This window comes from Actinomadura rubrobrunea NBRC 15275 (assembly GCF_001552235.1).
Classification (GTDB): domain Bacteria; phylum Actinomycetota; class Actinomycetes; order Streptosporangiales; family Streptosporangiaceae; genus Spirillospora; species Spirillospora viridilutea.
On record NZ_BCQU01000010.1, the window covers coordinates 1 to 57,671 of the forward strand.

The 57,671-nt window shown below is 71.3% G+C and carries 48 protein-coding genes, 2 tRNA genes and 1 pseudogene (1 of these 51 running past the window's edge); 35 read left to right on the forward strand and 16 right to left on the reverse strand.

The genetic code is table 11. The features are described 5' to 3' along the window. A partial coding sequence (locus AR3_RS04735; RefSeq protein WP_217998448.1) for a type I polyketide synthase occupies positions 1–5,551 on the reverse strand: 5,551 nt, incomplete at its 3' end. Positions 5,552–6,251: 700 nt separating this feature from the next. Next, entirely contained in the window at positions 6,252–6,701 is a 450-nt protein-coding gene (mce, locus tag AR3_RS04740) for a methylmalonyl-CoA epimerase (protein WP_067908988.1), read from the reverse strand. A 224-nt stretch (positions 6,702–6,925) separates the two neighbouring features. Here mce and AR3_RS04745 point away from each other — a divergent pair, with 224 nt between their 5' ends. Beyond that, positions 6,926–7,909, forward strand: a complete 984-nt coding sequence (locus tag AR3_RS04745) for an ABC transporter ATP-binding protein (RefSeq protein WP_067908991.1) — start codon at positions 6,926–6,928, stop codon at positions 7,907–7,909. Continuing rightward, positions 7,906–9,492 carry an ABC transporter permease gene (locus tag AR3_RS04750; protein WP_067908994.1) on the forward strand — a complete coding sequence of 529 codons (1,587 nt, stop codon included), beginning with the start codon at positions 7,906–7,908 and terminating at the stop codon, positions 9,490–9,492. Before AR3_RS04745 ends, AR3_RS04750 begins: the two co-directional genes overlap by 4 nt. A 327-nt stretch (positions 9,493–9,819) precedes the next feature. Here the strand turns inward: AR3_RS04750 and AR3_RS04755 are convergent, their stop codons facing one another. Beyond that, complete coding sequence (locus tag AR3_RS04755) at positions 9,820–10,638, reverse strand: M23 family metallopeptidase (protein ID WP_067908998.1); 819 nt, start codon at positions 10,636–10,638, stop codon at positions 9,820–9,822. Between the two features lie 1,087 nt (positions 10,639–11,725). On the opposite strand from AR3_RS04755, the gene AR3_RS04760 reads away from it, so the two are divergent. From AR3_RS04760 to AR3_RS04790, 7 genes are all read left to right on the forward strand, one after another. Then, positions 11,726–12,223 carry an FBP domain-containing protein gene (locus AR3_RS04760; protein WP_067908999.1) on the forward strand — a complete coding sequence of 166 codons (498 nt, stop codon included), beginning with the start codon at positions 11,726–11,728 and terminating at the stop codon, positions 12,221–12,223. 441 nt (positions 12,224–12,664) lie between these two features. Beyond that, positions 12,665–13,603 carry a 1-phosphofructokinase gene (pfkB, locus tag AR3_RS04765; protein ID WP_227023093.1) on the forward strand — a complete coding sequence of 313 codons (939 nt, stop codon included), beginning with the start codon at positions 12,665–12,667 and terminating at the stop codon, positions 13,601–13,603. Further along, entirely contained in the window at positions 13,600–14,052 is a 453-nt protein-coding gene (locus AR3_RS04770) for a PTS sugar transporter subunit IIA (protein ID WP_067909005.1), read from the forward strand. Before pfkB ends, AR3_RS04770 begins: the two co-directional genes overlap by 4 nt. Further along, complete coding sequence (locus AR3_RS04775) at positions 14,049–15,581, forward strand: PTS fructose transporter subunit IIC (protein WP_106258532.1); 1,533 nt, start codon at positions 14,049–14,051, stop codon at positions 15,579–15,581. The genes AR3_RS04770 and AR3_RS04775 overlap by 4 nt, the downstream gene beginning before the upstream one ends. Positions 15,582–15,642: 61 nt before the next feature. Further along, positions 15,643–15,912, forward strand: coding sequence for an HPr family phosphocarrier protein (locus AR3_RS04780; RefSeq protein ID WP_067909008.1), 270 nt, complete (start codon positions 15,643–15,645; stop codon positions 15,910–15,912). A gap of 223 nt (positions 15,913–16,135) precedes the next feature. Beyond that, complete coding sequence (locus tag AR3_RS04785; protein WP_067909011.1) at positions 16,136–16,942, forward strand: family 16 glycosylhydrolase; 807 nt, start codon at positions 16,136–16,138, stop codon at positions 16,940–16,942. A gap of 923 nt (positions 16,943–17,865) precedes the next feature. After that, entirely contained in the window at positions 17,866–19,017 is a 1,152-nt protein-coding gene (locus AR3_RS04790) for a pentapeptide repeat-containing protein (protein ID WP_146150238.1), read from the forward strand. An 845-nt stretch (positions 19,018–19,862) separates the two neighbouring features. Here the strand turns inward: AR3_RS04790 and AR3_RS30265 are convergent. Then, positions 19,863–20,003: a hypothetical protein gene (locus AR3_RS30265; protein WP_157406612.1), complete on the reverse strand. Its 141-nt coding sequence runs from the start codon at positions 20,001–20,003 to the stop codon at positions 19,863–19,865. Positions 20,004–20,818: 815 nt separating this feature from the next. On the opposite strand from AR3_RS30265, the gene AR3_RS04800 reads away from it, so the two are divergent. From AR3_RS04800 to AR3_RS04845, 12 genes are all read left to right on the forward strand, one after another. Next, positions 20,819–21,628 carry a Scr1 family TA system antitoxin-like transcriptional regulator gene (locus AR3_RS04800; protein WP_067909020.1) on the forward strand — a complete coding sequence of 270 codons (810 nt, stop codon included), beginning with the start codon at positions 20,819–20,821 and terminating at the stop codon, positions 21,626–21,628. A gap of 87 nt (positions 21,629–21,715) precedes the next feature. Next, a complete protein-coding gene (locus AR3_RS04805; RefSeq protein ID WP_083950937.1) occupies positions 21,716–22,117 on the forward strand; it encodes an ATP-binding protein in 402 nt (133 codons plus the stop codon). Positions 22,118–22,239: 122 nt separating this feature from the next. Then, a complete protein-coding gene (locus AR3_RS04810; protein ID WP_067909026.1) occupies positions 22,240–23,082 on the forward strand; it encodes a sigma-70 RNA polymerase sigma factor region 4 domain-containing protein in 843 nt (280 codons plus the stop codon). Between the two features lie 11 nt (positions 23,083–23,093). Then, a complete protein-coding gene (locus tag AR3_RS04815) occupies positions 23,094–23,921 on the forward strand; it encodes a protein phosphatase 2C domain-containing protein (protein WP_067909029.1) in 828 nt (275 codons plus the stop codon). 134 nt (positions 23,922–24,055) lie between these two features. Beyond that, on the forward strand, positions 24,056–24,424 hold the full coding sequence (locus tag AR3_RS04820) for an SCO3933 family regulatory protein (protein ID WP_067909032.1): 369 nt from the start codon (positions 24,056–24,058) through the stop codon (positions 24,422–24,424). An 11-nt stretch (positions 24,425–24,435) separates the two neighbouring features. After that, positions 24,436–25,797: an FtsK/SpoIIIE domain-containing protein gene (locus AR3_RS04825; protein ID WP_067909034.1), complete on the forward strand. Its 1,362-nt coding sequence runs from the start codon at positions 24,436–24,438 to the stop codon at positions 25,795–25,797. Positions 25,798–25,887: 90 nt separating this feature from the next. After that, positions 25,888–26,169 (forward strand): hypothetical protein, encoded by a 282-nt coding sequence (locus AR3_RS30270; RefSeq protein WP_146150239.1) that lies wholly within the window; start codon positions 25,888–25,890, stop codon positions 26,167–26,169. Next, positions 26,166–27,056, forward strand: a complete 891-nt coding sequence (locus AR3_RS04830; protein ID WP_067909037.1) for a DUF2637 domain-containing protein — start codon at positions 26,166–26,168, stop codon at positions 27,054–27,056. The genes AR3_RS30270 and AR3_RS04830 overlap by 4 nt, the downstream gene beginning before the upstream one ends. Before the next feature lie 26 nt (positions 27,057–27,082). Further along, positions 27,083–27,238: a hypothetical protein gene (locus AR3_RS30995; protein ID WP_169803785.1), complete on the forward strand. Its 156-nt coding sequence runs from the start codon at positions 27,083–27,085 to the stop codon at positions 27,236–27,238. A 106-nt stretch (positions 27,239–27,344) separates the two neighbouring features. After that, on the forward strand, positions 27,345–28,772 hold the full coding sequence (locus tag AR3_RS04835; RefSeq protein WP_313819583.1) for a replication initiator: 1,428 nt from the start codon (positions 27,345–27,347) through the stop codon (positions 28,770–28,772). After that, positions 28,754–28,933 (forward strand): helix-turn-helix domain-containing protein, encoded by a 180-nt coding sequence (locus AR3_RS04840; RefSeq protein ID WP_067909040.1) that lies wholly within the window; start codon positions 28,754–28,756, stop codon positions 28,931–28,933. The genes AR3_RS04835 and AR3_RS04840 overlap by 19 nt, the downstream gene beginning before the upstream one ends. Continuing rightward, positions 28,933–30,216 (forward strand): tyrosine-type recombinase/integrase, encoded by a 1,284-nt coding sequence (locus AR3_RS04845; protein WP_083950938.1) that lies wholly within the window; start codon positions 28,933–28,935, stop codon positions 30,214–30,216. Before AR3_RS04840 ends, AR3_RS04845 begins: the two co-directional genes overlap by 1 nt. An 84-nt stretch (positions 30,217–30,300) precedes the next feature. On the opposite strand, the gene AR3_RS04850 is transcribed toward AR3_RS04845, so the two are convergent. From AR3_RS04850 to galU, 8 genes are all read right to left on the reverse strand, one after another. Beyond that, positions 30,301–30,374, reverse strand: a tRNA-Ala gene (locus tag AR3_RS04850). 58 nt (positions 30,375–30,432) lie between these two features. Next, complete coding sequence (gene sepX / locus AR3_RS04855) at positions 30,433–30,951, reverse strand: divisome protein SepX/GlpR (RefSeq protein WP_067909044.1); 519 nt, start codon at positions 30,949–30,951, stop codon at positions 30,433–30,435. 250 nt (positions 30,952–31,201) lie between these two features. Beyond that, positions 31,202–31,831: a GNAT family N-acetyltransferase gene (locus AR3_RS04860; protein ID WP_067909047.1), complete on the reverse strand. Its 630-nt coding sequence runs from the start codon at positions 31,829–31,831 to the stop codon at positions 31,202–31,204. 239 nt (positions 31,832–32,070) lie between these two features. Further along, on the reverse strand, positions 32,071–32,214 hold the full coding sequence (locus tag AR3_RS04865) for a hypothetical protein (protein WP_157406614.1): 144 nt from the start codon (positions 32,212–32,214) through the stop codon (positions 32,071–32,073). A 317-nt stretch (positions 32,215–32,531) separates the two neighbouring features. Continuing rightward, the gene (locus tag AR3_RS04870; RefSeq protein WP_067909053.1) at positions 32,532–33,053 is read right to left on the reverse strand and encodes a MogA/MoaB family molybdenum cofactor biosynthesis protein; all 522 of its coding nucleotides are present in this window, start codon (positions 33,051–33,053) and stop codon (positions 32,532–32,534) included. 99 nt (positions 33,054–33,152) lie between these two features. Continuing rightward, positions 33,153–33,629 (reverse strand): cyclic pyranopterin monophosphate synthase MoaC, encoded by a 477-nt coding sequence (gene moaC, locus AR3_RS04875; RefSeq protein ID WP_067909056.1) that lies wholly within the window; start codon positions 33,627–33,629, stop codon positions 33,153–33,155. Further along, positions 33,626–34,837 carry a molybdotransferase-like divisome protein Glp gene (glp, locus tag AR3_RS04880; protein ID WP_067909059.1) on the reverse strand — a complete coding sequence of 404 codons (1,212 nt, stop codon included), beginning with the start codon at positions 34,835–34,837 and terminating at the stop codon, positions 33,626–33,628. The genes moaC and glp overlap by 4 nt, the downstream gene beginning before the upstream one ends. Before the next feature lie 37 nt (positions 34,838–34,874). Then, positions 34,875–35,801, reverse strand: a complete 927-nt coding sequence (gene galU, locus AR3_RS04885) for a UTP--glucose-1-phosphate uridylyltransferase GalU (protein ID WP_067909062.1) — start codon at positions 35,799–35,801, stop codon at positions 34,875–34,877. A 33-nt stretch (positions 35,802–35,834) separates the two neighbouring features. On the opposite strand from galU, the gene AR3_RS04890 reads away from it, so the two are divergent. From AR3_RS04890 to AR3_RS29310, 4 genes are all read left to right on the forward strand, one after another. Continuing rightward, on the forward strand, positions 35,835–36,419 hold the full coding sequence (locus AR3_RS04890; RefSeq protein ID WP_083950939.1) for a 5-formyltetrahydrofolate cyclo-ligase: 585 nt from the start codon (positions 35,835–35,837) through the stop codon (positions 36,417–36,419). Between the two features lie 157 nt (positions 36,420–36,576). Further along, a complete protein-coding gene (locus AR3_RS04895; protein WP_067909066.1) occupies positions 36,577–37,569 on the forward strand; it encodes an NAD(P)-dependent oxidoreductase in 993 nt (330 codons plus the stop codon). A gap of 231 nt (positions 37,570–37,800) precedes the next feature. Beyond that, positions 37,801–39,285: a potassium/proton antiporter gene (locus AR3_RS04900; protein WP_067909069.1), complete on the forward strand. Its 1,485-nt coding sequence runs from the start codon at positions 37,801–37,803 to the stop codon at positions 39,283–39,285. 297 nt (positions 39,286–39,582) lie between these two features. Further along, the gene (locus AR3_RS29310) at positions 39,583–39,894 is read left to right on the forward strand and encodes an FmdB family zinc ribbon protein (protein ID WP_083950940.1); all 312 of its coding nucleotides are present in this window, start codon (positions 39,583–39,585) and stop codon (positions 39,892–39,894) included. A gap of 195 nt (positions 39,895–40,089) precedes the next feature. Here AR3_RS29310 and AR3_RS30275 read toward each other — a convergent pair. Next, a pseudogene (locus AR3_RS30275) lies at positions 40,090–40,204 on the reverse strand (alpha-ketoglutarate-dependent dioxygenase AlkB); the annotation flags it as partial. A gap of 665 nt (positions 40,205–40,869) precedes the next feature. Between AR3_RS30275 and AR3_RS04905 the strand changes: the two are divergent. The 3 genes from AR3_RS04905 to AR3_RS04915 all read left to right on the forward strand — a co-directional run bounded on the left by AR3_RS04905 (position 40,870) and on the right by AR3_RS04915 (position 44,604). Next, positions 40,870–43,041, forward strand: a complete 2,172-nt coding sequence (locus tag AR3_RS04905) for an MMPL family transporter (protein ID WP_083950941.1) — start codon at positions 40,870–40,872, stop codon at positions 43,039–43,041. A gap of 145 nt (positions 43,042–43,186) precedes the next feature. Further along, positions 43,187–44,023 carry an S-methyl-5'-thioadenosine phosphorylase gene (locus AR3_RS04910; protein WP_217998450.1) on the forward strand — a complete coding sequence of 279 codons (837 nt, stop codon included), beginning with the start codon at positions 43,187–43,189 and terminating at the stop codon, positions 44,021–44,023. Beyond that, positions 44,020–44,604, forward strand: a complete 585-nt coding sequence (locus AR3_RS04915; RefSeq protein ID WP_067909074.1) for an SAF domain-containing protein — start codon at positions 44,020–44,022, stop codon at positions 44,602–44,604. The genes AR3_RS04910 and AR3_RS04915 overlap by 4 nt, the downstream gene beginning before the upstream one ends. Before the next feature lie 412 nt (positions 44,605–45,016). On the opposite strand, the gene AR3_RS04920 is transcribed toward AR3_RS04915, so the two are convergent. Then, positions 45,017–46,054: a D-alanyl-D-alanine carboxypeptidase family protein gene (locus AR3_RS04920; protein ID WP_067909077.1), complete on the reverse strand. Its 1,038-nt coding sequence runs from the start codon at positions 46,052–46,054 to the stop codon at positions 45,017–45,019. 626 nt (positions 46,055–46,680) lie between these two features. On the opposite strand from AR3_RS04920, the gene AR3_RS04925 reads away from it, so the two are divergent. Next, positions 46,681–46,756, forward strand: a tRNA-Arg gene (locus AR3_RS04925). Between the two features lie 1,258 nt (positions 46,757–48,014). Here the strand turns inward: AR3_RS04925 and AR3_RS04935 are convergent. Continuing rightward, complete coding sequence (locus tag AR3_RS04935; protein WP_227023094.1) at positions 48,015–48,878, reverse strand: MBL fold metallo-hydrolase; 864 nt, start codon at positions 48,876–48,878, stop codon at positions 48,015–48,017. Then, positions 48,775–50,247: an MFS transporter gene (locus tag AR3_RS04940; RefSeq protein WP_227023095.1), complete on the reverse strand. Its 1,473-nt coding sequence runs from the start codon at positions 50,245–50,247 to the stop codon at positions 48,775–48,777. The genes AR3_RS04935 and AR3_RS04940 overlap by 104 nt, the downstream gene beginning before the upstream one ends. 340 nt (positions 50,248–50,587) lie before the next feature. Here AR3_RS04940 and AR3_RS04945 point away from each other — a divergent pair, with 340 nt between their 5' ends. The 6 genes from AR3_RS04945 to AR3_RS04975 form a co-directional block, all read left to right on the forward strand. Next, on the forward strand, positions 50,588–51,982 hold the full coding sequence (locus tag AR3_RS04945; RefSeq protein WP_067909088.1) for an Asp-tRNA(Asn)/Glu-tRNA(Gln) amidotransferase GatCAB subunit A: 1,395 nt from the start codon (positions 50,588–50,590) through the stop codon (positions 51,980–51,982). Positions 51,983–52,125: 143 nt separating this feature from the next. Then, positions 52,126–52,767, forward strand: a complete 642-nt coding sequence (locus tag AR3_RS04950; RefSeq protein WP_083950952.1) for a TetR/AcrR family transcriptional regulator — start codon at positions 52,126–52,128, stop codon at positions 52,765–52,767. A gap of 342 nt (positions 52,768–53,109) precedes the next feature. Next, on the forward strand, positions 53,110–54,696 hold the full coding sequence (locus tag AR3_RS04955) for an SMI1/KNR4 family protein (protein ID WP_067909091.1): 1,587 nt from the start codon (positions 53,110–53,112) through the stop codon (positions 54,694–54,696). A 1,039-nt stretch (positions 54,697–55,735) separates the two neighbouring features. Then, positions 55,736–56,359, forward strand: a complete 624-nt coding sequence (locus AR3_RS04965; protein WP_169803786.1) for a CGNR zinc finger domain-containing protein — start codon at positions 55,736–55,738, stop codon at positions 56,357–56,359. Positions 56,360–56,386: 27 nt separating this feature from the next. After that, positions 56,387–57,184, forward strand: coding sequence for an alpha/beta fold hydrolase (locus AR3_RS04970; RefSeq protein ID WP_067909100.1), 798 nt, complete (start codon positions 56,387–56,389; stop codon positions 57,182–57,184). 444 nt (positions 57,185–57,628) lie between these two features. Beyond that, a protein-coding gene (locus AR3_RS04975) for an IclR family transcriptional regulator (protein WP_067909103.1) crosses the window boundary here: on the forward strand, positions 57,629–57,671 show its 5' end (the start). It continues 737 nt past the right edge of the window; only the first 43 of its 780 coding nucleotides appear in the window; its start codon is at positions 57,629–57,631; its stop codon lies beyond the right edge, outside the window.

The window sequence follows — 57,671 nt, forward strand, 5'->3', positions numbered from 1 at the left end:
CCCCGTCGAGGCGCCGCAGCGTGATCCCGCCGACCTCGCCGACCCGCTCGCCGTCCTCGTCGAACAGCACGACGCGGCCTTCGATCTCGTCGCCGGAACCGGCCCCGTCGACGACCGCGTGGGCCCATCGGGGGACGGCAGAGTCGGCCGAGAAGGCGAAGCGGCGGACCGCGACCGGAAGGTAGGGCCCGGCGCGCTCGGCGTCCACGCCGACCGCGGCGGCCAGGACCTGCAGGCAGCCGTCGAGCAGGGCCGGGTGCACCAGGTACGGATCGGCGTCGGCGGTCGCCGGGGCGCCCAGCCGCGCGACGGCCTCGTGTTCGCCGGCCCACATCTCGTGGACGGTCTGGAACGCCGGACCGTATTCCAGGCCCATCCGTCCGAGCGCGGCGTAATGTTCGGCGGGGTCGACCGGCGTCCGGCAGCGAGCGCGCACGGCGTTCAGACCGGCCGCCGCCCCGTCGTCGGCGGCGGGCGCCTCGGCTCGCAGTCGTCCGTGCGCCACCTCCGTCCAGCCGTCCGCGCCGGAAGCCCCGCGGTCGAAGACCCTGAACGAGCCTGTGTCGCCGGCCTCCGGCACGACGACCAGTTGCAGCGTTGCCTCCTCGCAGGTCTCCGGCACGACCGCCATCCTGGTGAGCCGGACGTCCTCGACGACCGCGCCGCCGTCCCCGAGCGCCTGCCGCGCGGCGGCCAGGGAGGCGTCCAGGACGAAGCTCGCCGGGAGCACCACGGTGCCGGCGACCCGGTGGTCCTTCAGGTAGGGGAACCCGTCGAGGTCGATCTCGGCGGTCCAGTGGTGGCCCTTCGGCTCGGTCGCCGCGCGCACGAAGGTCTGCAGGGCCGGATGCCCGGTGTGCGCGGCACGGCGCCGCCGGTGGCCGTACTCGTCCTCGATCCAGTACCGCTGCCGCTGCCACGGGTAGGACGGCAGCCCGGCCACGGCCGGCGGCGTCGCCCCATGGACCGCGCCCCAGTCGACCGGGAACCCCGCGCAGTACAGCAGGCCGAGCTCGGCGAGGATCGAGCGGCGCCCGGGCTCGTCCCTCCGCAGCGACGCCGCCACCACGCCGTCCGCCTGCTCGGCGAAGAGCCGGTCGCGGACGGCGGCGCCGAGCATCGGCTGCGGGGAGATCTCGACGAACACGTCGTGGCCCGACGCGACCAGGCCGGTCACCGCGGTGTCGAACAGCACCGGACGGCACAGGTTCGCGACCCAGTACTCCGCGCCGAGGTCCGTCCCCTCGACCGCCCGGCCGGTGACCGTCGAGATCATCGGGATCGTCGCCGGGCTCGCGGTGAGACCGAACAGCAGCTGGCGGAACTCGCCCGCGAGCGGTTCCATCAGAGGGCTGTGCGAGGCGTAGTCGACGGATTCCAGCACGCGGCAGAAGATCCCGTCGGCCTGCAGGGCCGCGGCGGTCCGCTCCAGAGCCGCCGTCTCCCCCGACAGCACCGTGGAGTCGGGGCCGTTGGCGGCGGCCACCCAGACGGACTCGCAGCCCAGGTCGGCGAGGATGCGCTCCGCCCGTTCGCGCGGGATGCCCGCCAGCGCCATCCTGCCCTTGCCGATGGCACTGCGGATCACCCGGCCGCGGTGCAGCGCCACCCGGAGCGCGTCCGCGAGGCTCAGGGCGCCCGCGACGTGGGCGGCGGCGATCTCGCCGACGCTGTGGCCGACGACCGCGGCCGGCTCGACGCCGTAGGACCGCCACAGCGCGGCGAGGGCGATCTGGACGGCGCACAGGGCCGGCTGGCCGACGGCCGGGTCCTGCAGGCGGCAGTCGCCGGAACCGCCGGTCAACTGGTCGAGCAGCGACCAGTCGACGAACGGCCGGAGGATCTCCTCGCAGCGCTCCAGCGCCTCCCGGAACACCGGCTCGGCGTCCAGCAGGTCGGCGGCGATCGGCCACCACTGCGGCCCCTGCCCGGAGAACAGGAACGCCGCCTTGGGGTGCCGGCCGACGCGCCTGCCGCCCCACGTCAGCCCCGGCCGCTCCGCGCCGTCGCGGAAGGCCGCAAGGGCGTCGCGGAACTCGGCCAGGGAATCGCCGACGCAGGCGAGCCGATGCTCGTGGTGCGTGCGCCGCACCGCCGCGGCCGCGCAGAGCGCGGCCGGTGTGATCTCCTCCCCGGCCTCGGCGAGGAACGCCTCGTACCTGGCGGCGAGTTCGCGCAGGGCCTGCTCGTCCCGGGCCGAGAGCGTCAGCAGGTGCGCCCGGCCGTCGGCGGGCTCGGCGGGCTCGGCCGACGGCGTCGGCCGGGGAGCCTCCTGCACCACCACATGCGCGTTGGTGCCGCCGAACCCGAACGAGCTCACTCCGACCAGGGCCGGGGCGTCGTCCGTCGGCCACGGCGTCAGCGAGACGGGGACGCGCAGCGCCAGCTCGTCGAAGGGGATGTGGGGGTTCGGCCGTTCGAAGTGCAGGCTCGGCGGGACCATCCGGTGCCGCACCATCAGCGCGGCCTTGATCAGGCCGGCGATGCCGGCCGCCGCCTCCAGATGCCCGAGGTTGGACTTGACCGAGCCGATCAGGCAGGGGGCGGCGGGGTCGCGGCCCGCCCCGACCACCGCCGCCAGCGCCTTGGCCTCGATCGGGTCGCCGAGCAGGGTGCCGGTGCCGTGCGCCTCGACGTAGTGGACCTGTTCCGGCCGCACGCGCGCGTCGGCGTAGGCCGCGCGCAGCACCGCCTCCTGCGCCTGCGGGTTGGGGGCCATGATCCCGTTGCTGCGGCCGTCCTGGTTGACCGCGCCGCCGCGGATGACGGCGTAGATCGGGTCCCGGTCCGCCAGGGCCCTGCCGAGGGGCTTGAGGACGACGACGCCGGCGCCCTCGGAACGGACGTAGCCGTTGGCGCGCGCGTCGAAGGGCTTGCAGCGTCCATCGGGGGCCATGGCGCCGGCCTTGCTGAAGTTGATGGCGATCGCCGGTGAGAGGATGACATTGACACCGCCGGCGATCGCCAGGGAGCAGTCACCGCGTGCCAGGCTCGCGCACGCCTGATGCACCGCCACCAGGGAGGACGAGCAGGCGGTGTCGACGGCCATGCTCGGTCCCCGGAAATCGAACAGGTAGGACAGGCGGTTGGCGGCGATGCTCGACGAGTTGCCGGTTCCTGCGTAGGCGTCGATCCGGGTGAACTCTTCGAATTGGAACCGGCCGTAGTCATTGGTCGAGATGCCGATGAAGACGCCGGTCGACGATCCGGCCAGGCGCTCGGGCACGAGCCCGGCGTCCTCCAAGGCCTCCCAGGTCACCTCCGCCAGCAGGCGCTGCTGCGGGTCCATGCGCGCCGCCTCGGTCGCGGAGATGCCGAAGAACTGCGGGTCGAACCGGTCGACGTCCTTCAGGAAGCCGCCCCAGCGGGTGGTGGTCTTTCCCGGAGCGGCCGGGTCGGCGTCCCAGAACTCCTCCGCGTTCCACCGGTCGGACGGCACCTCGGTCACCGCGTCGCGTCCCTCGCAGAGCAGTTCCCAGAAGGACCGAGGGCCGTCGGCGCCGCCGGGGAAGCGGCATCCGATCCCCACGATGGCGATCGGCTCCGCTTCGCGCTCCGTCGGCGGGACGTCGCCGCCCCGGTCCGCCGTGGCGACGACGGGCACCGCGGACGGCTCCGACGTGCTCGCGGGCTCCTCGGGCGCGGAGCTCAGGAAGTCCGCCAGGGCCTCGATCGTCGGGTGCTCCCAGGTGAGCGTCGCCGGGAGCGGCCGCCCCAGCAGGCGTTCGAGCTCGCCGACGATCCCCACCATGTCCACCGACCGCAGCCCGTAGTTCGCCAGCGGCAGCGTCGGATCGACCGACTCGGGCGTCGTCCCCAGCCGGGCGGCCACCTCCGCGCGCAGCCGCTCCTCGATCTGCGCCTTGCGCTCGGACCGGGACGGCTCCGCGCCTTCGGCGGGCTCCGTCGCCCCCCTGCCTTCCGACGAGAGGCTCCAGGTGGTCAGGCACTGCAGATCGCCGTCCAGGAACGCCTTCAGGCAGGCGCCGCGCTGCAGCTTTCCGCTGGACGTCTTCGGAACGTTCCCGCGCCTGACCAGGGCGATGTCGTGGACCTGCAGGCCGTGCTCCTCGGCCACCGTGGCGCGGACGGCGGCGATGATGCGATCCGCCTCGTCCGGGTCCGGGCGCCCGTTGACCTCGTGGACGACGACCAGCCGCTCGACGCCGTCCACCTCGCGCGAGCAGGCCACCCCGCAGCCGGGACGCAGCATGGGGTGGGCCTGTTCGATGGACCGCTCGATGTCCTGGGGGTAGTGGTTCCTGCCCTCGATGATGATGACGTCCTTGCGGCGACCGGCGACGAACAGCTCGGTGCCGTCGAAGAAGCCCAGGTCCCCGGTGCGCAGGAACGGGCCTTCGCCGGTGTCGGCGAGGCGGGCCGCGAACGTCTCCTCGCTCTCCCGCGGGCGCTGCCAGTAGCCCTGCGCGATGCTCGGGCCGGACACCCAGATCTCACCGATCCGGCCCTCCGGGAGCCGGGTGCGCCGCTCCGGATCCACGACGACGACCCGGTGGCCGGGGATGCCCGAACCGCATCCGACGTTCGTCCGGGCCCGTTCCCCTGGGCCCGCCGCGACCGCCCGGCCGGCTTCGAGCGCGGAGACCTCCAGTCGGCGCGTGATCGGCTCGGCCGCCCGCTCTCCGCCGGACACCATCAACGTCGCCTCGGCCAGCCCGTAGCACGGGTAGAAGGCCTTCTTGCGGAAACCGCACGGCGCGAAGACCTCGCTGAACCGGTCGATGGTCTCCGCGCGCACCGGCTCGGCGCCGTTGAAGGCCGTGGTGAGCGTGCTCAGATCGAGCGTCGCGCGCTCCTCCTCGGAGATCTTCTGGACGCACAGGTCGTAGGCGAAGTTCGGGGCGCCCGTGAGGTTGGCTCCGACGTCGGAGATCGCCTTGAGCCACCGGAACGGCCGCTTCAAGAAGGCGACGGGGGCCATGAAGGTGACCGGGAACCCGGCGAACGCCGGGGTCAGCAGCCCGCCGATCAGCCCCATGTCGTGGTAGGGCGGCAGCCAGATGACCAGGTGGTTGTCCGGGGAGTGCCCGTACACCCGGTCGTGGATGATCCGCACGTTGCTGATCAGGTTGGCGTGGCTGACCATGACGCCCTTGGGCCGGGCGGTGGAGCCGGACGTGTACTGCAGGAACGCGACGTCGTCCGCGGTGACGTCCGGGCGCCGCCAGCCGTGCCCGGCGGCCGGGTCGACCTCGTCCACGGCCTGCCAGTCGAGCCGCCCGAGCTCCGGGGCGTGCGCGGCGAGCTCGCCGGCGATCGAGACGACGGCCTTGGTGGCGAGCACCACGGCCGGCCGCGCGTCCTCGATCACTCCGAGCAACCGCGGCAGCGTCCGCTTGAACAGGACCGAGTCCGGCGGATACGCCGGGACCGCGATCACCTTCGCGTAGAGGCAGGCGAGGAACGAAATCACATAGTCCAGGCCCGGCGGGCACAGGATCAATGCCCGCTCGCCTGCCGGGACGCGTTCCCGCAAAGTGGCCGCCACGGCCCGGACGCGCAGGTCGAACTCGGCGTTCGTCAGGCTCACCGGCGCGCCTTCGCCGTCGACGAGGAACCGGAATATCGCGCCTTCCGGCCGCTCCGCGAAGACCGCTCGGAAACGGTCGACGAGCGTGTCGCCCCCGCGTCCCGACGTCCGCGCCGCGGGCGATGTCTTCGGCGATTCCGGTGCCGGGTCGATATTCCGGTCGTCATGCATCTTCTCGCTCCAGGATCAACGTGTCCATCCCCCGGCTCCAGAAAGTGCGCGAGCAGGTTCCATCATCGGCCCGCCGCCCCGAAAGACGGCATCAATGAAACACGGCGATGAAACAAGGACGAACAGATGCGGTCGCCACCGCCGCGGCCGGCACGGACCATACGCCGACTACGCGCTTTCTAACGGAACTCAAACAATGCGTGCCGATAAACGGATCGCACCGCGACGATGCGTTGCGTCACGGACCGAGTACAGCGGTGTCCGCGCCGCACCCACGTCTCTCCTCACGGAAACCTCTTCTCACGACCCCGACGGGCGCATATCAAACGCCCACATGTTGATCGTCGGCCGGGCCGGGCGTCAATAGCAATGATTGACGTTGCCATGCTTGTTCACGGAACGCCGCGATCCGAGCACCGGGAGTCTTGGCGGAGTTCGGCGGGCATGCCCGAAGGGGCCGGTTCGACGCGGTGCAGCGATCCATCGCTACAGGCTATGACCTGCGATGATGCTCGTTTCGGCGCGGCGCTCAGGCGGACGCGGCCGGCTCGACCAGCTCGATGAGGATTCCCCCGGCGTCCTTGGGGAAGATAAAGTTGATGCGCGCTCCTCCGGTGCCGCGCTGGGGTTCCTTGTACAGCAGGCGAACGCCTCGTGAACGCAGTTCGGCGGTCGCCGCGTCGAGATCGTCGACCGTGTACGCGACTTGCTGCAACCCCGGTCCGTGACGGTCGAGAAACCGCGCGATCACCGAGTCCGGCGTCAGCGGAGCGAGAAGCTGCAGGCACCCGCCCGCCGGATCGGGTCCCACCGACATCATCGCCTCGCGCACGCCCTGTTCGACATTGTCTTCCACCTGGAGACAACGCATGCCGAACACGCGCTGGTAGAACTCGACCGCCTCGTCGAGGTCGGCGACCGCGATGCCGACGTGGTCGATCCGGCGCACACCGATACCGTTCGCGATGGATTCCGTCATGCCTGGGGCCGCCTTTCTCTGTCAGCAGCTCTCTCGCACAGGATCGATGCCCTATGTTTGGCACCTTCGGGACACTTGATTAAGTCCGGACAGAGTGTAACCTCGAGCCGGCTTACCCGGCGTGACCCAGATCGGCCAGCCGCGCTCGGCGCCAGGGACTTTCGTCCCTTGCCTAAAGCCGCGCCCCACCGGACCCTGTGGTCTATCAACCCCGGAGGCAATGCATGTCCCCACTTTCACCGCGAACCACGACGGCGACCGACCGGGATCCGGCGATATCCATCTCCGGATTGGTGAAGACATTCGGGCAGGTCCGGGCCCTCGACGGGCTCGACCTGACGGTGTCCAAAGGGGAGGTGCACGGGTTCCTCGGTCCCAATGGCGCCGGCAAGACGACTACTATCCGTATCCTTCTCGGCTTGCTGCGCGCCGACGCGGGCGAGGTGCGGCTGCTGGGCGGCGACCCCTGGCGCGACGCCGTCGCGTTGCACCGGCGGCTGGCGTACGTGCCCGGCGACGTCAGCCTCTGGCCCAAGCTCACCGGAGGCGAGATCATCGACGTGTTCGCCCGGCTGCGCGGCGACATCGACCCGGTCCGGCGGGACGAACTGCTCGAACGTTTCGAGCTGGACCCGACCAAGAAGGCGCGCACCTACTCCAAGGGCAACCGCCAGAAGGTGGGCCTGGTGGCGGCGCTCGCCTCCAACGCCGAGCTGCTGATCCTGGACGAGCCGACCTCGGGGCTGGACCCGCTCATGGAGAGCGTCTTTCAGGACTGCGTCCGCGAGGTGAAGGAACAGGGCCGCACCGTGCTGCTGTCCAGCCACATCCTGGCCGAGGTGGAGGCCCTGTGCGACCGGGTGCACATCATCCGCAACGGTCGGACCGTGGAGAGCGGGACGCTGAGCGAGCTGCGGCACCTGACCCGCACCTCGATCGACGTGCAGACCGAACGGCCGCTCGACGGTCTCGACGGGCTGAAAGGGGTGCACGACCTGCACGTGGACGGCACCCGGGCCCGCTTCGACGTCGACACGGCCCACCTGGACGAGGCCATACGCCATCTCTCCGGGTTCGGCATCCGCTCGCTCAACAGCCGCCCGCCGACGCTGGAGGAGCTGTTCCTGCGGCACTACGGCGACGAGCTCGCCCGGGAGCGGCGAGCGAACGGCCGCCCCGCCCCCACGCCCGAAGGGGCGGCCCGATGATGACCGAACTGACCGGGACCGCCACGCTCGTCCGCTTCACCGTGCGCCGCGACCGCGTCCGCGTCCTCGTCTGGATCGCGTCGATCGCGCTGCTCGAGCTGCTGACGGCGGCGAACACCAAGGAGATCTACTCGACGCAGGCCGCGCTCGACAAGGCCGCCGCGGCCGCCCGCGGCAACCCGGCCGCCATCGCCCTCACCGGCCCCGACCAGGCCCTGGACACGATGGGCGGCCAGGTGGCGTTCCAGATCGGCACGATCGGCCTGGTCGCCGTGGCGCTGATGGCCGTGTTCATGATCGGACGCACGACCCGCGCGGAGGAGGAGGCAGGGCGGGCGGAGCTGATCCGGGCCATGGCGGTCGGCCGCCACGCGGCCACGGCGGCCGCCCTCATCGTGGTGGCGGGCATGAGCGCGGCGACCGGCGTCATCGTGACGCTCGGCCTGATCGGTCTGGACCTGCCGACGCACGGATCGGTCCTGTTCGGCGTCTCGCTCTGCGCGGAGGGACTGGTGTTCGCCGGCGTCGCCACCGTCGCGGCGCAGCTCACCGAGAACACCCGCCTGGTGTTCGGCGGCTCCGGCACCGTTCTCGGCGCCGCCTTCCTGCTCCGGGCGGCCGGCGACATCGGCGACGGCACCCTGAGCTGGTTCTCGCCCATCGGCTGGTCGCAGAAGACCCGGCCGTTCGCCGGGGACCGCTGGTGGCCGCTGCTCGTCCCCGCCGCGTTCACCCTTGCCCTGGCGGTCGTCGGCGCCGTGCTCTCGACCCGGCGGGACGTGGACGCCGGCTTCATCCGACCCCGTCCCGGCCCCCGGACCGGGACCGCGGCCCTGGGGCGGCCTTTGGGCCTGGCCCTGCGGCTCCAGCGGGGCAGCCTGATCGGCTGGAGCGTCGGGCTGTTCGCGGCCGGCGCCGCCATCGGCTGGATCGCCGACGACGTCAAGGACCTCGTCGGCGACAACGAGGCCATACGCAAGACGATCGCCCAGTTCGGCGGCGCGGACCTCACCGATTCCTACCTGTCCACCCAGATGCTCTTCGGCGCCCTCGTCGCCGCGGGCTTCGCCCTCCAGGCGGCCCTGCGCCTGCGCGGCGAGGAGACCGCGCTCCGGGTCGAGCCCCTGCTCGCCACCGCCGTCTCCCGCGGGCGGTGGGTCTTCAGCCACCTGGTGGTCGCGCTGTCCGGCAGCGTGATCGTGCTCGCCGCGGGCGGCCTGGGCTGCGGGCTCGTGTACGGCCTCGTCATCAAGGACGCGGGGCAGATCCCCCGCATGCTCGGGGCCGCTCTCGTCTACACCCCGGCGCTGTGGCTGTTCGTCGGACTCGCCGCCCTGCTCTTCGGGCTATTCCCCCGCGGCGTCGCGGTCGCCTGGGGAGCCCTCGCCGCCTGCTTCGTCATCGGCCTGCTCGGCGAGGTGCTCGAACTCCCCGACTGGGTGAAGGACTTCTCGCCTTTCGAGCACACTCCGCGGCTCCCCGGGGCGGACCTGACCGCGCTTCCGCTGACGGTCCTGACGGCCCTCGCCATCGCGGCGGCCGGCACCGGCCTCCTCACCTTCCAACGCCGCGACATGTTCTAGACGCTGCGGTCGGCGACGCCCGCCCGGAGGAGCGAGGCTGGAGGACGGTCACCTGCGGCGCTGCGAGGCGGGCGGCCACCGCCACACGGCGCGTTTGCAGCTCCGTTCACCCTGCCCTTCGAGTTCGAGGCCCTTCGAGTTCGAGGCCCTTCGAGTTCGAGCGGGATCCCGCGGCGTCGGCCCGCCGCAGCCGTTCGATCCGTTCGGCGATTTCTGGGGCAGTGAAGGGTGCGGGACGCTGGAGAAGTCCCGCACCCCTGGCCTCGCCGTCCGTGTCTTCGGCCGTCCCGAGGCCATGAGCGGCCGGGCGACACGGCGCGTCGACGGTCAGCAGTCGGGGATCACGACGCCGTTGTTGTCCCTGGCCTCGTCGTTGCCCCACCGCGACAGGTAATAGGCCGAAACGTAGGCGCCCCAGCCGTTCTTCCCGGGGTAGACCTCGTCGAGGTCGGTCTTGAGCCACCAGTGGTTGTACTGGTTGCCGACGCGCACTTCGGCGCCCCACACCTTGCAGAACACGTAGTTGGTGCCCTTGTACAGCACCCCCTGCGGGTCGTTCATGAAGGCGTCGCGGTATCCGGTCGCGTTGGCGAACGTGTCGACCCAGTATTTGCCGCCGCCTCCACAACCGTTGTCACTGGTCAGGTACTTCTGGTTGTACGACCCCGGGTAGGGCGCCAGCGAAACGCCGTTGATGCTGATGACCTGGCCGACCCCGTTGTAGAGCTGCTCGTAGTGAATGTGCGGGCCGGTGCTGTTGCCGGTCGATCCGGTGGTGCCGATCGTCTGGCCCTGCGAGACGTACGTCCCGTTGGCCACCCCGTAGGAGGCGAGGTGGAAGTAGTACGTCTTCCAGCCGCCGCCGTGGTCGATGACCACGTAATTGCCCGCACCGTTGGCCTGGTAGTAGTTGTAGGCGGTGCCCGCGGCCGAGGCCAGCACCGGCGTGCCCGCCGTCGTGCCGCCGGAGCGGACGAAGTCGAGGGCCTGGCGGACCTCCGCCGAGTGGTGGCTGTAGGTCCAGGTCTGCCCGCAGGGGAACGGCGCCTTGAAGTTGGGCGCCGCGTGCGCCGGACGAGCCGGCTGGGCGACGACGAATCCCGCCGATAGCGCCAGCGCGGCGGCGAGAGCGCTGATTCGGCGCATCGAGCCTCCTTCCTGTCGCCCGGCGACGCGCACGGAGGGTTTCTCCGCAGGCACGGGGCGCCGGTACGGAATGGCCTTCCGCGGGTGGCCGGAATTGCCGTTGCCGACTGCGCAACGTTTCCTCATTTCACCAGAAGGGGCCGGGCAATGCTCGCCAACAACTCCGGTGACGCTAGTGCAGGATCTGCCCTTGCCTATCCCGCCCCCGTTAGGCGCGGCACGTTCGCCGGGCAAACCGAGACGACGTCGGATGATCACACACCGCGGCAAAGTCAACGGTCAGACGCGAAATTCGACCTGACCCCCTGCAGGCGCACCCGATTCACGCCTCCGCGCCGACCGGCGACTGCCGCGAACGTCAGACACCGCCAAAAAACTTCCAGCCTTTCGGCACTCCAGCCGAGGACGCTGCCACCGGAGACGCCCGCAGACATCTGACCGCCGCAGCTTCCCACCACATGCGCAGCGCCCTCTCGGACGGACGGGCTCCAGGACGCAGGCAGGCAGTGCGTCCGCCGCACCCTCCCCTCCGCCGCTGCTCGCCCCACCAGCGACGGCACCCCGAACACACCGAACGCAACAGCCCAGGCGGTGCCCGTCCTCCTGTCCGGCCGTCGCGGCAGGCAGAACGACTTCTCGGCCCACTGCGGCGACTTGGCGGCTGCATCTCCGCAAAGGCGGGTGTGCTCGCCGGGGAGGTGTCGGCCTCGCCGCTGGATCTTCATCGCGGTGCACGGGACGCCAGACGGCCGCGGCCGCAAATGCGGGTCGGCCGAGGTTCAAGGCGTCGGCGGCTGCGGCGCGGATCTCTCGGCGCACTCGGCCACGCCTGTGACCATGTCGCCACTGGCGAGCGCGACCTGTCCGGCGTCGCTCCAATCGTCCGGCGACTTCTCGTTCGACGTCGGGGCAGGCCCGTGGTGAGACGGCAGGCGGTCTCCTCGTTCCACGTGCGCCGTCGAAGGCGCGTGCCTGTCTACGTCTCGCGGACGGTCGCCCTATGCGCCGGGCCCGGAGTCACCCCTCCAACTTCCTAGATGGTTAATGCGTTTGCCTAAAGCTATTAGGAACCCATAGCCTCGCCGCCATGAGACCCGTCACCGAGCGCGATCTTCGCGCGTCCTTCGTCAACTGCTCCAAGGGCGAGGCCAAGCGGCTGGGCCTGCCCAAGGACTTCGCCGAGCTGCCCTGGGAGGACCTGGACTTCCTGGGATGGCGAGATCCGGGCGCCCCCGAACGCGCCTACCTGGTCACCCACCGTGACGACGAGCTCCTCGGCATCGCCCTGCGCGTCACCGCCGGCTCGTCCCGCGGCTTCACGTCCCGCAGCATGTGCTCGCTGTGCCTGACCACGCGCACCAGCGGCGGGGTGGCCCTGATGACGGCCCGCCGCACCGGTGAGGCAGGACGCCAGGGCAACTCGGTGGGGCAGTACCTGTGCAGCGACCTCGACTGCTCGCTGTACGTGCGCGGGAAGAAGACGTCGGTCGCAGGCGGCGGTCCCGACGAGACCCTCACCTTGGAGGAGAAGATCGCTCGCATCCAGGCCAACCTGAACGCGTTCGTCGAGAAAGTGACCCGCTGACCACCCCTCTCCGCTTTGCGACCTCACGAAACGGTGGACGCGGTGCACCGCGCGAGCTGTGGTCGGCCGCAGGCGGTGCAGTCACAAGGCGGTCTCGCAACAGAGCCGCGTCGGCAGGGCGTTGACACCGACAGACACCGATCAGCGACACGGTGGCCGTCCAACTCCAACCAGTAGACGACGGCGAGCGCCCCCGGCCGTCGTGCACCTTCACCTGCCGTTCGGCGCCCCGCAAAAGGCGTCCCCGCAAGGCGATCCGGCGGGGCGGAGCGCCGACGGCACGGCGAGGCCGCCCGCTTCCACACACCGACACATCGGGTTGACCAGCAAAAATCCGGTGACCACCCCTTGACGTAGCCAGACATCCAGGCGTAAAAACAACGAAACCCACAAGAATCTGTGGTGAAACCACATGAAAGCGGGGCGCCTGTGATCGTGACCGTGACGGCCAATCCGAGCGTGGACCGCACCGTCGAGGTCGACGCCTTGGCGCGCGGCACGGTGATCCGCGCTCGCGCCGCGCACGTCGATCCGGGCGGCAAGGGCGTCAACGTGTCGCGGGCGCTGGCGGCGCTCGGCCACAAGACCCGCGCGGTGCTGCCGTCCGGCGGTGCCGAAGGGCGGCAGCTCGCCGACCTGCTGGCCGCCGACGGGATCGAGCTGGTGCTGGTCCCGATCCGCGGCGCGGTGCGGGCCAACGTCAGCGTGGTGGAGCCGGACGGCACCGTGACCAAGCTCAACGAGCCCGGCCCGTACCTGGTGCCCGACGAGTCGGCCGCGGTCGCCGAGGCCGTCCGCACCGCGGCGGCCCAGGCGGACTGGGTCGTCCTCGCCGGGAGCCTGCCCCCGGGCGTCCCCGAGGACTTCTACGCGCGGCTGGCCGAGACGCTGCGGCGCGGCGGCACACGCGTCGCGATCGACTCCAGCGGGCCCGCGTTCGCCTCGGCGCTCACGGCCCGCCCGCACCTGGTCAAGCCCAACCGCGAGGAACTGGCCGAGGCCGCCGGCATGCCCGTCGCCACCCTGGGCGACGCCGTCGCCGCGGCGGGCGTGCTGCGCGCCCGCGGCGCGGACGCGGTGCTGGCCAGCCTGGGCGCGGACGGGGCGCTGCTCGTGGACGACGGCGGCGCCGTGCACGGCGAGGCGCCCGTGCCCGTGCCGCGCAGCACGGTGGGGGCCGGGGACGCGCTGCTCGCCGGCTTCCTCGCCGCCGGCGGGTGCGGCGCCCGCGCGCTGGCCGAAGGGCTGGCCTGGGCCGCGGCCGCCACCGGTCTGCCCGGCAGCCGCATGCCCGCCCCCGCCGACCTGGACCGCACCGCCGTACGACTGCACGACACCGTCGAGACGGGCCGTGCCCTGAGGGAACGGGATCCGGCATGACCGAACTGATCACACCCGACCTGGTGGACCTCGACCTGAAGGCCGCCGACCGGCACGAGGCCGCCCGCGCCCTGGCCGCCCGGCTCGCCGCCGCGGGCCGCGTGACCGACGTGGAGGGCTTCCTGGCCGACGTGCGGGCCCGCGAGGAGCAGATGCCCACCGGCATCGAGGGCGGCATCGGCATTCCGCACGCCCGCTCGGCGCACGTCACCGCGCCCAGCCTGGCGTTCGGGCGCAGCGCGGACGGCGTCGACTTCGGCGCCGCCGACGGCCCCGCCCACCTGATCTTCCTGATCGCCGCTCCCGAAGGCGGCGGTCCGGAGCACATGACGATCCTGGCGGCGCTGGCCCGCCGCCTGGTGCACGAGTCGTTCAAGCGGTCGCTCGCCACCGCCCCCGCCCCGGGCGCCGTGGTCGACCTCATCAACCGGGAGGTGATCGGGACGTGAACATCGTCGCCGTCACGTCATGCCCGACGGGCATCGCCCACACCTACATGGCCGCCGAGGCGCTGGAGCAGGCGGCCCGCGACGCGGGCCACGCCCTCAGCGTGGAGACGCAGGGCGCGGCGGGCGCCGAGCCCCTCGACCCGGCGGTCATCGCCGCCGCCGACGCGGTGATCTTCGCCGCGGACGTGGAGGTGCGCGACCGCGAGCGGTTCGCGGGCAAGCCGACGGTGACGGCCCCGGTCAAGCGCGCCATCCAGGACGCGGCGGGGCTGGTCGCCGAGGCGGTCCGGGCGGCCGAGGAACGTTCCGACACCGCACCGGCGCCCAGCGGGGAGACCGCGCCGCTCGACACCGCCCCGGCCCCCGCCACCAAGGTCACCGAGGGGGCGGGCCTCGGCGCCCGGCTGCGCCAGTGGCTGATGACGGGCGTCAGCTACATGATCCCGTTCGTGGCCGCGGGCGGCATCCTCATCGCGCTCGCCTTCATGCTCGGCGGCGCGGAGGTGGCCGCCAAGGTCAACGGCGGCACGTTCCAGGGCCGCACCTACGAGGAGATCACCGATCTGTCCGCGCTGGTCGAGCAGGCCGGGTACGCGGGCGTGCTGTTCAAGATCGGCGCGATCGCGTTCTCCATGCTGGTGCCGATCCTGTCCGGCTTCATCGCCTACGCGATGGCCGACCGGCCGGGCATCGCGCCCGGCGTGGTCGGCGGGCTGCTGGCCGACGCGATCGGCGCCGGGTTCCTCGGCGGCCTGGTCACCGGCCTGGCGGCGGGCGCCCTGGTCATGGCGATCAGCAGGGTGAAGGTGCCGCGCGCGCTGGCCGGGATCATGCCGGTCGTGGTGATCCCGCTGGTGTCCTGCCTGGTCATCGGGGCACTGGTGATCATCGTGATCGGGCAGCCGATCGCGTCGGCGCAGCAGGCCATGACCGACTGGCTGGACGGCCTGAAGGGCGCCAACGCGCTGCTGCTGGGCGCGCTGCTCGGCCTGATGATGGCGTTCGACATGGGCGGCCCGGTGAACAAGGTCGCCTACACCTTCGGCCTGGCCGGCCTGGCCGCCGGGAACCTGACGGTGATGGCGGCGGTGATGGCCGCGGGCATGACCCCGCCGATCGCGCTGGCGCTGGCCACGGTGCTGCGGCCGAAGCTGTTCACCCCGGCCGAGCGCAAGGCGGGCGAGGCGGCCTGGCTGCTGGGCGCCTCGTTCATCACCGAGGGCGCGATCCCGTTCGCCGCCGCCGACCCGCTGCGGGTGATCCCGTCGCTGATGGCGGGCAGCGCGGTCACGGGGGCGCTGTCGATGCAGTTCGCCGCCACCTCGCGCGCCCCGCACGGCGGCATCTGGGTGATCGGGCTGATCGGGAAGCCCGGCCTGTACGTGGTGGCGCTCCTGGCGGGCATCGCGGTGAGCGCGGCGTGCGTCATCGCGGCCAAGCACGTGGGGCGGGCCGTCCCGGCGGCCGCCTCCGGCGCCGCGGCGGCAGAGGCGCCGGCTCCGTCCGAGCGCGCCGCCACCGTCGCCTGATTCCCGTCCCCCTGCGGGGCGCCCCTCCCTGGGGCGCCCCGCCCATGCGAGGAGGTGTTCCATGGCCGAACGGCGCGTCCGCGTGGGATCCAAGGTGGGGCTGCACGCCCGCCCCGCCGCCGTGTTCGCCCAGGCCGCCGCGCGCCTGCCCGTCCGCGTCACGATCGCCAAGCCGGGCGGGGACGCCGTCGACGCGCGCAGCATGCTGTCGGTGCTCACGCTGGACGCGCGGCACGGCGACGAGGTCGTCCTCACCGCGCCGGACGGCGACGGCGCGGACGCCGCGCTCGACGAGCTCGCCGCGCTGGTGGCGAGCGACCTGGACCGGTGACCGCCCCTCGCACCCCGACCGAGGTCGGACAGCGGCCGCGCCATAGTGGCTGCGCTCCCCGTTGTCGACGACGCCGTGACCGACGTTCTCCCCGGACGCCGGCGCCGGAAAGGCGTGAAAGAACGGATTCACTGCCGCGCACCGCGCCGATAGCGTCGGCGGCGCCGACGGCCCCGCTCGGGCGGGTCGTCCGCGGGCCTCGTGTCATCGGAGGAGCGCAATCATGGCCCTCACCCGACGCACCTTCCTCGCTGCGGGCGCCGCCGGTGCTGCGGGCGCCGCCCTCGGCCGTGTCCCGTCCGCCCGCGCCGCCGCCTGGGAGACGGTCATCTCCGGCTCATTCGCGAGCTACTCGACGCTCGAAGCGGCGTGGAACTACCGCTACCCCTGGGGGGCGGACCACAACGGCAGCGCCCGCATGTACGGCAGCCCGTCCGACCACAACCACGTCTACCTGGAAGGCTCGGGCGTCCTGGTGCTCAAGGCCACCCGCATCTCCTGGGACGAGGGCAACAGCTCCGCGGACCCGCACCTGCCGATCCGCTACCACTCGGGCGCCGTCCACGCCCGCGAGCACGTGCTGGTGAACGACCAGTTCCCCAACTGGGAGGTCAAGGGCCGGTTCCAGGCGCCGTCCGCGCGCGGCACATGGCCGGCGTTCTGGCTGACCGGCGCCGACAGCTGGCCGCCGGAGAGCGACATCCTCGAATACAAGGGCGATACGCGGAACTGGTTCAACACCTACCGCAACGCCTCGGGCGGCTGGTCCAACACGATCGTCGACGTGTCGAATCCGGGCGCCTGGCACGAGTACCGGGCCTGGATCGCCAAGGTCAACGCCACCGACGTGGACATCCACTACTACCTGGACGGCACGTGGGTCGGCCAACACCGAGGCGCGGGCTTCGTCGGCCACCCCATGTGGATCATCATCAACCTGCAGATGGAGGGCTCCTCGGGCTCGCCCGGCCCGACCTCCGACACCTACTTCAGGGCACGCGACATCTACGTAGGCCGCAGCCGCGCCTGACCCCGCTCCGCTCCCCCACCGCCGCCGAGTGACATAAACCAAGATCAACCGGCCCGCGCAGAACTTCAGCAAGCGGCTCGCCTGAGTCGCACGGCGTGGCTGTACTTCGTGCTGTACGGAGATCAGGAAGAGGCGGGGCTTTGTGTGCCGAGCGCCGGGGCCGTTCGGCGGTAGAGACGACGAAGGACCAGGTGGAAGCGGTGTCGGCCGCGACCACGCTGGTCCTTCGTCCGTTGTGGAGCTGAGGGGATTTGAACCCCTGACCCCCTCGATGCGAACTACCGGCGATCATGGGCTCTCGCAGCCAAGCCTAGGTCATGACGTGTGTCGCCGTGAGCCTGCGTGAGTCTCAGTGCGGGTGCGTTGCTGTACTTGTTTGCTGTACAGCAACTTCCTTTGACCAGCGACTGTACCCGCACAATCCGAGGGCAAGCAGACCCGGAGCGCTGCGAAGCGAGCACCGGAAGCCCCAAGGCAGCGCTTCGACCTCAACCAGCGCAACGCCTTGACCTCCCGCTTTTCAGGAATACCGACCATCCGACTGGCTGGGGATCGGCCAAGGTCGAACGATGGTTGAGATGCGCTGGTGGTTGGTTCTGGTGGCGACGGTTGCTGTCAACCGACGCCCATATCCAAAACCGAGCCGCCAGGGGTGCTGGACCGGGACAGGCCCGAGTAGGGCGGAGTGACTGCCTTGTAGCCCATTGTGGCCATCGAGTGCAGTGCGCGGCTGTACGTCGTATGACTTGTTGGCGAAGGGCCGCGCAATGCGGGCCTGGCCGGATGGTTTCTTGATGGGAATGGTGGCGGTGCGAGTAGGGGTGCGGCGGGGGTCGCGGATCTGGCGGGTATGGCAGCGTGTCTCGTGGATGTGGCGGCGGATCTCGCGGCGATGGGCGAGGGTCTGGCGGCGGGGGTGGTCATTGGCCGCCTGGTTGTGGATGGCGGCGGCAGGCGCCGCGGCTGCGGCGGCGATCTGGTTCACCACCGGGTGGCTGTTGGACACCACCGGGCACGAAATTGACCGCGATCCTGGGGCTTCCGGTGCCGATCGTGCCCGGGTGCGTGTGGAGGCGGTGCGCACCGGTTTGGCCGCCGGCGCGGGGGCGGGCGCCGCGGTCGGGTTGATGCTGGCGTTCCGCCGCCAGGCGCACACTGAGTATGACGCGGCCGAGCGGCGGGTCACCGAGCTGTACAACGCCGCCGCCGAGCAGCTCGCGTCGGACAAGGCTCCGGTGCGTCTCACCGCGCTGTACACGCTGGAACGGCTGGCCAACGACAATCCTCGGCACCGGCAGACGATCGTCAACATCATCTGCGCATACCTGCGCATGCCTTACATCCCGCCCGCCGATCAGCCTGCTGACGACAGGCAGCGTCAGGCGGCTCGCCGCTACCGCGCCGCCCGCACCGGCCTCGTTCTCGTCCCCGAACCCCCGCCCAGCGTTCCCGATCCGCACGAAGAACGCGAGGTCCGCCTCACCGCACAACGCATCCTGCACACCCACTTGCAATCCGACGCCGATGTGCCCTGGACCGGCATCACCCTCGACCTGACCCACGCCACCCTCATCGACTTCGCCCTGAACAACTGCACCGTACGCAGTGCCTCCTTCGACGGCGCGATCTTTGAGGGCACCGCCAGCTTCCACGGCGCGACCTTTGAGAACTCCACCAGCTTCCACGGCGCGACCTTCAAGCGCCCCGCCAACTTCGGCGGCGCGACCTTTGAGAGCCCCGCCAGATTCGGCGGCGCGACCTTTGAGCACTTCGCCAGCTTCAAGGGCGCGACCTTTGAAAGGCTCGCCTTTTTCGGCAGTGCGACCTTTGAGAAGCTCGTCTTTTTCGACGAAGCGACCTTCAAGCGCCCCGCCAACTTCGGCGGCGCGACCTTTGGGAGGCTCGCCTTCTTCGACGACGCGACCTTTGAGGAGCTCGCCTTCTTCCACGGCGCGACCTTCGAGGACTTCGCCAGCTTCAAGGGCACGACCTTCAAAAGCCCTGCCAGCTTCGACGAGGCGATCTTTAAGAGCCCTCCCAGCTTCGACGGCACCAGAGGAATCGCGCGGGATTAAGCACTGGCTGCTTCTCGATGCGCCACGTTCGCAGATATCCGCCAGCCCCTCCGCCTGCCTTATCACACTGTGCCGGATAAACAACACTCAACGTCACAATGCGCGCTAGATACGACAACGCCACGACCGAGGGCACACATCTCACCGTTCGGAAACGGCCACGCTCTCCCAGCAACCGACCGGACCCACATCGATCGCGACGTGCCCTAAGGTGCATGCCTCTCATCGGCCCGTAGACGTCGCGCTTAGGGCATGCCCTTGGACACTGGGCTGCCTGGAGTGATCACAAAGAAGGACGATTACCGACCGCCGTCAGATCGGGCCGGAGTGCTCATTCGCGCGAACGGCGCGCAAGGTGTGACAGACAGTATCGCGCGAATGAGCACTCCGGGGCGTGGGGGTCTGGGGGCGGTGGAGCCCCCAGAGTCGCGCTCGCTCAACCATCGGGTAGTGCGCTGATGAGCGTTCGGCGTCGTGAATGGGCCTGCTCTCGTCCACGGACGACCGGCCCGGCGCGGCGGGACCGGACCGGAGAGGCCGCATGCCCGGCGCGCCGGGGCGGGCGGCCGCCGGCGGCCCGCGGAGCGGGGCGCCCTTGAAGACGTAGAGAAAGTTCTCATCCAGCTCGCTGACCTGCGGGAGCCAACGGTGCTCCTCCTGGGGGAATAGCGGTCTTGCTGAACTAGGCGCAGCAGGTCGACGTGTCCTAGGCTGTCTAACCTGCATATGCCTAACGCGTTAGGCCTAACCCGTTGGGCGTGTGCCGCAGATTGGGCACAGACGCAGAAGGGCCCCCATCCCGCTCGACTTGGCCAAGGTCTTCCGGATGGGGGCCCCTGGTCCCCTTAGAGGAGGGGACCGAACGGTCCGCCGGACCGCAGCCAGTGGATGGCCACCCACAGCCCCGTCTTGATCAGCTCGAGGCCGATGCGGATGCGCCAGTAGCGGCTTTGTCCGTCGTCCCGTCCCCTGTTGAGCTCACCCACGTACTGGGTGCTCCTCTCCACGGCCAGTTCGGGCCTGGCCGTCGCCCTGCCGGACCATCCGGCGATCGCGCGGATGCTCCGATCGGAGAGGATGAGACAGCACGATAGTCGGCCCGCCAGACGGCGGCAGAGGCTGAGCTGCCTCATTCTCCCCGCGAAGTAACAAAGCGACAGAGATGCCAACCTCCCCAGAGACACCAACCCCCTCCGGCAGGCCGACGCTGCGAGCGCCGCTCTGCCCGGTGATGTAGTCATGTGCCTTCTGGGCCTAGGTGTTCGCCTCAAGTGGCCATTCCGTGGCCACGGGTCTCGGCGTCGACCTTTTCCCATGTCGCCACGGTGGACACGGCGCCACGCCGCCCAGCTAGGCGGCTCGGCGCACGCTGATTCCGGCGCGGCGGGCGGCCAGCACCGCCTAGAACGCGGTGGCAGGATGCGGCCAGTCGCCAGGTCAGCGGGGCCGGGGAAGAGGGTGCCGCCATGGAGTCCCCAGGCACGCAGCCGGGCAGTCCACAGGCTCATCACCCCGAGGGGGATAGCAACTTACTCATTCTCAAGAAGCAGCTCTGCGCGAGAGAAGACAGCCCCGACCCAGGGGGGCTGTCTTCTCTCGCCTGTTGCCAGGGCCCGCCGCGGCGGTGGCCGCGGCGGGCCCTGGCTTCCGGCAAGACGCGTTTTCGCCTGCCAAGGACGATCGCCATCCGATAGCGCATCTACGCGGATGGCACCGAGAGTGATCTACAAGGTCGGTCCCACGTCAAAGCTGGTTGGAGCCTGTCTGATCCTGTGGGGTGCGGGTGGTAGAACGCTCAGTTATGGGTGAGGAGCGGTTGCGGGAGATCGGCCGGGAGCTGCGGCGGCTGCGGACGGCTGCGGGGCTGTCGGGTGTGCGGTTGGCTGCGCGGGCTGGTGTTCCTCAGCCGACGGTGTCTCGGGTGGAGACGGGGCAGCGGGTCTCTGACCCTGAGGTGGTGCTGCGGCTGTTCGCAGCGTTTGGGTTGGAGGGGGCGGAGGCTGAGCGGTTGGCCGCGTTGGTGCGGGATGCGTATGCGGAGACCGCGGCGCGGCGGGTGGATGCGGGTGCGTCCTTCCGGCCCGGGGCCGCGGTGGAGCTGGCGCGGAGTGTGGCGGCGGTACGGGTGTTCGGGGCCTTGGTCATGCCGGCGCCGTTGCGAACGGCGGAGTATGTGGCCGAGGCCGAGGTGGCAGCCGGTGGCGGTGCGGCGGACTGGGCGGCCCTGCTGGGGGATGAGGGTCGACGGTTCACGTTCGTGGTGGCTGAGGCTGTGTTGCGGACGTGGCCGGGCTCGGGGGCGTGTATGGCCGGGCAGTTCGCGCATGTGTTGTCGGTGGCGGAGCGGCCGAATGTCCGGTTTGGGGTTGTGCCGGGTTCGGCGGGTGCTTGGCCGCTGGTGCCGTTGCATGGGTTCACGGTCTTGGGGGATGCGGCGGTGGCGGTGGAGACGTTCACGCGTGAGCTGACCTTGACCGATACGGCCGAGGTGCACCGGTACGCCGAGATCTTCGAGCGGTACGAGCGGCTTGCGGTGTTCGGGGATGAAGCGCGCGGTTTGGTCGAGCGGGCCGCGCGTGAGGTCGAGGAGATCACCAGATCTATTCAGTGAACACATTGAATAGACCATGGCGTCTGACATACGCTGCGTGTTCCGCGTGGCGTATAGCCCCCTAGACGCACATGGGCGGTGGTCGTTGTGAGGCGTCTGTCTCGCCTGTTCGAAGGCCGACCTGAGTCGGTCGGCGCCGCTCGGGCGTTCGCTCGGGCGTTCCTCAGTGGCCGTGTCTCCGAAGAGTTGGCCGATCGAGCCGTACTGGTGGTGAGCGAACTGTGCACCAACGCCGTGGAGCACACGGCCAGCGGAGAGGTGGGCGGCAAGTTCGTCCTGGAGTTGGAGGTGTCCCCCGGGCGCGTGCTGGTGGGCGTCGTCGATATGGGGGCGCCGTCTAGGCCGAAGCTGTGCTTCGAAGCTGTGGACGCCGACGCGGTGAACGGTCGTGGCCTGTTCATCGTTGAGGCCGTCTCCAAGACGTGGGGCTCCGAGATGGTGCGAGTGGGGCGCCGGGTCTGGGCGGACGTCGTCGGGGCGTCGGTGTGAGCGGCCCGCCGATTCCGCGTCGTCGGCGACGCCTGCGTACCGTGAGCTCATCGACCGGGCGTGAGCTTTCCGGCAGGGTGTCTAGGGTCCTAGACTCGCTGAGAGGCACCAGAGGAGGCGTCATGCCAGGCGAATTCGAGCGGATCGCGCAGATCAAAGACCCGTTTGAGCTGCTGCGCGCCGCGACCGAGCGCCTGGCGGAGGCCCAGCAGGAGGTCACCGAGCTTGCCCGCCTCCGGCGGCGGCTGATCCAGGACTTGCATGCGCAGGGCATGTCGTACGCGCAGATCGCGCAGGCCGCCGGGCTGAGCCGAGGGCGCATCCATCAGATCCGGCACACGGGGCCGGCGCCTGAAGGCGCCTTCCTCGGCTCGGGCGAGGTCATCGTGGTCACGCCGCTGCGGCCGGACCCGGCGAGCGACCGGACGTATGTCGCGTTGGACGACCTGACGACCGGCAAGCGGCTGGAGGAGCTGGCCCGGACGTTCGACCTGTCGGTCAGCTATGACCACGTGACGCTTGACGGCGAGATCGATCTGAACCGGCCGGGCATGCTGGTGATCTGCGGTCCTCGGATGTCGCCTGCAATGCGGGACGCCTACGACAAGGACCCCGTCATCGCCTGGGACCGCGACGAGCGAGGTTGGCTGCTGCGCGACACCCGAAGCGGGACCGAGTACCGGTCAGGCCAAGAAGAGCAGCCGCGGCGCCCGTACGACGTGGGATACCTGGGGCGTCTCCCCCGGCCGGATGGCAAGGGAACGTTCTTGGCGATCGCGGGCATCCACCCAGAAGGGTCACTGGGTGTGGTCCATCTGCTGACGAACGAGATCGGCAGCCTGTGGGGGCAGGTGGGCACTGACCGGTTCTCGGTCGTGATCGGCACCGAGTACGACCCGGACACCCACGAGCCCGTGCGAACGGAGTTGCTGACGCCGATCTATCGGCATGACGAGGACAACTGACAGGAGGCCGAATGCGTGTGCTGCTCGCCAGCGAGTCAGGAAACCCCAAGCGGGACAACGAAGACTTCGCGGCGGCAGCACCCGGCCTTGCGGTCGTCATCGACGGTGCCGGCGCCCCGGCCGGACTGCCCTCCGGCTGTTCGCACTCGGTGGCGTGGTACGCGCACAACCTCGGCGGCCTGCTGCTCGGCGCCGCCGCTGATCCGAACGTCACCCTGACTGAGGCGTTGGCGGTGAGCATCGAACGCGTCAACGCACTGCACGGGGACGCGTGCGACCTTCGGCACCCCGGCTCCCCCTCGGCGACCGTCGTCCTGGCCCGGGCATACGCCGACCGTCTGGAGTACCTGGTGTTGGCGGACTCCGTCCTCGTCCTCGACCAGGCCGACGGGGAACCGACCGTCGTCACGGACAATCGGCTGGCCGAGGTGTACCGCGAGGTGAACGACCCGGCCGCCGAGCGGCCGCCGCTGGGGACGCCCGAACACGCGGCCGACATGCGCACCCGGGTCGAACGGCTTAACGCCTACCGCAACCAACCCGGCGGTTTCTGGGTCGCCAGCACCAAGCCCGAGGCGGCACACGAGGCGCTCGTGGGCTCGGTACCGCTGGACGACCTGGACGCGGTCGTCTTGCTCAGCGATGGCGCCACTCGGCTCGTCGACCGATTCGGCGTCATGAGCTGGCGTGACCTGCTGGCCGTACTCCGCAAGGACGGGCCCGCCGAGCTGATCGTCCGCACCCGTGAGGCCGAAGCCTCCGACCCCAACGGCGCACGGTGGCCGCGTAGCAAGGCCTCCGATGACGCCAGCGCCGTCTACTGGGCCGTTCGCCGGTAGCGACACGAATCTGTACACCCCCCTAGACAGCCGCCTGGGCGGCAGCTACCTTGGTCTGTACACCCCCCTAGACAGTAGGTCTGCGCAGCGCCCTGCGCACTGTCTAGGGGGATAGACAAAACAGGAGGAGCTTCATGCGCAACATCCCGGTAGACGTGTCGGCACTCACGTTCGTGTGCGTCTCCCCGCCCCGTCCCAAGGTGATCAACAAGGACACGGGTGAGGTGAGGGTGGATCGGGACGGCAACACCGTGTTCACGGTGGGGCTGTCGGCAGCCGATGAGTCCGGGCGGGTGGAGCTGCTGACCGTGGCGGTGTCGGGCGTCCCGGACATCACGGTGGGCCAGGTGGTCCGGCCGGTCGGCCTGGTCGGGTCGCCGTGGGAACGAGAGTTCGGCGGGCGGCTTCGGTGGGGGATCGCCTACCGGGCCGCGCAGATCGTCCCCGAGGCTCCCACCGCCGTCCCGGAGCCGGGTGACGGGTCGGTGTCGGCGGCGGCCTGAGGCAGGGCGCGGTGTACGACACGCTGATTGTGGTGGTCGGGGGCCTGGTCGCTGCGGCGGCCGGGCTCTGGGCCTGGCGCCGCTGGCATCCCGCCTCGTTCTGGTACGGCGTCGCCTTCCCTGCTCGTGCGGTGCTGGTGTACCTGACCTGGCGGCATGTGGCCGCAGGGTGCGGGTTGACGCGGCGCCGGCGGCGGTGGCGGTGGACCCTGGACGCCGTCCCCGTCGTCGGCCCCGCCGCCCGTGGTGCCGCAACCGTGGTCGAACAGAAGCGGCGTATGCGGAGGGTGGACGTTGAGCGGGCTCCCCGGCTTGGGGTCCTGCGGCCCACGGCGTTGGGCTGGCGGCTGCGGGTCCGCCTGCATGACGGCCAGGTGCCCGCCGACTACGAGCGGGCCGCTGAGGGGATCGCGCACGCCTGGCGGGTGCATTCGGTGCGGGTGGTGGATGTGCGGCCGGGGGTGGTGACGCTGTGGGCGACCATGCGCGACCCCCTCACCGACGTGACCGTGTCCCCGGTGACCGATCGGCTGTTGACGGTGCGGCCGGGGAAGCTGGAGAACGGCGCCGACTGGGTGATCGACCTGCGCACCGTGCCGCACTGGTTGATCGCGGGGGCGACGCAGTCGGGCAAGTCCAACCTGGCCAACGCCATCATCAAGGGCCTTGCGCCGCAGCCGGTCGCGCTGGTCGGGTTCGATCTGAAGGGTGGGGTGGAGTTCACTCCGTATGCGCCGCGGTTGTCGGCGCTGGCCACCACCCGCTCCGAATGCGTCGAGCTGCTCGGCGGCCTGGTGGCCGAGCTGGAGGCGCGCATGGCGCTGTGCCGCAAGCATGGGGCGCGGAACGTGTGGACGCTCCCCGGGGAGTTGCGGCCGGTGCCGGTGGTGGTGCTGGTGGATGAGGTGGCCGAGCTGTTTTTGATGGCCGACAAGAGCGAGAAGGACGAGGTCGCCAAGACGTCCACCGCCCTGTTGCGGGTGGCGCAGTTGGGCCGGGCTTTTGCCGTCCACCTCGTCGTGTGCGGGCAGCGTATCGGCTCCGACCTCGGCCCCGGGGTGACCGCGCTGCGCGCCCAGCTGTCGGGGCGGGTGTGCCACCGGGTCAATGACCCGGAGACGGCGAGCATGACGCTGGGGGACATGGACCCTGCCGCGTTGGAGGCGGCGCGGGGGATCCCGGCGGAGACGCCCGGTGTGTGCGTGGTGGCCGGGCAGGACGGCTCTTGGCACCGTGCCCGGTCGGTGTATGTGAGTGAGACCGACGCCGAACAAGCCGCCCGCGACCACGCCCACCTGACCCCTTCGTGGGCCGAGGTGACCGGCTCGTCCTCGGTCACTGACCTGCGACCGGACATGCCTGACGCGGCATAACCCCTCCCCCTCCCCATGTGGCTCGGTGCGAGCCCTACTCCGTGCCAGGTCCCTACCCGACCCATGCCCAAAACCCATGGAGACTGCTCAATGACCACACGCCTGACCGTCCTTCGTCCCCGCTCTGCCCTGTCGTCCCGTCCCCGCCGGGCCGTCCGTCCCGCCCCGTCCTCCCGGCCGTCCTCGTCCTGGGCACCGGTGACGGTGGAGTGGGACGCCGTCCCGGGCCTGCACGTCGCCCGGTGCGGACGGTGCGCCGACTCCTTCACCTCGTCCCGCATAGACCAGGTCGAGGACTGGGCCGCCACGCACAGGTGTGACACCGAGCTGGCGGCACTGCTGGCCGCTGTCACCGGAGGGCGGGCGGCGTGAGTCGGCTGCTGGGCGCGGTCGCGGACTCCGGACCGGTGATCGTGCTCGCGGGGATCGCGGCGGCCGGGTCGTTCACCCACATCCGCGACACCGCCATCGAACACGGGCAAGGCGGTTGGATGGCGTGGGCGGTCGCGGTGTGCATCGACCTGACCTGCGTCATGGCCGCGCGAGAGCGGCAGCGGGACAAGCGCACCGGCCGCCCCACCGGGCGGCTGTCATGGCCCACCATCGTCCTGGTCGGCGGAATCTTGCTGTCGCTGGCGGCGAACCTGGCACAGGCCGAACCGTCCGCGTGGGGGTGGATCACGGCGGCCACTCCGGCCGCCGCGTTCCTGGTGGCGGTGTCCATGCTCGAACGCCGCGCCGCCCTGGCCGGCGCGCGGGCACGCACAGCGGCCACGCCCGTCCTGTCCGCCCCGCCGTCCTTCGGCCGCCCGTCCTCCACACCGTCCCCGTCCGCCCCGTCCTCGTCCGGCTCGTCCGCGCGTCCGTCCACGCCGTCGTCCTCCTCGTCCCCGGACTCGACGGGTGGCGACGCTGCCCGTCCTGGCCTGGCGGTCGTTGGGGCATCCGGTCCCGATCAGGACGACACCCGGGACAGGAACCAGGACGGCGGTCAAGACGGCGAAGACCAGGAAGACGGCGCGCAGGACAACGGCGGTCAGACGGCGCTTCCGGTGCCTGCTCCCAGTGGCCGTCGTGGCCGGTCCTCCTCACCGGCGGGGCCGCTGTTGGAGTTCGCCCGGCAAGTGGCCGCCGAACACCAGGCCACGCACGGGCGGCCGATCACCCGTGACGCGCTGCGCGCCCGGCTGGGCGTGTCCAACCAGCTCGCATCCGACCTGCTCCGCCAGATCCGCAACCAGATCGACGACGCCGCATGAGCGGCCACCGCCACAGGAGACCTGCTGTGTTCCTTCGCCGCTGCGCCTTCGCAGTCTGCCTGCTGGTCCTGGCGCTGTTCGTCCTGCGCCACCCCGGCCAAGCCGTCGACACCACCGGCGCCATCGGCCACGCCCTGGCCGTGCTCGCCGACGCCGTCGCCCTGGTCACCTCTGCCCTGTGAAACGGCCGCCCCGGGGCGTGGCCGCACAGCCGCCAAGCACACGCGCGCCACGTCCCGGGGCCATCCCCTCACCCCGTCCTGTAACGGGAAGGAGACACGCTCCACCGTGCCCGACACACCCGCGTGGTTGACGCCGCTCGCCGTCCGCGACATGGCGGCCAAGCTCAACCGCCCCGACTTCCACCGGTGGGCCGCCCGCGCCCGAGCGACCGGCGGATGCGCACAGCCGATCCACCTGCGCGGTTCGGTCGAGTACCGGGACCGGGCGACCGGTGAGCTGCTGCACCGCTACTCCACGGCGCGTGAGCCGGGCGGGGTGCTGCGGGTGGCGTGCAAGACCCGCCGGGCCTCGCGCTGTCCGGCCTGCGCCGAGATCTATCGGGCTGACACCTACCAACTGGTGCGTGCAGGCCTGGCGGGCGGCAAGGGCGTCCCCGCATCGGTTACCCAGCATCCGGCGGCGTTCGTCACCCTCACCGCACCCTCCTTCGGCCCTGTCCACGCCCACCGCCCTGCTGCTGGCGGGGCCGTTGCGCCCTGCCATCCTCGGCGCGACGCAGGGCGATGCCCGCATGGCCGCATGTTGTCGTGCACCACCAGGCACGCACCCGACGACCCGCGCCTGGGCGAACCGCTCTGCCCCGACTGCTACGACTACACCGGCTCGGTGCTGTTCAACGCCCTCGCACCCGAGCTGTGGCGCAGGTTCACCATGGCCCTGCGCCGCAGAATCGCCAAAGCCGCGGGCCTGACGCTGCGGGAGCTGGGCGAGACGCTGACCGTCTCGTTCGCCAAGGTGGCCGAGTATCAGCGGCGGGGTGTGGTGCACTTCCACGCCGTCATCCGCCTGGACGGTCCCCAGGGGCCGGCCACGCCCCCGCCCGCCTGGGCTTGCTACGAGGTGCTGGCCGATGCCGTCCACCAGGCCGCCTGCGCCGTCACCGTGACGACCCCCGACGCGCCCGGTATGCCGTCCCGTTCGCTGGCCTGGGGTGAGCAAATCGACGTCCGCCCCATCACCACGACCGGGGAGCTGACGGATAGGACGGTGGCGGGTTACATCGCCAAGTACGCCACCAAGGCCGCCGAATGCACCGGCACCCTCGACCGCCGCATCCGCGCAACCGACAACCTGGACGCGCTCCCGGTCTCGGCGCACGCCCGGCGGCTGATCGCCGAGTGTCTGCGCCTGGGGCGCATGGCGGAGATGGCCGATCTTCGGCTTGCCGAGTGGGCGCACATGCTCGGCTTCCGCGGCCACTTCTCCACCAAGTCCCGCCGGTACTCGACCACCCTCGGCGCACTCCGGCGGGCCCGTATCGAGCACAACCAGCGCGCGCACGAGACCACCACCGGGCGGCTGCCGCTGACCGACGAGGACGAGGTCCTCGTGATCTCCCATTGGCGCTACCTCGGGCAGGGCCTCACCCCCGGTGAAGCGCTGCTGACCGCTGCCCTGACCGGCACACCGCTACCCCCGCTCAACCCGTTGTCCGCGACCGAGAGGAGACCTGATTGTCCGAACTGGTCCTGACCGTTGACGAGGCGGCCGAACGGCTCCGTGTGAGCCGCTGGACGCTCTACAACCTCATCCGCTCCAACCAGCTCCGCACCGTCAAGATCGGCCGCCGCCGCCTCGTACCGGTCGACGCGCTGGCCGAATACCTCGCTCAGCTCACAAGGGTTGCAGCTTGATGACCAAGAGCCAGCTCTCAAAGACCGAGAAGCCTGATGAGCAGAAAGGCCGCCGCGAGCGCAGGCGGCGTGTCCGTGGCCGGGCGAACGGAGAAGGGTCGATCTTCCCCTACCGCAACGGCTACGCCGCATACGTCTGGGTGAACACTCCGGACGGCAAGCGCACGCGCAAGTGGGCATATGGAAGGACCCGTGAGGAAACTCACAAGAAGTGGCTGAAGCTCCATGAGGCCGCCAAGAAGGGACCGGTGACGACCAAGACCCCTACTCTGGCGGCCTACCTTGAGCGCTGGCTGAACGAGGTTGTGAAGCCTGAGCTCGCCCCAGCGACGGCGGCCAATTACGAGATGTTCGTCCGGCTGTACATCGTTCCGACACTGGGAGGAAAGCGGCTCGACAAGCTCACCGTGGCCGACGTCCGGGCTTGGCTGAACAAGCTGCGGGAGACCTGCCAGTGCTGCGCGCAGGGCAAAGACGCGCGGCGGGAGGAGAAGAGGCAGCGGTGCTGCGCTGTGGGCCGCTGCTGCGAGCAGTACGCCTCAGAGCGGACCTGCCGAGACGCCTGGACGACCCTTCGGGCCGCGTTGGGCAACGCCGTTCGAGAAGAGATCCTGCCCCGCAACGTGGCGTCCCTGCTGCGCGTTTCCAAGCCTCGGAAACGGCGCGTGAAGCCGTGGAGCGTGGACGAGGCCCGCAAGTTCTTGGTCTCGGCTCGCGAGCGGCGAGACCCGCTGTACGCCGCGTACGTCCTCATCCTGACTCTCGGGCTGCGACGCGGTGAGGTGCTGGGCCTTCGGTGGGCCGATGTGGACCTGGAGACGGAGGAGATACGCATCGGCTGGCAGCTCCAGCGGATCAACGGTCAACTTCTCCACAGGGAGACCAAGACGGAAGCCTCGGACGCGGCGCTTCCCCTCGTGGACATCTGCACCACGGCGCTGCGGGAGCGCCGGAGGGACCAGGAGACGGCGCGCGAGAACGCCACCGAGTGGACGGAGTCGGGCCTTGTCTTCACCACCCGTACGGGACGCCCCATCGAGCCGCGGAACTTCAACCGCAGCTTCGCGGCGGCATGTGACCGGGCAGGCGTGCGCAGAGTGCCCGTCCACGTGACCCGGAAGACCTGCGCCTCGCTCCTCGTGGCGCTGGACGTTCATCCGCGCGTGGTGATGCAGATCCTCCGGCACAGCCAGATCGCCGTCACCATGGACATCTACAGCGAGGTCTCGACGGCGGCCCCGCGCAAGGCTCTGCGGAAGCTGGGCAAGCAGCTCGGCGAGTAGCCGTCAGGCGGCGTTGCTGTACTTCGCTGCTGTACGAAGATCAAAAAGGCCGGTCTCCCGATGGGGACCGGCCTTTGACCTGCGTGGAGCTGAGGGGATTTGAACCCCTGACCCCCTCGATGCGAACGAGGTGCGCTACCGGACTGCGCTACAGCCCCGTGAGGACGCGTTAAGGCTAGCAAACTTCTGGGGGTGTTCGCGCATCGAGACGGCGCGTCATTCGCCGACGACGCGGCGGTCGTCGGCGAACTGGTCGAACACCTCGTCCTCGGCGCGGGGGTCGAGCTCGATGACCTCGGCGTCCGGCCCCGCGGTCTGGGCGGCCCGGGCGGCGCGTTCGGCGCGGGCACGCGCGCGGGCGGCCATGGCCGCGCGTTCCCGGCGCCGCTCGGCGTCGATGCGGGCGGCGGTGCGGAGCAGGGCCAGGTGACCGGCGAACAGCAGGAGCGGCGGCACGACGACCCACCACGGGGCGAGGCGGGCGGCGGCGACGCCGATGGAGGCCAGGACGAGCAGCGTCAGGCCGAACGTGCGCCGACGGCGCCGGGCTATGACGGCGGCGCGGGTGCGCCGGCGGCGCCGCGGCGGAGGGGCCTCCTCTTCCTCCTCGACGGGGGTCTCCTCCGTGATCTCGTCGGTCTTCTTCGGGCGCGAGGTGTCGCGTCGCAGCCACATCGGGACCAGCACGACGGCCCAGACCGCGACGATGGCCAGGTAGAGTACTGCGCTGCTCACCGGCCCACCACCGGGGCCCGGCGACGACGCCGCAAGGCACGCCGGGGGCGCGCGCCGTCTTTCGGCACGCGCACGTGCATCGGGAGCAGGGCCACGCCCCGCACGGTACGAGCCGGTGTCAGACGTTGACGAGCATAAGGGGCGGTGTGTCGCGAGATCGATCCCGCCGTTACTCTTCGTTTGCCGAGTCTTCCCGCTCGCAGGATTCTTACACACCCCGGACGGGGGATTGTCAGCGCGCGGCCAAGGGTCAGGACGAGGAAGAGGACCGGGGAAATTCCTGGCGCATCGTGGCCAGCCAGCGGGCGCGCAGACCGCCGGGCACGTCCTCGACGGTCAGGGCATAGCAGATGTGGTCGCGCCAGGCTCCGTCGATGTGCAGATGGCGGCGCCGGATTCCTTCTTCCCGAAATCCGAGTTTTTCCACTACGCGGCGGCTGGCGGTGTTCTCCGGACGGATATTCGCTTCGAGCCGGTGCAGCCCGACGGTGAAGAAACAGTGGTCGACGGCGAGCGCCACGGCGGTGGGAATCACGCCGCGTCCGGCGACCTGCCGGTCGATCCAGTAACCGATCTGGGCGGAGCGGGCCGAACCCCACACGATCGCGCCGATGGTGAGCTGGCCGGCGAACCGGCCCTCGTAGGTGACCACCCAGGGCAGGGCCAGCCCCTGCCTGGCCTCGCGGCGCATGGTGTGCACCATGCTCAGGTAGGGCCCCAGGCCGCTGCGGAACAGCGGCGTCTCGGGGTTGGTGGGTTCCCAGGGACGCAGCCAGTCGGCGTTGCGGACCCGCAGGTCCCGCCAGGTCGCGGCGTCGCGGTGCCGGAGGGGGCGCAGCCCGACCGGGCCCTCGGACAAGGTGGCCGGCCATCCCCGCATTCGTTCCACGGCTCCATGATTCCCCGGCGGCGGACTCGGACGCCATCAATTGTCGCTCACATTTCAGCGGTCGGGACTGCGCTCCGCCCGCCCGGACCGCCCGCCGACGGGGCGTCCGGCCGCCGTGATCGGCGTGCGGCGGGCGGTGCGAGCATAGGCGTCCGCGGGGGTTCGGACGGCCGGATCACCCCCCGTCGCACCGTCGAGTGACACTGATCACAGCCGGCGGCCGTTCTTCATCACTCGGACGACGGCGAGGTCGTCGTCCATGAGCAGAAGGTCGGCGCGTTCGCCGGGTTCGAGCGAGCCGATGTCGTCGGCGAGGCCGAGGAGGCCGGGGTGAGCGCGACGGCCCGGGCGGCCTGTTCGATGGGCAGGCCCACGTCGGTGACGCTGCCCGCGATGGACGACCCGTCCGCCAACAGGGCGCGGCCTCCGCGGACGCGGACGTATGGCGCCGAGCCGGTAGTCACCGTCCCATGCCCGCGGCGGCCATCGCGTCGGTGATCAACGCGACGCGTCCGGCCCCGGCGACCCGGGAGTCGGTGTCGGACGGGGCCGTGGGCGCGGTGCCGGCCTCGGCGATGCGGTCGGCGGCCGTGCGGAGCCAGCGCCGGGAAGCACGGGGCTCGCGTTGACCAGCGTCGTCATGGCGAAGCCTGATCGTGCGACATGTCCGTCCCTCCGCGCGGCCCGGCGGTCAGTCGGCCGGGCGCGGGTGGTCGCCCCCGCCGATCTGGTCGACGGCGTGCTCGAGCACGGGGCCCAGCACGGCCATGCCGTCGCGGACGCCGCCGGTCGAGCCGGGGAGGTTGACGATGAGCGTGCGTCCCGCGACGCCCGCCACGCCGCGCGACAGGATCGCCGTCGGCACCGCCTCGCGGTTCGCCAGCCGGATCGCGTCGGCGATGCCCGGCACCTCGCGCTCGATGACGCGCCGGGTCATCTCGGGGGTCTGGTCGGTCGGGGTGAGGCCGGTCCCGCCCGTGGTCACGACCACGTCGTAGCCGTCGGCCACGGCGCGGCGCAGGACCTCGGCGACGGGCTCCCCGTCGGGGACGACGACGGGTCCGTGCACCTGGCAGCCGAGCTCCTCCAGCAGCTCCACCAGCACGGGCCCGGACTTGTCGGCGTACACGCCCGCCGCCGCCCGGTTCGACACCGTGACCGCCATCGCCCGGATCATCGTCGTCCCGCTCCCCTCGCCGCCGTCGGCTGCCATGATCGGCTCTCATCATGCCCGCCGTCCGGCCTCCTCAACGGCCGGACCGGCGCCGACCTCGGACGCTTCCGGGGGCTCGGGGTTCGGCTGCGGCCGGCGTCAGCGGTGCCAGTGGCCGGTCTTGCCGCCGGTCTTCTCCTCCACGCGGACGTCCGTGATCACCGCGGCCGGGTCGACGGCCTTGACCATGTCGACGAGGGCGAGCGCGGCCACCGTGACGGACGTCAGCGCCTCCATCTCGACGCCGGTGCGGTCGGCGGTGCGGACGGTCGCGGTGATGGCCACCCCGTCGTCGCGCACGTCCAGGGAGACTTCGACGCCGTGCAGGGCGATCGGGTGGCACAGCGGCACCAGGTCGGGGGTGCGCTTGGCCGCCATGATCCCGGCGATGCGCGCCACCGCGAGGGCGTCGCCCTTGGGCACCCCGCCGGTGCGCAGCGCGTCGACGCAGGCGGACGACAGCCGGACGAACCCGGTGGCGGTGGCCGTGCGGGCCGTCACGGTCTTCTGCGAGACGTCCACCATCCGGGCGGCGCCGTCGGCGTCCAGGTGGGTGAACTCCGAGCCTATGTTCATGACGGCATCCTCATGACCTCGACCCGCGTGCCGGCGGGCACCCTCTCGGCGTCCTCGGGAATGACGATCAACCCGTCGGACGACGCCAAGGCGGCCAGCTGGTGGGACCCCTGCGCCTCGACCGGCGCCACGGAGAGCGCTTCGCCTTCGGACGCGCTGAGCTTCCCCCGCAGGAAGTGACGCACACCTTTCGGGGAGGAGACGTCCTCGGTGAGCACCGCCTCCACCACCGGCAGTCCTTCCGGGGGCAGGCCCTGCATGACCTGCAGGGCGGGGCGTACGAACACCTGGAACGACACGTACGCGCTGACAGGATTGCCCGGAAGGGTGAACACGGGCGTGTCCTGAAGGAGGCCGAACCCCTGGGGCTTGCCGGGACGCATCGCCACCTTGTGGAAGCCGACCGTGCCCGTACGGGACAGCACCTCCTTGACCACGTCGCGCGCGCCCATCGACACTCCGCCGGAGGTGACGATGGCGTCGGCCCGGGTGAGCTGGTCCTCCAGGGTCCGCAGGACCTTGTCGGGGTCGTCCCCCACGGTGGCCTGCCGGTAGCCGACTCCCCCGGCCTCGGCCACCGCGAGGGTGAGCATGAAGCTGTTGGAGTCCCAGATCTCCCCGGGTGCGAGCTGTTCGCCGGGCTCGCGCAGTTCGGTGCCCGTGGACAGCACCACCACGCGCGGCCTCGGCCGTACGGTCACGCGTGAGCGGCCCACCGCGGCGAGCATGCCGATCTGCGCCGCGCCCAGGCGGGTGCCGGGCTCGGCGACGACCTGGCCCTCAGTGACGTCCTCGCCGGCCCGTCTGATGGCGTTGCCGGGGGCCGCGGCCCGGGAGATGCGCACCGACGCGGTGCCGCCGTCGGTCCACTCCACCGGGATGACGGCGTCGGCGCCCGCGGGGATGGGCGCGCCGGTCATGATGCGCGCCGCCAGTCCCGGGCGGATGGCCGACACACCCGGGTCCCCCGCGGCGATGTCGCCGACGACCGGCAGCACCACCGGATCGGACTGCGAGGCTCCCGCGACGTCCGACGCCACCACCGCGTACCCGTCCATGGCGGAGTTGTCGAACGGCGGCAGCGGCACGGGCGCCGACACCGGCTCGGCGAGCACGGTGCCGTGCGCCTCCAGGAGTGCCAGGTCCAGCGGCGGGAGTTCCCGGACGGTGCCGAGGATCTCCGCGAGATGCTCGTCGACGGTTCTCATGCCCACGGTCCCCCAGTGTGGCGCGAGGCGGTGGCGGCTACGAGCCGTCCACGCCGTCGGCGGCGTCGTGCCGGCGCACGAACTCGCGCAGCCACGGGAGGAACTCGGGCGCCAGGTCGGGACGCTCCGAGGCGAACTGCACCACGGTGCGCAGGTACTCCAGCTTGTTGCCGGTGTCGTAGCGGCGGCCGCGGAACTTCACCCCGTACACGGTGCCGCCCTCCTCGACGGGCATCTCGGCGAGGGTCCGCAGCGCGTCGGTGAGCTGGATCTCGCCGCCGCGGCCCGGCGGGGTCTTCTCCAGCACGTCGAACACGGCCGGGTCGCACACGTACCGGCCGATGATGATCCAGTTGCTGGGCGCCTCGTCCGCGGCGGGCTTTTCCACCAGGTCGGTGATGCGCACCACGTCGTCCTCGTCGGTGGCCTCGATGGCGGCGCAGCCGTAGGCCGAGACCTGGTCGGCGGGCACCTCCATGAGCGCCACGACGCTGCCGCCGCGCTGCTGCCGCACCTCGATCATGCGGCTGAGCAGCCGGTCCCGGGCGTCGATCATGTCGTCGCCGAGCAGCACGGCGAACGGCTCGTCGCCCACGTGCTGGCGGGCGCAGTGCACCGCGTGCCCGAGGCCGCGCGGCTCGCCCTGCCGGACGTAGTGCATGACCGCCAGCTCGCTGGACTCGCGGACGGCGGCCAGCCGCTCCTCGTCGCCCTTGGCGCGCAGCGCCTCCTCCAGCTCGTAGGCGCGGTCGAAATGGTCCTCGATCGACCGTTTGCTCCGTCCCGTGATCATCAGGACGTCGGTGAGGCCGGCGTCGACGGCCTCTTCGACGACGTACTGGATCGCGGGCTTGTCGACGATCGGGAGCATCTCCTTGGGCGTGGCCTTGGTGGCGGGCAAGAATCGGGTGCCGAGCCCCGCCGCCGGGACCACCGCCTTCTGCACAGGTACGAAGTCGGCCATAGAGAGACCCTAGTCATCACCAAGGACCAGAGCGTGCACCAGATCGACCCTAAACGTTCGCGCCGCAAGGAACTGCTGGCCAGGCGCACCGCCATGGACCCCGACGCGCGCGCCGCGGCCGGGCGTTCGCTGCGGGACACCCTTTTGTCGACCCCCGAGGTGGAGATGGCGGGCACGATCGCGGCGTACGTGTCGGTCGGCACCGAACCCGACACCCGGGGGCTGCTGTTCGCGCTGTGGAAGCGGGGCGCATACGTGCTGGTGCCCCGTCTCCTGCCGGACGCGGATCTGGACTGGGCCTCGTATGAAGGTCCCGAGTCGCTCGCTCCGGGGTCGCGCGGCCTGCTGGAGCCCACCGAACCGTCCCGCGGCCCTGAGGCCGTGGCGAGCGCGGACGTGGTGCTCGTCCCCGCGGTCGCGGTGGACCGTACAGGGATGCGCCTGGGCCGGGGCGGCGGGTCGTACGACCGCGCACTGGCCCGGGTGGGCTCGGCCATCCTCACCGTGGCCCTGCTCTATGACGGGGAGCTGGTCGATGCCCTCCCCTCCGAACCGCATGACCAGCGGGTACGAGCCGCAGTGACCCCGTCCGCGGGCCTCGTTCGTCTGCCTCGCTAGGGGACGGCACGCGGAGCGCCCGTCAGCAACGCCCCCATGTCCGTCAGCCGCGCCTGCCCGGCGTAAAGTGCGAACTGGTCGAGTCCGAACATCGGCCACTCGACCGAGCGCGCGCCAGACGGGTGTGGACGACGCCGCACGCGAGGGAGAACTTCAGATGACGAAGCCTTGGCGGATTCTCGCTCTGCCCCCTCTGGACCCGGAACTGATCCGCGGCATCCTCGATCCGATCCTCGGCGACGCGGCGGAGATCGTCATCCCGGCCGAGCGCGAGCGAGGCGCGCTCCTGGACGCCCTGACCGACGCCGAGATCGTCCTGGCCGACTTCAGCGGACGCCTGGGGTTGGACGCCGAGGCCGTGGCCGCCGCTCCCCGCCTGGCGTTCGTGCAGATGCCGGCCGTGGGCACCGACAGCCTCGACCTGAAGGCGCTCGCGGCGGCGGGCGTGCCGGTGGCCAACGCGGCGGGGGCCAACGCCCGTTCGGTGGCCGAATGGACGGTGGCCGCCGCGTTCGCGCTGTGCCGTCACCTGGCCTGGGCGGACCGGCGCGTCCGCGAGGGCGGGTGGCCGCAAAAGGAGATGCTCGCGCGGGGCGGCCGGGAACTGCGCGCCCAGCGCGTCGGGATCCTGGGCTACGGGGCGATCGGCGCCGAGGCGGCGCGGCTCTTCCAGGCGCTGGGGTGCACGGTGTCGTACTGGTCGCGGCGGCGGCGCCCGGACGCCGTGGCCGTCTACCGGGACCTGGACGACTTGCTCGCCACGTCCGACATCCTCGTCGTCGCCCTGCCGCTCACCGAGGAGACGCGCGGACTGCTGAACACCGAACGGCTCGCCCGCCTCCCCCGGGGAGCCCTGCTGGTGAACGCTTCGCGCGGGGGGATCGCGCCGGACGCCGCGGTACTGGCCGCCCTGGAATCCGGGCAGCTGGAAGGCGCGGCGCTTGACGTGTTCGACGAGGAGCCTCCGCCCGCCGACAGTCCCCTGCGCAGGCACGAGAACGTGCTGCTGTCCCCGCACTCGGCCACCGCGACGAGGGACGCGCAGCTGGCCATCGTGTCGGTCGTGCAGGAGAACATGGCCGCCGTCCTGGCCGGACGCCCCGTGTCCAACGTCGTGAACGACGTGGACCCCCTGGTCAAACGGCGCTGACGGCGTACGCTGGCGACACATCCGCGGGCGGCCTCGGGTCGCGCCCAGGAATACGGCGGCCCAAGCGCCGGTTAAGTGATGATCGCGAGGGCAGGACACAGGCCGGTGGGGCACGTCTTCGGACACGCGGGCCGACTCCAGAACATCTGGGCCGCCCGAGTTCATTGACTGCGCGAAGCACATAAAACGGTAGGATCGCGACGATCTTAACTTCGCGACCCGGGGAGGGATGTGCGGCTCGATCTCTGGCTACTCTTCGGCGCGACTCTCATACTCATCGCGATCATCGCGGTCCGGCTGTCCCACCGGGCGGGGTTGCCGACCCTCCTGGCGTATTTGGGCATCGGCCTGTTCCTCGGCGAGTCCGGACCCGTCGGCATCGACTTCGACAACGCCGAACTGGCGGAGATCCTGGGCCTGACCGCGCTGGTCCTGATCCTGGCCGAGGGCGGCATCACCACCAACTGGCGCCACGTGCGGCCGTCCGTGCCCGCCGCGCTGTCGGTCTCCACGCTCGGCACGCTGATCAGCGTGCTCGTGGTGGCGGTCGCCGCGCACTGGCTGCTGGACATGGACTGGCGCCTGGCCTTCCTCCTCGGGGCCGTCATGGGCCCCACGGACGCGGCCGCCGTCTTCTCCGTGCTGCGCCGCCTTCCGCTGCCGTCCAGGCTCACCGGACTGCTCGAGGCCGAATCCGGGTTCAACGACGCCCCCGTCATCATCGTCGTCGTCTGGCTCAGCACCCACACCGGCATGCCCAACGTGGCCTCGCTGGTGGGGATGATGGTGTACGAGCTGGCCGCGGGCGCCGCCTTGGGCCTGCTCATCGGCTGGGTGGGCGCGTACGCCCTGCGCCAGATCGCCCTGCCCGCGTCCGGGCTCTACCCCCTCGCGGTGTTGTCGCTGTCCATCGGCTCGTACGGGGTGACCACTCTCCTGCACGCCAGCGGCTTCATGGCCGTGTACGTCAGCGCGCTGGTCCTGGGCAACGCGCGTCTGCCGCACCGCCCCGCCACCCGGGGGTTCGCCGAGGGGATCGCCTGGCTCGCCCAGATCGGGCTGTTCGTGATGCTGGGCCTGCTGGCCTCCCCCGAGGAGCTGCCCGCGCAGATCGTTCCGGCCCTCGTCGCCGGATTCATCCTGCTGCTGGTGGCCCGTCCCTTGTCGGTCCTGCTGTCGACGTGGGGCTTCGGGCTGACGCTGGGCGAGAAGGCGTTCGCGTCCTGGGCGGGCCTGCGCGGCGCCGTGCCGATCGTGCTGGCCACCATCCCCATGGTGGAGGACGTGGCGGGCGCCGACCGGCTGTTCTCCATCGTCTTCAACATCGTCGTCGTCTTCACCCTGCTGCAGGGGCCGACGCTGCCGCTGGCGGCCCGGCTGTGCCGGCTGAAGGGCGACGAGGAGGCCCGCGAACTGGACGTCGAAGCCGCCCCGCTGGAGGAGCTGCACGCCGAGCTGCTGGAGGTCCGGGTCCCCCGCGACTCCCTGCTGAACGGCGTCGAGATCTTCGAGCTGCGGCTGCCGCCGGGCGCCTCGGTCACGCTGATCGTCCGCAACGGGTCCAGCTTCGTCCCGGAGCCGACGACGCCGCTGCAGGCCGGCGACACCCTGCTGGTGGTCGCGACCACCGCCGTGCGGGAGGCCACGGAGCGCCGCCTGCGCGCGGTCAGCCGCCGCGGCAAGCTGGCCGGCTGGTTCGGCGAGACGGGCGCATGATCTTGTCCGCCGCACCCCTCGCCGTTGATCGCCGCCCAGGAGACCTCGTCTGCGTCCCCCTAGACCCCTGGCCCGCGATCGCCGCTCAGCGGGTCTCGTCCGTAGGCTCCCTACCCCTGCGCGATCCCGCCGCAAGAATCCGTACGGCCGCCCGCCGCGGGACCGTCCTGCGGGATAAGGCTTGCGACCTGCGGGAACAGGTCGTGCGCAAACCGTGTTCTACGCACCGGTACCATTAGCAGTCGTTCTAGGTGAGTGCCAGCCCGCGCAACCGGGCTGAGTCAGCGAGGAGGAACAGTGCCGACGTATCAGTACGTTTGCACCGAGTGCGGCGAGCCTCTGGAGGTCGTGCAGAAGTTCAGCGACGCCGCGCTGACCGACTGCCCGTCCTGCAACGGAAGGCTCCGCAAGGTCTTCTCCGCCGCGGGCATCATCTTCAAGGGCTCCGGCTTCTACCGGACCGACAGCCGCAGCTCCGGCTCCTCATCGGGACGCAGCTCCTCCAACGGCTCCGGGTCGAGCGACTCCAAGAGCTCCTCGGGGTCCGAGTCGTCGAGCTCCAGCGGCTCGTCCTCCTCGTCCTCCTCGTCGTCGAGCAAGGTCGCCTGACCCGCCCGCGGACGCGCCGATCCGAAGGATCATGGCCGGTCTCCGGAGCCGCACCCGCCGTTCATGATCCTTCGGACGCACATCCGCATGCCGCGCCGTTCTCCGCCTTGGCCGTTCACCGCTCGGGCGTGACGCGCCCGTTCTCTGCGCCCGTCAGGGCGTGATGGCGCGACCGCCCTCCACGCCGTAGCGCGGCGTGTTGCCGAGGCGGAACAGTCCGGTGTCACCCAGGCTCAGCGAGACCACGGGGGCGGGGCTGCGTTCGACGCGGTCCTGGTGCAGCCCCATCGAGGGCCGCCGCGTCGTAGAAGGCGGTACTTCCACGCGGCCTTATGCGTCCCCCACCCCAGTGGTCCTCCGGCTCTTCCACTACGCACCGCCGGCGGGAAGCGCGGGTCGCACTCGGTCGCATGGCCGAAAGCGGCCGCTTTCCCGGGAATCGGCTGAGCACGTCCTGGCCGCTCTCTGGCACGGCACGCCTCGTGCGCGAGGCGGAGGCCGCCTCCTGCGCGCGGCGGAGCCGGGTCGAGCCGCCCTCTGCGCGACGGGACACCTGTTTCACCTGCCCGAGCCCGCGTACCGCCGGACGAGCAGGACATGAGAGCCGCTGGTCCGGGCGGTAGGGCATCGCGTCTTCAAGCACCTCCCCGCCCCTCCTCGCGGCCCGTCGCTTTCTGATCGGGGCCTAGCGCCACACGCCCCGCGTACCCTCCCCGCGCCTTCCCCGCGCGCTCCCCTACGCCTCGCGAAGTAGGAACAGGCGCCTGCCCTGCTTCCCCAGAAGTAGCGCCAGTCGAATCCTCCGCAGGACGACTGCCTGCGCGTTCATGGCCGACGATGGCGACGTCACGGGGATTCGCCGACGAAGTCCGGCGCCCCCACCACCGACGACTCGCGATACAACTTGACATCTCTCCATCCCCGAGACATCCTGCACATCGCGATATATCTTGAAAGTCCCCTCAGGAGTTCGTCATGAGCGCATCCAACGACGCCTTCGCCGGCTCCGGTCCCAGCCCCGGGACCGGTGGACGCCGAGGAGTCGCCCGCAGACTCGCCGCACTCATCGCCGGACGGCGCACCAAATGGGTCGTGCTGGCGCTGTGGGTGGTGCTGCTGGCCGCGCTCGGCCCGCTGGCCGGGAGGCTGGGCGACGTCGAGGAGAACGACGCCGCCGCCTGGCTGCCCGACGGCGCCGAGTCCACCCAGGTCGTCTCGCTGCAGGAGCGGTTCCGCGACGACGAGACGATGCTCGCGGTGATCATCTACGAGCGGTCGTCCGGCATTACCGCCGCCGACCAGGCCAAGGCCAGGTCCGACGTCGCCGCGTTCGCCAAGCTGCCGGGGGCGCAGCAGCCGCAGGGACCGTTCCCCAGCCGCGACGGCAAGGCCCTGCAGACGCTGGTGCCGCTGACGGACGTGGACGTCGTCAAGGCCGTCGACCAGGCCCGCGACCTGGCCGAGCGCGGCCCGCCCGGACTGAACGCGCACGTCACCGGACCCGCGGGCAGCGGCGCCGATATGTTCAAGGTCTTCGAGACGATCGACGGCTTCCTGCTCATGGCCGCCGGGCTCGTCGTGATCGTCCTGCTGCTGATCATCTACCGCAGCCCGGTGCTGTGGATCGTCCCCGTGCTCAGCGCCCTGGTCGCGCTCGGTTTGGCCCAGGCGGTGGTCTACCTGCTGGCCCGCTACGCCGACCTGACCGTCAACGGGCAGAGCGCCGGCATCCTGACCGTCCTGGTGTTCGGCGTGGCCACCGACTACGCGCTGCTGCTGGTCGCCCGCTATCGGGAGGAGCTGCACCGGCACGCCGACCGGCACGAGGCCATGGCCTTCGCGCTGCACCGCGCCGCCCCCGCAATCATCGCGTCCGCCGCCACCGTCGCGATCGGCCTGCTGTGCCTGCTGGTCGCGGAGCTGAACTCCACCGCGGGCCTCGGGCCGGTGGTCGCGGCCGGCGTGATCACCGCGCTGGCGTCCATGACCACCCTGCTGCCCGCCCTGCTGGTGATCTTCGGGCGGTGGCTGTTCTGGCCGCTGGTGCCCCGCTACGACGCCAAGTACCTGGCGCCGGAGGCGTACGAGGCCGAGCACGGCGTCTGGAACCGGATCGCCGGGCTGGTCGGCCGCCGCTCCCGGACCATCTGGGCCGTGACCTCGGTCGGCCTGGTCGCGCTGCTGTTCGGGCTGGGCTCGCTGCGGGCCCAGGGACTGTCGGACGCCGGCCAGTTCGTGGACAAGCCCGACTCGGTGGTCGGCGCGGAGGCCGTCGCCCGGCACTACCCGGCCGGATCGGGCGCCCCGGCGATCGTCATCGCCAAGGCGTCCGCGGCCCAGCAGGTCGCCGCCGCCGTCTCCGCCACGCCCGGCGTGGCCGAGGTGAGCCGTCCCGTCACCGCCGGCGGGCTGGTGCAGTACGAGGCGACCCTGCGCGACCCCGCCGACAGCAAGGCCGCCCAGCGCACCGTCGACCGGCTGCGGGACGCGGTGCACGCGGTCCCCGGCGCCGACGCCAAGGTCGGCGGCGCCACCGCCATCACCGTCGACGTCAACCGCGCCGCCGACCGCGACAACCGCGTGATCATCCCGATCGTGCTGGCCGTGGTCCTGCTGATCCTGGTCGTGCTGCTGCGGGCCCTGGTCGCGCCGCTGCTGATGATGGCCACGGTGGTGCTGTCGTTCCTCGCCTCGCTGGGCGCCAGCGCGCTGGTCTTCCGCCACGTGTTCGGGTTCGAGGGCGCCGACGCGGGCTTCCCCCTGCTGGCGTTCATCTTCCTGGTGGCGCTGGGCGTGGACTACAACATCTTCCTTATGCACCGCGTCCGGGAGGAGTCGCAGGCCCTGGGCACCCGCCGCGGCGTGCTGCGCGGCCTCACCGTCACCGGCGGCGTCATCACCTCCGCCGGGCTGGTCCTGGCGGCCACCTTCGCCGCCCTGACCACCCTGCCGCTCGTCAGCATGGTCGAGATGGGCTTCGTGGTCGCGTTCGGCGTCCTGCTGGACACGCTCATCGTCCGGTCGCTCCTGCTGCCCGCCCTGTCCTACGAGCTCGGACGCCGGATCTGGCTCCCGAGCTCTCTGGGACGGCGCAGCTCCGCCCCGGCCGAGCCCGACACCGGCAAACTGCTGGACCCGGTGGGCTGACACGCCCCTGGCCGCACGACGAGGGGCCCGGCGTCACGCCGGGCCCCTCTCGCCATGACCGGCCTCCCGAAGATCGTCCCGCCGCTCATCCACAACCCGGGACGGGACTCCCGGAGGGCCGACGCGGATGGCTAGTGTCGGCGGCATGTCCACACCGCCTTCGCACTCCTCCGCCTCCGAGCCCGCCGCCGAGATCGCGGTCATCGGCGGCTCCGGCTTCTACTCCTTCCTCGACGACGTCGAGGAGGTCGAGGTCGACACCCCGTTCGGGGCGCCCAGCGACCGCATCGCCCTCGGCGTGCTCGGCGACCGCCGCGTCGCCTTCCTCCCGCGGCACGGACGCGACCACCGCTTCCCGCCGCACCGCATCCCCTACCGGGCCAACATGTGGGCGCTGCGCTCCCTCGGCGTCCGCCGGGTGCTGGCGCCCAGCGCGGTCGGCTCGCTCGTCCCCGCGCACGGCCCGGGCACGCTCGTCGTCCCCGACCAGCTCGTCGACCGCACGTCCGGGCGCGCGCAGACCTACTACGACGAGGGCGGCGCCGTGCACGTGTCGTTCGCCGACCCGTACTGCCCGGCGGGCCGCCGCACCGCCGTCGCGACCGCCCGCGACGCCGGCTGGGAGCCGGTCGACGGCGGCAGCCTCGTCGTCATCGAGGGCCCGCGGTTCTCCACCCGCGCCGAGTCCCGCTGGTACGCCGCGCAGGGCTGGACGCTGGTGGGCATGACCGGCCATCCCGAGGCCGTGCTGGCCCGCGAGCTCGCCCTGTGCTACACGCCGCTGTGCCTGGTCACCGACCTGGACGCCGGCGTCGAGGAGGGCGAGGGCGTGACGATGGAGGAGGTCCTGCGCGTCTTCGCCGCCAACATCGACCGGCTGCGCGGTCTGGTCGCCGATCTCGTCCAGGCACTCCCCGCCGAGCGCGACTGCCCCTGCCCGAACGTCCTCGACGGCATGAAACTGCCCCTGGAGCTGCCGTGACGGCACGCTCCGCCCGTCTCCGGCGTCCGGTGGCGGCGCTGTCGGCCGCGCTCGCCACCGGCCTGGGGCTCCTGGCCCTGCGGCCGTCACCGCCCGCCGCCGTCCGGGTCCTCGCCGCCGCCCGCGACCTGCCCGCCGGCACGGTCCTGCGCCCGGACGACGTGCGCCCGGTGGCGCTGCCGCCCGACGCCGTGCCCGCCGGGGCGTTACGCTCCGACGCCGCGGGCCGGACCCTCGCCGGGCCGATGCGCCGCGGCGAGCCGCTCACCGACGCCCGCCTGCTGACCGGCGGCCTGCTGCGCGGCTACGGCGCCGGCACGGTCGCGGCGCCCATCCGCATCGCGGACGCGGGCGTGGCGCGCCTGCTGCGCCCCGGCGACCGGATCGACGTGCTCGCACCGCCGTCCCCGGACGCCCCGTTCGCCCGCACGGTGGTCTCCTCGGTGCCGGTGGTGGCGGTGCCGAAGACACCGTCCGCCGAGGAGGGAGCACTGGTCGTCCTCGCCGCCGACCGCACACAAGCCGCCGCCCTGGCCGGAGCAGGCCCCTCACTCTCCATCACCATCAACAGCCCGAACTAGGGCGTCTCTCAAAGCAGGTGGAGCCGTTCGTTGATGGCGGTGACCTCCAAAACGGCCCGGCAGCGGACGGCGAGCTTGTCGCAGCGGGTGGCCACGTTCCGATCCCGCTCGAGACGGCTGATCCCGCACTCCACAGCATGACGGCCCCGGCAGTCGACCGGATCGAAGCCAGGCGGACGACCACCGCGGCCGCCCCGCCGCCGGGGCCCGGCCTAGTCGGCCGGGACCGGACTCGCGGCGGCGATACCACGCCAACGCAGGCGGGCACGGATCGCCCGGGAGAAAGAGGTTCTGTCGGCCCGCACCCGCCTCGGGCCGGGGCCCGGGGACTCCCTGGTCCTGGGCGGGCGCCCTTGATGCCGGCCATCACCGCCTCGAACCGCAGGGCATCCCCGCGCTGCCCGGCGGTCGGTCAGCCGTCTTCGGAGCCGTACTCCCAGTGCCAGGGCTCGAACGGGTTGCTGTAGGCCCAGGCGGGGTGGAACCAGCCGAACCTTCGGGAGTTGGCCTCCATCCAGCGGAACTGCACCGAACCCGCGATCTGCACGCCGCCGCAGAGGTCGACGGCCTGCCCGCGGCCGTGGTTGCTGGTGCCGGGGACGGCCGCGAATCCAGGCCGCTCCGCGTACACCCGATGCTGCTCCGCCAGGCTCCGATAGGAGTCCGTGACGCACATGTCGCGTCCGAACCGCGCCTTGTAGGCGTCGTTCAGCTTGTAGAACGCCAGCGCCGCGTCCGCCCGCAGCTGCTCACCCTTCTGCGGCAGCGGGCACAGGTATTGGGAGGGGATCAGCCCGTTGGGGAACCTGCGGGCCCCCGCGGCGAGGTTCTGCGGGCACATCGCCTTCAGCCGCTTCTCACGGTCGGCGCGGATCTGGTCGAGCATCGCGGTGAGCTGCTTGGTGAGCTGCTCCGACCTGGACCGCAGACTCTGGATCTGCTGTTCCAGCTTCGTCTGCTCCACGGCGTTGCGCGACTGAAGCTCCTGCGCCGTCGACGCCAGCCGCTGCCGCCGCTGCTGCAACTCGTCGGCCTGGCGCACCAGCGCCTGCCGCCCGCCGGCGATGTAGGCCATGTCCGCCGTCGACCGCAGCCCGTCGCCGACGTCTCCCGGTCCGAAGATGGACATCGTCCCGCCCGCCCCCGGCTGCTGGTAGGACGCGTTGGCCAACCGGGCCACCGGCTGCCGGATCTCGTTGAGCTCGGCCTCGGCCGCGGCCAGATCCTTGAGGGTCTCCCGCAGTTTGGCCTGCGACTTGGCCAGCTCCTTCCTGCGGCTCTTCATCTGCCGGGTGGCCTTCACCAGCTCCGTGCGCGCCTTGGCGGCCTCACGGCGCAGTGTTTCCACGGTGTCGCGCTGGCGCGTGGCGGCGCTCGCGTGCGGCGCGCCCACCAGGGCGAACATCACCAGGAAGACCGCGGTCAGCGCCGCCGACCGAGGGATTGGCACGTCGGATTCCTCCTGATGCCTGAAGCGGGGATCAGCGCCAGGAACGCTACTACAGCTTCACCGAAGAACCGGGCGCAACCAGGCTCATCGAATGCGGTAACCGTTCCTTTTACACCATTCGCGCAAGAACGGATGTTCCGACCAGCGCGGCGGACACACCCGCGTCCGCGGCGCTTTGCGCCGCCGCTCCCGCGGCGACGGCGAGGCGGTCGACCGGGGCCGGGGCGACACGACGGTCTTCCGCGCCGGCGTCGGAGTCGGCGTCGGCCGCGGCGCCACGTACTCCCCGATCGTCGGATCGATGGGAACCGACGGCGCCGGGGACGACTTCACCGCCGCGGTCTGCGGTTCGGGGGCCGGCGGCGCGTCGCGGCGCACCCCCGCCACCACGCTGATCGCCGCGATCACCGCGACGACGACGCCGCCACCGACGAGGAGGGGCCTGCGCGGCCGCCGCGTCCCGGCATCCTTCGCCTTTGGTCCACCACGATGCCGTCCCGTCACGGGACCGAAGCGTACCGCTACCCCCCGATCCGACCTAGTGGGGATGGATAAGGGGGCGCGATCGCTCCCAGCTTCCCCTACTCTGTAGGTGCTGTCCGCTACGCTCTTGCGACGAGCGACAGGCCCTCGTAGCTCAGGGGATAGAGCACCGCTCTCCTAAAGCGGGTGTCGCAGGTTCGAATCCTGCCGGGGGCGCCACCATCACCAGGCAGAAGAAGCCCCTGACCAGCACAAACGCTGGCCAGGGGCTCATCGCTGTATGCGGCTCTATGCGGTTGGATGCGGCTGACTGCGGTTGATCATTCCCAATGCGTTCCCACGCCGGGAGCAGTCAGCTGCACGGTCCACGTCTGTCCGCATCGGTTCGGAACACACGTCGGCTCCTCCCCGTCGCTGAGCGCAGACGGCGGCGGCCCCAGCGCCCCCACTCGTCGAGCCCGCTACCGCACTCGACGTGACCGTCCAGTACCAGGTGATCGTCCCAATACGGTCCCACGAGGACCGACGCTGGAGGTCATCCGCCGTTGAGGGCGTCGGAGACGCGGCGCTCGGGATCTCGTCTTGTCCGACGATGCACTTGGCGTAGATCTTGAGCAGCACCTCAACACTGTGGCCGGCCCGCTCGGCAATCTGGGATGCCGGGACGCCCGCGTTGAGCCACGTCGAAACGCACGCGTGACGCAGATTGCCCTCGTTCGCGACGCGTCGGCGTGGCTGTCACCTGTGAGGGACGGCCGACAGCCGGCTTGCGCGAAGGGGGTGCAGGCAGGTGATCGGTCATTACGTCGTCCGGCGCCATCGATGATGACTGAGCGCATGCCGGAGGAGTCTCACGGCTGCACCCGCGCGTCCGTCGCGGATACCAGGACGTCGCCCGCACGGATGCGCTGCGGGGCACGTCCTGGTGCTGAGATCCGCTTCAGTCGCCGACGAGCGTGACCCCTGAGGAATCCGGAACCGGTCGATATCCACCGTCCTCACGTCGCACGTGTACGGCGGTCGGTGGTGGAAAGTGGGTCCCGAGCAAAGGAGGCCCGCCGCCGCATCCGGTCGTCCGTTGCGGCCACCCGGACGTCACCCGCAGGAATGCGCTGCGGGGCACGTCCTGAGTTGCATGCCGATGTCACGGATGGTGCTTGCCAGAACCTCCTCTGTGATCACTGCCGTGGTGGCATATCACCAGGTGTGCGATCAGCCGGGTCGGTCCTGGCGCTGGCCGGCGCCGTGCTCGTCTTGCACAGCGGCACGGCAGGGGGGCACGGCCGCGGACGTCGCGGCCTCCGGGGGCGCCGCACGCGTGCCGTCCGGGCGCGTCGCGCCCGCGTCGGGGCACGAGCGGATCGCCCAGACGTGCCGGTCGATCGCGGACCCGCGGACCGTGCGGACGCTCGGCCGCGCGATCGACTGGGCGCTGAGCGGACGCACCGGCACCGAGTCCGTGGCCCTGTGGTCCACTTCAGCTGCCGACGGGCGTGACCCGTGAGGGGGCCGGTATCAGTCGGTATCCACCGTCCTCGCGTTGCACGTGTCCGGCGGTCGGCGGCGGGAAGTGGGTTCCCAGCAGGAGAGTCGACGTTCCGGCCAGTGAGCTGAGCAGCTGGTTGCGGGTCCTGGCCGCGAGTTCGGGAGCGATGTCCACACAGCTGCAGAGCTCCGGATGCGCCATCTGGACCGGGTGGTGGATGCTGTCGCCGGTGATCAGTGCGGTCTCGCCGCGGCTGCTCAATTCCACCGCCACCTGCCCCGGTGTGTGGCCAGGGGCGGGCAGCAAACGGATGCCTGGCGCGATGTCCGTGCCCTCGTCCGCGACATCGATGAGGTCGAGCAGACCCGCTTCCCGTACGGGGTGGACCGAGTCCCGGAACATCTGCCGACGGGCCTCCTCCATGTCGACACCCGCCCAGTAGGTCCACTCGGTGCGTGAGGTGAGATAGCGCGCGTTCGGGAAGGTGGGCACCCAGGCGTCACCCTGGGCGCGCGTGTTCCACCCCACGTGGTCGGCGTGGAGGTGGGTCAGGACCACGACGTCAACGCTCTCCGGCGGGAAGCCGGCAGCGCGCAGCCGTGCCTCGTAGTCGGTGTTGAGGTTGTGCCAGGCGGGGTTGGCGCGCGGCTTGCCGTTTCCGATGCCGGTGTCCACCAGCACCCGCATGCCGTCCACCTCGATGGCGAAGCTGTGGCTGGTCAGGCGCAGGACGCCTTGTTCGTCGGCGAATTCAGGGCTCAGCCAGGGTGTCCGACTGACGAGCTCGGTGGTCGCCTCGGGCAGCAGCCACGGACCGGTCTGAGGCGGCAGGGTCACTTCGTCGATGCGTCGCACGGTGAGGTCTCCCACCGTCCAGGAAAAGGGAGTAGCGGACCTGGTCGTTTGCGATGAGGTGGACACGGCGTTCCTTAGCTGTTGAGGGTTGCGGGGACGGAGATATCTGAAGCGGATGTGCAGTTGCTCGTTGCCGGACGAGGGTGGGCTTCCAGGACGGTGTCCGACGCAGCTGCGCGGTGAGCGTCGCGACCGCGACGGTCGCCAATATGGCCGTGCAGCCGGCATAGGCCACTGCTGCCGCACGCAATCCGATGTCGGCGGCGAGCGCGCCGGCGCCGATGGCGGGCAGGCTCATCGCCAGGTAGCTGAGTACGTAGTAGGAGGCGAGCGTGCCGCCTTTCTGTCGGACGGGGGCCGAGGCGACGACCGCGCGCAGCGTCCCCTGAGAGACGGCTCCGAAGCCGAACCCGGCCAGTGCCGCCCCGGCGAAGAGGAGTACGGGGCCAGAGAAATGGACGGCACCCAGGGTCAGGACGGCCGCCGGAATCATCGCGGAGCTCCCGAGAAGAGCGGAGACCTCGGCACGCATCCTGCGCGTGAAGTACACCGTCGGGGCGGCGACGGCAGTCAGGGTGAAGAAGACCATGCCGTCGGCGTATTCGGGTCCGCCGGGTGAGACGAGCCGTGTGAGGCCCGGTCCCAGGGACGAGTAGAAGCCGCCGAATGCCCAGACGGCGACGATGCCGGCGCCGTTGAGGAGGAGAGTGCGGGCGGCCGCCGACGGCAGGGCCAGGTGGGGCCGCATCGCACGCAATGCCCCGGGACGGCGGCGGACGGTCTCGGGCGTCAAGACAAGGGCGATGGCCTGCGCGGCGAACACGATGATCAGGGCGGCGTACACCGTGAGCGTCGGAACAGGGGCGAAGCGCACCATGAGGGCGGCCGACAGGACGCCGACCGCCATGCCCGTCGCCGGAGCGATGCTGTTGGCCAGCGCGGGGCGTCCCGGACGGGCGGGGTCGTCCAGGTCGAGGAGAGCCGCACCGGCCGCGCTGGTCGCCGCCCCGGTCGCGATCCCCTGCAGCACGCGGGCGGCGATCAGGGCGGTCAGGCCGCCGGCCGTCGCGAACAGCGCCATGGAGGCGATCTGGACCGCGAGCGCGCCCAAGAGCACGGGGCGGCGTCCGAGATGGTCGGAAAGGGTCCCGGTCGTCAGCAGTGCGATCAGGAGCGCCAGCGCGTAGGCGCTGAAGACCACGGTGATGTCGAGAGCCGACAACCGCCATTGGGCCTGGTAGCGGGGGTACAGCGGGGTTGGCGCGCTGGACGCGGCGAGCAGCGCGATCAGGATCGAGGCGTGCAACGCGAACGGCAGGCGTCCGGATGGGGAGGTGCGGGGGCCGAGCCCCGCAAGGACGCACGGCATGAGAGCCCTTCCTGCGCTTAAAGCAACTGGTTTGCTTTAAGCCACCGTAGGCCCTACGCTCCCTTAAAGCAAATCATTTGCGTTTACGGGTCGGCGGTCTTGGACGAGGCCCCGGCCCGTCGCGCCGTACCGATCCCGAAGGAAGCCATGACCAGCGAACTCACCCCCCAAGAGGCGGCCCGAGGGGCGCTGCGGGCGGGGCTCCCCCTGCCGGACGACCGACATGAAGCAGTGGCCAGGACAGCCGCCCACATCCACTCCGTGATCAGCACGTTGCGCGAGCTCGACTTCGGAGAGACCCCTCCCGCGTCCTCCTACCGAGCCGGACGGGAGGACGCCGATGCAACCGTTTGAGCTGTCGCTGTTCGAAGCCTCCCGTGCGGTGCGCGCACGCGAGCTGTCCCCCGTCGAACTCACCGAATCGGTGCTCGCCCGTATCGCCGCCGTCGAAGGACGGCTGGGCGCCTACGTCACCGTCGCCGCCGACGCTGCCCTGGCCGCGGCCGCCCGCGCCGAACGGGAGATCTCCGAGAGCGGCCCGCGCGGGCCGCTGCACGGGATCCCCATGGCCCTCAAGGATCTGATCGACGTAGCGGGGATGCCCACCACGGCGAGCTCGCGCGTCCGTGCGGGGCACGTGGCCGAACGCGACAGCCGGGTGGCCGAACTGCTCGGCGCCGCCGGGGCCGTCCTCCTGGGCAAGACCCACACGCACGAGTTCGCCTACGGCCTGACGACTCCGCGGACGAACAACGCCTGGGACCAGAGCCGGGTCGCGGGCGGGTCGAGCGGCGGCTCGGCGGCGGCCGTCGCCGCAGGCACGGCGACGTTCGCCATCGGCACGGACACGGGCGGTTCCATTCGGGTCCCCGCGGCACTGAACGGCGTGGTGGGCCTCAAACCCACCTACGGCCTGGTCCCGCGAACAGGTGTGACCTCGCTGTCCTGGTCCCTGGACCATGTGGGCCCTCTGGCCCGTACTGTCCAGGACGTCGCGCTGGTGCTGTCGGCGATCGCCGTCCACGACCCGCGCGACCCGGCGAGCGTGCCCGCCCCCGAGCCGGACGCCTTCGCGGGAGGCGGCGACCTGCGGGGGCTGAAGGTCGGCGTACCGCGGAACCACTACTTCGACCGGGTCTCGCCCGAGGTCGAGGAGTCCGTGCGCGGCGCGATCGAGCGGCTGGCGGAGCTGGGGGCGGAGCTGGTCGACGTCGAGATTCCGATGGCGCGTTACATCCAGGCTGTTCAGTGGGGGCTGATGGTTCCCGAGGCCACGGCGTACCACGAGCGGTCGCTGCGAGCCGTCCCCGACCTGTACGCGGCGGACGTCCGCGTCCTGCTGGAGGCCGGCGCACTCACCTCGGCGGGCGACTACCTGCGCGCCCAGCGGGCCCGCACCATGATGCGAGACGCCTGGGCTCGCATGTTCGATGGGATCGATGTCCTCGCCGCACCGACGGTGCCGATGACCGCCGTCGAGAAGGGGCGGGAAGCCGTCGAGTGGGCCGACGGCACGACCGAGACCGTGTCGGACGGCTACGTCCGTCTCTGTGCACCCGCGAACATCACCGGTGTTCCGGCCCTCACCCTGCCGGTCGGTCACGACGGCGCCGGACTGCCGATCGGTATGCAGCTGATGGCGCGTCCCTTCCACGACGCGACCGTGCTGCGTGTGGGCCGCGTCTACGAGGAGTCCGTGGCCGGCGCGGGACGGCTTGCTCCCCTCGCCGCCTGAGAAGAGGCGGACGTTCCAGCCGGCATGCGGTCGCGTCGCCGCGGGGGCGTCCGCCGTACTCGGGCATTCGGATGCACAGCCCTGCGGGTCACCCGACACCGACCACCGTCTTGAAGCAACAAATGCGCATTAAGGTGGACCGCATGAGCCCGAGGCCCATGGTCCGCCCCGGCGGGCGCAGCGCGCGCATCCAGGAGTCCGTTCATACGGCGGTGCGTGAGCTGCTCGAGGACGTGGGCCGCGAGGCGCTCACGGTCCCGATGGTGGCCGCTCGGGCGGGCGTGACCCCCTCCACGATCTACCGTCGTTGGGGAACCCTGCAGGAACTGCTATCCGACGTGGCCGTCGAACGGCTGCGCCCGGAAGGCGAGCCGCCTGATCTCGGAAGCCTGCGGGCCGATCTCGACGCGTGGGCGGAGCAGTTCCTCGACGAGATGGCCTCGCCGCCCGGGCGCGCCTACATCCGGGACGCCCTGGTCGGCGACCCCGATGGCACCAATGCCGGTCAGTGTTCGGCGTACGCCGCGGAGCAGATCGACACCGTGTTGGCCCGTGCGGCGCAACGGGGGGAGCCGGTGCCCGACCGGGAACTGGTGATCGACCGCGTCGTGGCGCCGATCATGTACCGCATCCTCTTCCGCCCCGGCCGACTGGACGCCGCATACGCCCGCGAGCTCGTGGCGAACGCCCTGTGCACCGTGGAGATCGAGCCCGGGCCCCGGGCCGTCGAGCACACGGGGAACGAGCCGTCAGCAGCTTCCGGCCGAGACGATCGCCGACCGTGATTCTCGCGGTGGTCGCCGGGCGCACGGCTACCGCGGCGCCGCTCCAGGCGACGCGCCACCGGGCCTCAGGTCGCCGTTGAGTTGCCGCGTCCGTCTGCTGAGGCACCCGTACGGATGGACACAGCGACACCGATAAGACCTTCCGAACAAATGCCCGGCGGCATCCCTCAGCGTCCAACAATTCACGAAGGTCCCACGGGGCCGGAACCGGTGGTGCCCGCGCATCGTCCGTGACGAGAGGTCAGGGATGTCGTCTCGCCCTATGGGCTGCAAGGAGCGTTGATGCCCGCTGAACCGGATCCGCGCTTGAACCGTCTGTTCCCCTCCATGGCGAGGAGCGTCTTGGCCGCTGCCCCGGCCGAGTGGAGCCGTGCCGTCTACAAGGTGGAGGCGACCCCAGGCTGTAGCTCGACGAGCCTGACCTACGACACCGCGGACGGCCGGATAGGCCGCACAGCCGACCTCGACGACGAGGTGGTGATGACGCTCATCAACCTGGTCGGCGAGGACGACGCGGGCTTCGACATCGAACTGACGGTGCGGCCGGACGGCGACTACGAGGCGGCCGTGTCGATCCGCGAAGACACTGGACTGGTCGCCAAGGATCGGGGCTACTTCTCCATCCTCGATCCGGGGCACCGCCCGCCGCCCTACCGCGGATCCGAGCCTGATGAGACGGGGCCGCGCGACCCCTCGGAGGCGGGCGATCCCGACGAGGTCGGACGGCTCATCCGCGAATACCTGTCCCGGGTGTACGCGATATTCGGCAAGCGTCTGCGCACCGACGAGGAGCGTCCCGACAGCCCGGCGGACATTCGGCGGCACCTCGACGCCCTGGAGCGCCGCACGGGTGTGACGCTCCCGGCCGATCTGCGGGCCGCGTACGAACAGGCGTGGGGTCTGGACTACCGGGCGTTCTACCCCTGGAGTTGGCTGCCGCCGGATTGGCTGGACGGCGCGCTGACCAACATGCGCGAGGTCATCGGATGGTGGCCTGGCTGGAAGCTCGGCTGGAAGGAGGTGGTCTGCGACGCGAGCCCGCCCGGTGCCGTGCGGCGGGTGAAGTGCCATCCGGCCTGGATCCCCTTCTGCGACGGCCCGGATCAGAGCTATCTCGCGGTCGACATGAGCCCGGGACCCGAGGGACGGCCCGGTCAGGTGATCCTCGTCGGCCGCTCCTGGGGCGACGGGGCGGAGTACGTGGCCGATTCGGTGACGACTCTGATCCGCAACCAGCTCGCGGCGCTCGACCGGGGCGATTTCGACGCCGACGTCCAGGAGATGACGCTGTCGCTGCATGGCGAGCAGTTCGAGTTCGGCCGGGCGGAGGCGGCCCGTGAGTGGCGGGGCCAGGCCGCCGACCTCGCCCGCGACGACATCACCCCGGAGCTGCAGCGGATGTTGATCTGGCAGGGCAAGCGGGTGGACCTGGAGATGCTGCGGGACGCCCCCATGCTGCGCGAGCTGCTGGTGCACAGCACCGTCTGCGACCTCGCACCGCTGCGCGACCTGCCCCTGGAGTCCCTGCAGCTGAAGACCGCACGAACCGATCTCACGCCGCTGGCGGGCCACCCGACCCTGAGGGTGATCGCGCTGGAGACGACACTGGCCGAACCGATCGACCTGGCCCCGCTGCGCACGATGCCGGCGATCGACGGCCTGGACCTGTCCAAGGCCGGCGTGACGGGCCTGGACGCGATCGCGGAGCTGGACGGGCTGCGCTACCTGGCCCTGAACCCGGATCAGTGGCGGGAGCTGCACGAACGCATCGGCGGCCTGCACCGCCTGCCGCCGTTGGCCGCCGCCCACATCGCCCCCGCACCCTCCGACGACGTCGTGAGGCATGAGGAGGCCGTCGAATGGGCCGGCCGGCTCCCGGGCGGCGACCGCCCGCAGGTCCTGAGGTATACCGGCCGGGCCGAACGGTAGACCTGTAGGGCGGACACTCGAATCCGGCACCGTCTGCGGTGGCCGTCCCTGCGAATCTCGGCGTGGACCGCAGCACGGGCGCCAGCCGACGCCAGAATCCGCCCGTCTGGAATGCGGCCTTGACAGCCTCAGCCTGCCCGACGAGGGCCTCGACACTGCGACTGCTCCAGCAGCGTCACGGCCCTACGCGGACGCCCGCATGCTCCGCGTGGCATCAAACGCGAACCGACGAAGACCGCCGCAGGTTCCGGGGTTCGCCTGTGACCGAGCACCGGACTGGCCGGCGTGAGTACCACACCAGCAGAACCTGGCCGGTGCGGCCCCCAACCCAACGGCGGAAGGCTCAGGCAGCACGAACGCTAACGGGACAGCCCGCACGGCGGCCGAGGGTGTGCAGAGGGGCGGTGTCGTGGTTCCGCTACCGCATACCGTGTCGCGCCTAGTCCATGACCCTCGCTGTGTCTCGTCCACGCTCGACGTTGGCGCGGACCTTCCTGTTGTGGACGGCGTAGGCAGCGGAGACGCCCAGGCAGACCGCGAGCGGGACGAGCGCTGCCGCACTGGTCCACCGCCACCCGACGAGGTCGAGCATGACCCCTGCCGACAGGGCGCCGCCCGCCAGGCTCAGCATGGTGAGGCCTTCGCCGACCCCCTGGGCCAGAGAACGCTCCTCGGGCCTGTAGGACGTGGCGACCAGCGCGCTGCCTCGTGACGACGTCGACGGTCCGCCCGGTAGACGGGGCGGCCGGGCGGGGCGCGTCGGGCAGCAGTGCGGCGCGCCCCCGCGTCCCGGGGCGGGGCGTCCGCCCCGTCGGTGGCCAGCGCGTCGCAGGCGGCGAGGACCTGGCCGAGGGGCCGGGCACGACCGACGCCGCCAACGAGGCGCCCATGTACCGGCGGCGACCGGTGTACGGCGCTGGCACCGACTGGCCCGGGTTGGAACGCCTGCCGCCGGCGCCCGCAGCGCCGCGTCCAGGCTCCGACTCGTCGGCACCGCGCTCCCTCTTGAGTAACCGGTTCAATGGGATACCATGACTGCGTGGCAGGTCCAGAAGGCCAGGGCGGACGGCCCCGCGCCCGCCGGGTGACCCGGAAGATGCGGGACCTGCGTTTCGACGCGGGCGCCCCGTCGTTGAACCTGCTCGCCACGGTGGGCCGGCGCGGCGACCGGCCGGTCGAGCGTCTGGACGGCACCGAGCGGCTGGCCGAGTGGCTCCGCCGCATGGGCCTTCCGGTTTCCGCCGCACAGGTCGACGCGGACCTGCTCGACCGGATCCGCGCGTTGCGCGAGGCCATGCACGCCGTGGTCGCCGCGGTGATCGACGAGCGCGTTCCCGCGCCGGACGCGGTCGCGGCCGTGAACGCCGCCGCCGCGCGGGACGCGCCCGCCCGGCGGGTGGAGGTCCGCGACGGCCGCGTCCAGGTGCGGTGGCCGCCGGACGCGCTGTCCGGGACCGCGGCGATGGCGCTGCTCGCCCGCGACCTGCTCGACCGCCTCGGCGACGAGGAATGGCGGGCCCGGCTGCGCGTCTGCGCCGCCGACGACTGCCGAATGATCTTTGTCGACACCTCGCAGGGCCGACGCCGCCAGTGGTGCTCCATGGAGTACTGCGGCAACCGCGCGAAGGCCGCCAAGCACCGCGCCCGGGCGCAGGAGGACTGAACCGTGACGACGCCTCCCCTCTCTTACGTGACCGTCGACGGACACCGGCTCGCCCTGCGCCGCCGGGGACGGGGACGACCGGTGCTGCTGCTGCACGGCATCCCGACCTCGTCCCTGCTGTGGCGGCACGTCCAGCCCCGCCTCGCGGAGCGCGCCGACACCATCGCCGTGGACCTGCTCGGCTACGGCGAGTCCGCCAAGCCCGCCGAGCCCGCGCCGACGCTTCCGGTGCAGGCCGGGCTGCTGCACACGCTCCTGGAGCAGTGGGACCTGACGGACGTGCTGGTCGTCGGGCACGACATCGGCGGAGGGGTCGCGCAGCTGCTGGCCGTCCGCGCGCCCGACCGCGTCACCGGGCTGGTGCTCGTCGACACCGTCGCCTACGACTCCTTCCCCGAGCCGACGATCGCCCGGCTGCGCGACCCCGGCTGGGACGACCGCATCCAAAGCATCGACCTGGCCGCCGGGCTGCGGAAGTCGCTGGTCAAAGGGCTCGGCGACCCGGCCGCCGCCACCCCCGAGCTCGCCGCGATGTACGCCGCCCCCTTCGAAGGACGCGAAGGCCGCGCCGCCTACCTGCGCGCCGCCCGCGCGCTGCGCACCGAGGACCTGTCGACGGTGATGGACGAGGTGGAGCGGCTCAAGTGCCGCGTGCTCGTCGTCTGGGGCGAGGACGACCCCTTCCAGCCGATCCGCTACGGCGAGCGGCTGGCCGCCGCCCTCCCCAACGCGACGCTGGTCACCGTCGCCGGCGCCCGGCACTTCCTCCCCGAGGACCGCGGCGAAGAACTGGCCCGGTTGATTCTCGACTGGTCCCGGCTCTGATCCGGCGAGGCGCGTCCACCGGGGCGGGCGATCGTTCCGCCGGCGGTGCACCGTCAGGCGGTAGTGCGTCACATGCGCTGATGTGGCCGACCCACGCTGGGCCGGTGTCCCGCATTCCTTGCGAGCCGGAACCCGGCTGCTGTCGCAGACGACACCGGCATGTGCTCGGCTTCGGTGCTCGTCACCGTCAGGCGACGGTCGCGCACGGCTGCGTGGTGGGTGCCGTCTGCGTCGACGCAGGCGGGGGATACGGTGCCGCTGACGGGTCGCGCTCCGCGACGTGGTCGTCTCTACCAGCCGAAGCGCACCGACCTGGGCGCTCGTGGCGGAGCGGAGTCCATAACGGGGTGGATGCGATTCGTTCGCCCCGTTTAGGCGATTGCCGTTGCATTGAATGCAATAGTCCGTTGCGCGATCGGTAACGCTCCTCCACCATCGCTAGGCATGAGTGAGACGGAGCGCACATCAGCGGCCCGGCTGTTGGCGG

Coding starts and splice junctions, on each gene's coding strand:
- AR3_RS04780 (WP_067909008.1), top strand. CDS start 15,643: ATGGCCGAACGGCGCGTCCGCGTGGGATCCAAGGTGGGGCTGCACGCC.
- moaC (WP_067909056.1), bottom strand. CDS start 33,629: ATGAACATAGGCTCGGAGTTCACCCACCTGGACGCCGACGGCGCCGCC.
- AR3_RS04845 (WP_083950938.1), top strand. CDS start 28,933: ATGACCAAGAGCCAGCTCTCAAAGACCGAGAAGCCTGATGAGCAGAAA.
- mce (WP_067908988.1), bottom strand. CDS start 6,701: ATGACGGAATCCATCGCGAACGGTATCGGTGTGCGCCGGATCGACCAC.
- AR3_RS04745 (WP_067908991.1), top strand. CDS start 6,926: ATGTCCCCACTTTCACCGCGAACCACGACGGCGACCGACCGGGATCCG.
- AR3_RS04910 (WP_217998450.1), top strand. CDS start 43,187: ATGTCCACACCGCCTTCGCACTCCTCCGCCTCCGAGCCCGCCGCCGAG.
- AR3_RS04945 (WP_067909088.1), top strand. CDS start 50,588: ATGCAACCGTTTGAGCTGTCGCTGTTCGAAGCCTCCCGTGCGGTGCGC.
- AR3_RS04810 (WP_067909026.1), top strand. CDS start 22,240: ATGCCAGGCGAATTCGAGCGGATCGCGCAGATCAAAGACCCGTTTGAG.
- AR3_RS04860 (WP_067909047.1), bottom strand. CDS start 31,831: ATGCGGGGATGGCCGGCCACCTTGTCCGAGGGCCCGGTCGGGCTGCGC.
- galU (WP_067909062.1), bottom strand. CDS start 35,801: ATGGCCGACTTCGTACCTGTGCAGAAGGCGGTGGTCCCGGCGGCGGGG.
- AR3_RS04940 (WP_227023095.1), bottom strand. CDS start 50,247: ATGCCGTGCGTCCTTGCGGGGCTCGGCCCCCGCACCTCCCCATCCGGA.
- AR3_RS04760 (WP_067908999.1), top strand. CDS start 11,726: ATGAGACCCGTCACCGAGCGCGATCTTCGCGCGTCCTTCGTCAACTGC.
- AR3_RS04800 (WP_067909020.1), top strand. CDS start 20,819: ATGGGTGAGGAGCGGTTGCGGGAGATCGGCCGGGAGCTGCGGCGGCTG.
- AR3_RS04895 (WP_067909066.1), top strand. CDS start 36,577: ATGACGAAGCCTTGGCGGATTCTCGCTCTGCCCCCTCTGGACCCGGAA.
- AR3_RS04820 (WP_067909032.1), top strand. CDS start 24,056: ATGCGCAACATCCCGGTAGACGTGTCGGCACTCACGTTCGTGTGCGTC.
- AR3_RS04755 (WP_067908998.1), bottom strand. CDS start 10,638: ATGCGCCGAATCAGCGCTCTCGCCGCCGCGCTGGCGCTATCGGCGGGA.
- AR3_RS04950 (WP_083950952.1), top strand. CDS start 52,126: ATGAGCCCGAGGCCCATGGTCCGCCCCGGCGGGCGCAGCGCGCGCATC.
- glp (WP_067909059.1), bottom strand. CDS start 34,837: ATGAGAACCGTCGACGAGCATCTCGCGGAGATCCTCGGCACCGTCCGG.
- AR3_RS04905 (WP_083950941.1), top strand. CDS start 40,870: ATGAGCGCATCCAACGACGCCTTCGCCGGCTCCGGTCCCAGCCCCGGG.
- AR3_RS04785 (WP_067909011.1), top strand. CDS start 16,136: ATGGCCCTCACCCGACGCACCTTCCTCGCTGCGGGCGCCGCCGGTGCT.
- AR3_RS30270 (WP_146150239.1), top strand. CDS start 25,888: ATGACCACACGCCTGACCGTCCTTCGTCCCCGCTCTGCCCTGTCGTCC.
- AR3_RS04870 (WP_067909053.1), bottom strand. CDS start 33,053: ATGGCAGCCGACGGCGGCGAGGGGAGCGGGACGACGATGATCCGGGCG.
- AR3_RS04815 (WP_067909029.1), top strand. CDS start 23,094: ATGCGTGTGCTGCTCGCCAGCGAGTCAGGAAACCCCAAGCGGGACAAC.
- AR3_RS04750 (WP_067908994.1), top strand. CDS start 7,906: ATGATGACCGAACTGACCGGGACCGCCACGCTCGTCCGCTTCACCGTG.
- AR3_RS04770 (WP_067909005.1), top strand. CDS start 13,600: ATGACCGAACTGATCACACCCGACCTGGTGGACCTCGACCTGAAGGCC.